Annotated in this window: 60 protein-coding genes (2 of these 60 running past the window's edge); 29 read left to right on the top strand and 31 right to left on the bottom strand. The window is 41.2% G+C overall.

Translation table 11 applies throughout. The features are described from left to right. Window positions 1–498: the 3' portion of a helix-turn-helix domain-containing protein gene (locus M2273_RS10240; RefSeq protein WP_429396279.1), read on the top strand. It extends 363 nt beyond the left edge of the window; 498 of the gene's 861 nt are visible here — the last part of the coding sequence; its start codon lies beyond the left edge, outside the window; the stop codon is at window positions 496–498. Between the two features lie 27 nt (window positions 499–525). Continuing rightward, window positions 526–990 carry a hypothetical protein gene (locus tag M2273_RS10235; protein WP_429396277.1) on the top strand — a complete coding sequence of 155 codons (465 nt, stop codon included), beginning with the start codon at window positions 526–528 and terminating at the stop codon, window positions 988–990. Between the two features lie 330 nt (window positions 991–1,320). Here the strand turns inward: M2273_RS10235 and M2273_RS10230 are convergent, their stop codons facing one another. The 6 genes from M2273_RS10230 to M2273_RS10205 form a co-directional block, all read right to left on the bottom strand. Then, window positions 1,321–1,848: an AAA family ATPase gene (locus M2273_RS10230; protein WP_429396275.1), complete on the bottom strand. Its 528-nt coding sequence runs from the start codon at window positions 1,846–1,848 to the stop codon at window positions 1,321–1,323. 123 nt (window positions 1,849–1,971) lie between these two features. Then, window positions 1,972–2,571, bottom strand: a complete 600-nt coding sequence (locus tag M2273_RS10225; protein WP_429396272.1) for a GIN domain-containing protein — start codon at window positions 2,569–2,571, stop codon at window positions 1,972–1,974. Window positions 2,572–2,874: 303 nt separating this feature from the next. Continuing rightward, the gene (locus M2273_RS10220; protein ID WP_429396270.1) at window positions 2,875–4,770 is read right to left on the bottom strand and encodes a RecQ family ATP-dependent DNA helicase; all 1,896 of its coding nucleotides are present in this window, start codon (window positions 4,768–4,770) and stop codon (window positions 2,875–2,877) included. A gap of 181 nt (window positions 4,771–4,951) precedes the next feature. Then, entirely contained in the window at window positions 4,952–6,238 is a 1,287-nt protein-coding gene (locus tag M2273_RS10215) for a citrate synthase (RefSeq protein WP_429396267.1), read from the bottom strand. A 197-nt stretch (window positions 6,239–6,435) separates the two neighbouring features. Next, window positions 6,436–6,963 carry a DUF3347 domain-containing protein gene (locus M2273_RS10210; protein WP_429396265.1) on the bottom strand — a complete coding sequence of 176 codons (528 nt, stop codon included), beginning with the start codon at window positions 6,961–6,963 and terminating at the stop codon, window positions 6,436–6,438. Window positions 6,964–6,970: 7 nt separating this feature from the next. Further along, on the bottom strand, window positions 6,971–8,218 hold the full coding sequence (locus M2273_RS10205) for an ABC transporter permease (protein WP_429396263.1): 1,248 nt from the start codon (window positions 8,216–8,218) through the stop codon (window positions 6,971–6,973). A gap of 248 nt (window positions 8,219–8,466) precedes the next feature. On the opposite strand from M2273_RS10205, the gene queA reads away from it, so the two are divergent. Both queA and M2273_RS10195 read left to right on the top strand, forming a co-directional pair. Continuing rightward, window positions 8,467–9,516: a tRNA preQ1(34) S-adenosylmethionine ribosyltransferase-isomerase QueA gene (gene queA, locus M2273_RS10200; RefSeq protein ID WP_429396260.1), complete on the top strand. Its 1,050-nt coding sequence runs from the start codon at window positions 8,467–8,469 to the stop codon at window positions 9,514–9,516. A 236-nt stretch (window positions 9,517–9,752) separates the two neighbouring features. After that, window positions 9,753–10,433, top strand: coding sequence for a 2-C-methyl-D-erythritol 4-phosphate cytidylyltransferase (locus M2273_RS10195; RefSeq protein WP_429396257.1), 681 nt, complete (start codon window positions 9,753–9,755; stop codon window positions 10,431–10,433). A 40-nt stretch (window positions 10,434–10,473) separates the two neighbouring features. Here the strand turns inward: M2273_RS10195 and M2273_RS10190 are convergent, their stop codons facing one another. From M2273_RS10190 to M2273_RS10175, 4 genes are all read right to left on the bottom strand, one after another. Next, a complete protein-coding gene (locus M2273_RS10190; RefSeq protein ID WP_429396254.1) occupies window positions 10,474–10,620 on the bottom strand; it encodes a lmo0937 family membrane protein in 147 nt (48 codons plus the stop codon). 36 nt (window positions 10,621–10,656) lie between these two features. Further along, window positions 10,657–10,806 (bottom strand): lmo0937 family membrane protein, encoded by a 150-nt coding sequence (locus M2273_RS10185; protein ID WP_110585189.1) that lies wholly within the window; start codon window positions 10,804–10,806, stop codon window positions 10,657–10,659. 104 nt (window positions 10,807–10,910) lie between these two features. After that, window positions 10,911–11,132 (bottom strand): DUF2795 domain-containing protein, encoded by a 222-nt coding sequence (locus tag M2273_RS10180; protein WP_002996718.1) that lies wholly within the window; start codon window positions 11,130–11,132, stop codon window positions 10,911–10,913. A 90-nt stretch (window positions 11,133–11,222) separates the two neighbouring features. Next, window positions 11,223–11,771, bottom strand: coding sequence for a cob(I)yrinic acid a,c-diamide adenosyltransferase (locus M2273_RS10175; protein ID WP_429396251.1), 549 nt, complete (start codon window positions 11,769–11,771; stop codon window positions 11,223–11,225). Between the two features lie 241 nt (window positions 11,772–12,012). On the opposite strand from M2273_RS10175, the gene M2273_RS10170 reads away from it, so the two are divergent. Both M2273_RS10170 and M2273_RS10165 read left to right on the top strand, forming a co-directional pair. Next, on the top strand, window positions 12,013–13,023 hold the full coding sequence (locus M2273_RS10170) for a chitinase (protein WP_429396249.1): 1,011 nt from the start codon (window positions 12,013–12,015) through the stop codon (window positions 13,021–13,023). A 14-nt stretch (window positions 13,024–13,037) separates the two neighbouring features. Continuing rightward, window positions 13,038–14,087 (top strand): cyanophycinase, encoded by a 1,050-nt coding sequence (locus tag M2273_RS10165; RefSeq protein ID WP_429396246.1) that lies wholly within the window; start codon window positions 13,038–13,040, stop codon window positions 14,085–14,087. A gap of 403 nt (window positions 14,088–14,490) precedes the next feature. Here M2273_RS10165 and M2273_RS10160 read toward each other — a convergent pair whose 3' ends face one another. The 5 genes from M2273_RS10160 to M2273_RS10140 all read right to left on the bottom strand — a co-directional run bounded on the left by M2273_RS10160 (window position 14,491) and on the right by M2273_RS10140 (window position 18,983). Beyond that, entirely contained in the window at window positions 14,491–16,140 is a 1,650-nt protein-coding gene (locus tag M2273_RS10160) for a serine hydrolase domain-containing protein (RefSeq protein WP_429396243.1), read from the bottom strand. Window positions 16,141–16,406: 266 nt separating this feature from the next. After that, window positions 16,407–17,147: an ABC transporter ATP-binding protein gene (locus M2273_RS10155; protein ID WP_429396241.1), complete on the bottom strand. Its 741-nt coding sequence runs from the start codon at window positions 17,145–17,147 to the stop codon at window positions 16,407–16,409. Window positions 17,148–17,295: 148 nt separating this feature from the next. Continuing rightward, window positions 17,296–17,586 carry an Asp-tRNA(Asn)/Glu-tRNA(Gln) amidotransferase subunit GatC gene (gene gatC / locus M2273_RS10150; RefSeq protein WP_429396238.1) on the bottom strand — a complete coding sequence of 97 codons (291 nt, stop codon included), beginning with the start codon at window positions 17,584–17,586 and terminating at the stop codon, window positions 17,296–17,298. Beyond that, window positions 17,583–18,314, bottom strand: a complete 732-nt coding sequence (locus M2273_RS10145; RefSeq protein ID WP_429396236.1) for a lysophospholipid acyltransferase family protein — start codon at window positions 18,312–18,314, stop codon at window positions 17,583–17,585. Before M2273_RS10145 ends, gatC begins: the two co-directional genes overlap by 4 nt. Before the next feature lie 57 nt (window positions 18,315–18,371). After that, a complete protein-coding gene (locus M2273_RS10140; RefSeq protein WP_429396234.1) occupies window positions 18,372–18,983 on the bottom strand; it encodes a lysophospholipid acyltransferase family protein in 612 nt (203 codons plus the stop codon). 159 nt (window positions 18,984–19,142) lie between these two features. On the opposite strand from M2273_RS10140, the gene trpS reads away from it, so the two are divergent. The 3 genes from trpS (at window position 19,143) to kdsB (ending at window position 21,750) form a co-directional block, all read left to right on the top strand. Then, on the top strand, window positions 19,143–20,138 hold the full coding sequence (gene trpS, locus M2273_RS10135) for a tryptophan--tRNA ligase (RefSeq protein WP_429396231.1): 996 nt from the start codon (window positions 19,143–19,145) through the stop codon (window positions 20,136–20,138). A gap of 136 nt (window positions 20,139–20,274) precedes the next feature. Continuing rightward, window positions 20,275–20,889: a deoxynucleoside kinase gene (locus M2273_RS10130; protein WP_429396228.1), complete on the top strand. Its 615-nt coding sequence runs from the start codon at window positions 20,275–20,277 to the stop codon at window positions 20,887–20,889. Between the two features lie 126 nt (window positions 20,890–21,015). Next, a complete protein-coding gene (kdsB, locus tag M2273_RS10125; protein ID WP_429396225.1) occupies window positions 21,016–21,750 on the top strand; it encodes a 3-deoxy-manno-octulosonate cytidylyltransferase in 735 nt (244 codons plus the stop codon). Between the two features lie 245 nt (window positions 21,751–21,995). On the opposite strand, the gene M2273_RS10120 is transcribed toward kdsB, so the two are convergent. The 3 genes from M2273_RS10120 to M2273_RS10110 form a co-directional block, all read right to left on the bottom strand. Beyond that, window positions 21,996–25,028: a glycosyltransferase family 117 protein gene (locus M2273_RS10120; RefSeq protein WP_429396222.1), complete on the bottom strand. Its 3,033-nt coding sequence runs from the start codon at window positions 25,026–25,028 to the stop codon at window positions 21,996–21,998. 205 nt (window positions 25,029–25,233) lie between these two features. Continuing rightward, window positions 25,234–25,998 carry a hypothetical protein gene (locus M2273_RS10115; protein WP_429396219.1) on the bottom strand — a complete coding sequence of 255 codons (765 nt, stop codon included), beginning with the start codon at window positions 25,996–25,998 and terminating at the stop codon, window positions 25,234–25,236. A gap of 1 nt (window position 25,999) precedes the next feature. Continuing rightward, window positions 26,000–26,695, bottom strand: coding sequence for a hypothetical protein (locus M2273_RS10110; protein ID WP_429396216.1), 696 nt, complete (start codon window positions 26,693–26,695; stop codon window positions 26,000–26,002). A gap of 434 nt (window positions 26,696–27,129) precedes the next feature. On the opposite strand from M2273_RS10110, the gene M2273_RS10105 reads away from it, so the two are divergent. The 5 genes from M2273_RS10105 to M2273_RS10085 all read left to right on the top strand — a co-directional run bounded on the left by M2273_RS10105 (window position 27,130) and on the right by M2273_RS10085 (window position 33,377). Beyond that, window positions 27,130–28,740 carry a CTP synthase gene (locus M2273_RS10105; protein WP_429396214.1) on the top strand — a complete coding sequence of 537 codons (1,611 nt, stop codon included), beginning with the start codon at window positions 27,130–27,132 and terminating at the stop codon, window positions 28,738–28,740. 28 nt (window positions 28,741–28,768) lie between these two features. Next, window positions 28,769–29,263 (top strand): SRPBCC family protein, encoded by a 495-nt coding sequence (locus tag M2273_RS10100; protein WP_429396212.1) that lies wholly within the window; start codon window positions 28,769–28,771, stop codon window positions 29,261–29,263. Window positions 29,264–29,291: 28 nt separating this feature from the next. Then, a complete protein-coding gene (gene yidC, locus M2273_RS10095; RefSeq protein ID WP_429396210.1) occupies window positions 29,292–31,124 on the top strand; it encodes a membrane protein insertase YidC in 1,833 nt (610 codons plus the stop codon). Between the two features lie 234 nt (window positions 31,125–31,358). Next, window positions 31,359–32,726: an exonuclease domain-containing protein gene (locus M2273_RS10090; RefSeq protein WP_429396207.1), complete on the top strand. Its 1,368-nt coding sequence runs from the start codon at window positions 31,359–31,361 to the stop codon at window positions 32,724–32,726. Window positions 32,727–32,837: 111 nt separating this feature from the next. Next, the gene (locus M2273_RS10085) at window positions 32,838–33,377 is read left to right on the top strand and encodes a pyridoxamine 5'-phosphate oxidase family protein (protein WP_429396204.1); all 540 of its coding nucleotides are present in this window, start codon (window positions 32,838–32,840) and stop codon (window positions 33,375–33,377) included. A 99-nt stretch (window positions 33,378–33,476) separates the two neighbouring features. Here M2273_RS10085 and mutS read toward each other — a convergent pair whose 3' ends face one another. Next, complete coding sequence (mutS, locus tag M2273_RS10080) at window positions 33,477–36,086, bottom strand: DNA mismatch repair protein MutS (RefSeq protein ID WP_429396202.1); 2,610 nt, start codon at window positions 36,084–36,086, stop codon at window positions 33,477–33,479. A 490-nt stretch (window positions 36,087–36,576) separates the two neighbouring features. On the opposite strand from mutS, the gene M2273_RS10075 reads away from it, so the two are divergent. Next, window positions 36,577–36,963 carry a hypothetical protein gene (locus tag M2273_RS10075; protein WP_429396199.1) on the top strand — a complete coding sequence of 129 codons (387 nt, stop codon included), beginning with the start codon at window positions 36,577–36,579 and terminating at the stop codon, window positions 36,961–36,963. Between the two features lie 29 nt (window positions 36,964–36,992). Here M2273_RS10075 and M2273_RS10070 read toward each other — a convergent pair whose 3' ends face one another. Beyond that, on the bottom strand, window positions 36,993–37,451 hold the full coding sequence (locus tag M2273_RS10070; protein ID WP_429396196.1) for a hypothetical protein: 459 nt from the start codon (window positions 37,449–37,451) through the stop codon (window positions 36,993–36,995). A gap of 513 nt (window positions 37,452–37,964) precedes the next feature. Between M2273_RS10070 and M2273_RS10065 the strand changes: the two genes are divergently transcribed. The 3 genes from M2273_RS10065 to M2273_RS10055 are packed head-to-tail and all read left to right on the top strand — an operon-like array spanning window position 37,965 to window position 39,956. After that, window positions 37,965–38,372: a DUF2809 domain-containing protein gene (locus tag M2273_RS10065; RefSeq protein WP_429396194.1), complete on the top strand. Its 408-nt coding sequence runs from the start codon at window positions 37,965–37,967 to the stop codon at window positions 38,370–38,372. A 2-nt stretch (window positions 38,373–38,374) separates the two neighbouring features. After that, on the top strand, window positions 38,375–39,145 hold the full coding sequence (locus M2273_RS10060; RefSeq protein WP_429396191.1) for an oxygenase MpaB family protein: 771 nt from the start codon (window positions 38,375–38,377) through the stop codon (window positions 39,143–39,145). After that, window positions 39,120–39,956, top strand: coding sequence for a DUF817 domain-containing protein (locus tag M2273_RS10055; protein ID WP_429396189.1), 837 nt, complete (start codon window positions 39,120–39,122; stop codon window positions 39,954–39,956). Before M2273_RS10060 ends, M2273_RS10055 begins: the two co-directional genes overlap by 26 nt. A gap of 8 nt (window positions 39,957–39,964) precedes the next feature. On the opposite strand, the gene M2273_RS10050 is transcribed toward M2273_RS10055, so the two are convergent. Both M2273_RS10050 and M2273_RS10045 read right to left on the bottom strand, forming a co-directional pair. Continuing rightward, window positions 39,965–40,522: a sugar O-acetyltransferase gene (locus M2273_RS10050; protein WP_429396186.1), complete on the bottom strand. Its 558-nt coding sequence runs from the start codon at window positions 40,520–40,522 to the stop codon at window positions 39,965–39,967. Window positions 40,523–40,596: 74 nt separating this feature from the next. Then, entirely contained in the window at window positions 40,597–41,532 is a 936-nt protein-coding gene (locus tag M2273_RS10045; RefSeq protein WP_429396183.1) for a cation diffusion facilitator family transporter, read from the bottom strand. A gap of 169 nt (window positions 41,533–41,701) precedes the next feature. Between M2273_RS10045 and M2273_RS10040 the strand changes: the two genes are divergently transcribed. Next, window positions 41,702–42,118, top strand: coding sequence for a hypothetical protein (locus M2273_RS10040; RefSeq protein ID WP_429396180.1), 417 nt, complete (start codon window positions 41,702–41,704; stop codon window positions 42,116–42,118). Window positions 42,119–42,286: 168 nt separating this feature from the next. Here the strand turns inward: M2273_RS10040 and M2273_RS10035 are convergent, their stop codons facing one another. After that, window positions 42,287–42,853 (bottom strand): hypothetical protein, encoded by a 567-nt coding sequence (locus M2273_RS10035; RefSeq protein WP_429396177.1) that lies wholly within the window; start codon window positions 42,851–42,853, stop codon window positions 42,287–42,289. A 166-nt stretch (window positions 42,854–43,019) separates the two neighbouring features. Here M2273_RS10035 and M2273_RS10030 point away from each other — a divergent pair, with 166 nt between their 5' ends. Together M2273_RS10030 and M2273_RS10025 are read left to right on the top strand one after the other, a co-directional pair. Further along, window positions 43,020–43,301, top strand: coding sequence for a pyrimidine/purine nucleoside phosphorylase (locus M2273_RS10030; RefSeq protein WP_429396174.1), 282 nt, complete (start codon window positions 43,020–43,022; stop codon window positions 43,299–43,301). Window positions 43,302–43,513: 212 nt separating this feature from the next. Then, a complete protein-coding gene (locus M2273_RS10025; RefSeq protein ID WP_429396171.1) occupies window positions 43,514–43,843 on the top strand; it encodes a YbjQ family protein in 330 nt (109 codons plus the stop codon). 93 nt (window positions 43,844–43,936) lie between these two features. On the opposite strand, the gene M2273_RS10020 is transcribed toward M2273_RS10025, so the two are convergent. From M2273_RS10020 to M2273_RS10005, 4 genes are all read right to left on the bottom strand, one after another. Next, window positions 43,937–44,134 (bottom strand): hypothetical protein, encoded by a 198-nt coding sequence (locus M2273_RS10020; RefSeq protein ID WP_429396168.1) that lies wholly within the window; start codon window positions 44,132–44,134, stop codon window positions 43,937–43,939. A 46-nt stretch (window positions 44,135–44,180) separates the two neighbouring features. Next, window positions 44,181–44,672, bottom strand: a complete 492-nt coding sequence (locus tag M2273_RS10015; protein WP_429396165.1) for a hypothetical protein — start codon at window positions 44,670–44,672, stop codon at window positions 44,181–44,183. 98 nt (window positions 44,673–44,770) lie between these two features. Next, window positions 44,771–44,956, bottom strand: coding sequence for a hypothetical protein (locus M2273_RS10010; protein WP_429396162.1), 186 nt, complete (start codon window positions 44,954–44,956; stop codon window positions 44,771–44,773). A gap of 163 nt (window positions 44,957–45,119) precedes the next feature. Then, on the bottom strand, window positions 45,120–45,284 hold the full coding sequence (locus tag M2273_RS10005; RefSeq protein WP_344757819.1) for a hypothetical protein: 165 nt from the start codon (window positions 45,282–45,284) through the stop codon (window positions 45,120–45,122). A gap of 395 nt (window positions 45,285–45,679) precedes the next feature. Between M2273_RS10005 and M2273_RS10000 the strand changes: the two genes are divergently transcribed. From M2273_RS10000 to M2273_RS09980, 5 genes are all read left to right on the top strand, one after another. Then, the gene (locus M2273_RS10000; protein WP_429396159.1) at window positions 45,680–46,600 is read left to right on the top strand and encodes a hydroxypyruvate isomerase family protein; all 921 of its coding nucleotides are present in this window, start codon (window positions 45,680–45,682) and stop codon (window positions 46,598–46,600) included. A gap of 20 nt (window positions 46,601–46,620) precedes the next feature. Next, the gene (locus M2273_RS09995) at window positions 46,621–47,796 is read left to right on the top strand and encodes a M28 family metallopeptidase (RefSeq protein WP_429396156.1); all 1,176 of its coding nucleotides are present in this window, start codon (window positions 46,621–46,623) and stop codon (window positions 47,794–47,796) included. After that, window positions 47,796–48,347, top strand: a complete 552-nt coding sequence (locus tag M2273_RS09990) for a GNAT family N-acetyltransferase (protein WP_429396154.1) — start codon at window positions 47,796–47,798, stop codon at window positions 48,345–48,347. Before M2273_RS09995 ends, M2273_RS09990 begins: the two co-directional genes overlap by 1 nt. Before the next feature lie 139 nt (window positions 48,348–48,486). After that, the gene (locus tag M2273_RS09985; protein WP_429396151.1) at window positions 48,487–48,705 is read left to right on the top strand and encodes a hypothetical protein; all 219 of its coding nucleotides are present in this window, start codon (window positions 48,487–48,489) and stop codon (window positions 48,703–48,705) included. 266 nt (window positions 48,706–48,971) lie between these two features. Continuing rightward, a complete protein-coding gene (locus M2273_RS09980; RefSeq protein ID WP_429396148.1) occupies window positions 48,972–49,265 on the top strand; it encodes a hypothetical protein in 294 nt (97 codons plus the stop codon). Between the two features lie 14 nt (window positions 49,266–49,279). Here the strand turns inward: M2273_RS09980 and M2273_RS09975 are convergent, their stop codons facing one another. Both M2273_RS09975 and M2273_RS09970 read right to left on the bottom strand, forming a co-directional pair. Beyond that, window positions 49,280–49,753, bottom strand: coding sequence for a CYTH domain-containing protein (locus tag M2273_RS09975; protein WP_429396145.1), 474 nt, complete (start codon window positions 49,751–49,753; stop codon window positions 49,280–49,282). 102 nt (window positions 49,754–49,855) lie between these two features. Beyond that, window positions 49,856–53,428 (bottom strand): carboxypeptidase regulatory-like domain-containing protein, encoded by a 3,573-nt coding sequence (locus M2273_RS09970; RefSeq protein ID WP_429396143.1) that lies wholly within the window; start codon window positions 53,426–53,428, stop codon window positions 49,856–49,858. 153 nt (window positions 53,429–53,581) lie between these two features. On the opposite strand from M2273_RS09970, the gene M2273_RS09965 reads away from it, so the two are divergent. Then, window positions 53,582–53,914, top strand: a complete 333-nt coding sequence (locus M2273_RS09965; protein WP_429396140.1) for a YnfA family protein — start codon at window positions 53,582–53,584, stop codon at window positions 53,912–53,914. 19 nt (window positions 53,915–53,933) lie between these two features. Here M2273_RS09965 and M2273_RS09960 read toward each other — a convergent pair whose 3' ends face one another. Together M2273_RS09960 and M2273_RS09955 are read right to left on the bottom strand one after the other, a co-directional pair. Continuing rightward, complete coding sequence (locus M2273_RS09960) at window positions 53,934–54,518, bottom strand: O-methyltransferase (RefSeq protein ID WP_429396137.1); 585 nt, start codon at window positions 54,516–54,518, stop codon at window positions 53,934–53,936. A 165-nt stretch (window positions 54,519–54,683) separates the two neighbouring features. Beyond that, on the bottom strand, window positions 54,684–55,631 hold the full coding sequence (locus M2273_RS09955; protein ID WP_429396132.1) for a nitrilase family protein: 948 nt from the start codon (window positions 55,629–55,631) through the stop codon (window positions 54,684–54,686). A 177-nt stretch (window positions 55,632–55,808) separates the two neighbouring features. Between M2273_RS09955 and M2273_RS09950 the strand changes: the two genes are divergently transcribed. Continuing rightward, complete coding sequence (locus M2273_RS09950; protein WP_429396125.1) at window positions 55,809–57,338, top strand: TlpA family protein disulfide reductase; 1,530 nt, start codon at window positions 55,809–55,811, stop codon at window positions 57,336–57,338. A 291-nt stretch (window positions 57,339–57,629) separates the two neighbouring features. Continuing rightward, window positions 57,630–57,671: the 5' end (the start) of a carboxypeptidase regulatory-like domain-containing protein gene (locus M2273_RS09945; RefSeq protein ID WP_429396122.1), read on the top strand. Its footprint extends 2,679 nt past the window's final position; 42 of the gene's 2,721 nt are visible here — the first part of the coding sequence; the start codon lies at window positions 57,630–57,632; its stop codon lies off the right edge, out of view.

Here is a 57,671-nt window from a genome sequence, read left to right as displayed (position 1 = left end):
GGAGATACCAGGGCTTTGGTAGCGCAAAAATTAAAGCAGTTAAATAATCTTAACTCTTTTGACCAGCTACTGGAGCTTATCCATATTTTTCAGTTGTTAGCAGGTTCCAATGAATACACCATTTTGAATAAGGACGAAACCAGCAAGGACTTTATTTTGAAGGATAAGATAAGAATGGGTGCTATTTATGAATATATTGATGCACACTATGCCCAAAAACCCGATGTTAATATAGTAGCCGGAAAAGTAAACTTAACAACTCCGGCTTTTTGCAGGTACTTTAAAAGGCAAACCAACATCACCTTTACCGAATTTGTGAACCAATACCGTATTGAGCGCGCCAAAAACCTGCTGATGCAGGATAAAAATATTACAGAGACCTGTTATGCCGTGGGGTTTGAAAGCCTGAGCTATTTTAACAAGCTGTTCAACAAAATTGTGGGCGAAAACCCGTCTGATTTTAAAAAGAAATGGGTGGCACGGGCAAGTAATTTGTAACTTACCTAAGCTTAATTAATTATCACGATGAATAAATTAGATTTTGAAGATATCTTTTTTGATTCTTTTGATACGTTTAAAGTGTTTGACGATTTAAAATTGGATCAGGTTAATCAGACCATTTTAAACACACCCAAAACAGTATGGCAAATTTTAAATCATTTAATTATTTGGCAGCAAGATCAATTGAATATGCTCAATGGAAAAATTGATCTGTCGCACATTAATGAAACGGAAACGTGGGATATTGCCCATCCTGAAGAACAAAGAATAGTTGATAATGCAGTTTTAACTTTTAAAGATCAAATTAAAAGCATTAAAGAGATCATTGCTTCTTTATCCACCGACATGCCTGATATACAGGTAAAATTAAAGACTATTCAGGAGATCACAAATCACTTATCATTCCATGTTGGCGAAATAATACTGATCAGGCGGCAAATGAAAAACTTTCCCCTACCTGGCGAAATGAAAAAGTTTTTAACTGAATAGTTTTCTTCCCCGTTAGCAGATAAGCTTCGGGCGAAATCAGGCAGAACATGATGGCTTGTGTGATTGCAGGGGCATAGCAAATTTTTGCTGAAGTGAGGGGATTGAGCGAACGAAGTGGGGCAAAAATATTGCAGCCTGTGGTTCTGATTGATTTGAGGGCAGAGGCTTGTGCGGCAAAGAAGCCTCTCTGCTGACTTGATTTTTGGTTACTTTGTATCAAGACAAAGTAACAGCCTTAGCGGCAATTGAGCGCTCTACGACATGCACTATTCGCCCTGTATAGCATAGAGATTGCTTCGTCCCTCGCAATGACGCTTGAAGAGGTAAGGTTCAATCAGGTAAAATTATAATCTCACCTTCATTAACCGGTTCTTGAAATCCGGTATAGTATTGATCCAATATTTCTTCAGTGATAGGAAATGCAGCATTGGCATCAAACCTTGAGCTTCTGTTTTTTAGCCTGCTTTTGAGGGTTTTATAATCAACCTTTAAAAAAAGAATTATACACTCCACACCATAGCTTTCAATAAGCGCTTTATATTTTTCACGATTTGAATGTTTCCAGAAACTGTAATCAATTACCAAAGATTGTTGCTGCTTTAAATAAGTTATTAGCTCCTGCTCTAATTGATGCTCAGCTTCTTTTTGTAATTCCGGATATTGAGCAGGCTGGTAATCAATACCATACTTTCCGAATTGCGCCCAAATGCATTCATCAATCGAAAGTCTTATAAAACCTTTCTCAACCAGCTTATTAGCCAACGTTGTTTTTCCCGCTCCCGCTATGCCACACATTAAATAAACACGTGGTTTACTATTAAGATCTATTGCATTTAAAAACTGCCGGGCATTCATCATTATTTATTTTCGATTCTAATATAGGGATAGAATTTGTATCCAATAATATGCGGCAACATTACTTCACAACAAAAAAGCCACCCGGCTTCCAGGTGGCTTTGCATATATGATGGATTACTACGGTTATAAAAATGCATATTCAGAAATTTTAGCTTTTACTCCGTTTAATACTTCGGTTGAGTGATCGGCAACTAAGTCTGTTCTGTTTACACTTGATGCTACGCTGCGGTTTATGCTGTATTCGTTAACAGTACCGCTTAGGTTAGCACGGGTTTTATCGTTCATGGTAACACGGGCGCTGTAAGCATCCAGTTTTAAATTGGCAGAAGCATTGTTGTACAATTTCACATCAAGCTGAATGGTTGAAAGGTTACCGAATGAGCTTATTTCAGCGTTATCATAAGCAGTTATAGCATTAAGCTCTTTTGCTGTTACCCAAACTTCCAATTTTTCGGCCTTGTATGATGAAATACGTAACACACCGTTTTGTGATTGAACCAGCGCGCTTTCAGAATAGTATTGGTTGTAAACCTTTACCTGATCGGCCGGGCCGTTTGATACGTATAGTTTAACATTTCCATAAATTTCAATTTTGTTGATCCTGGTAATGTCAGTTAAAACGATGCCTTTATTGTTATTATTATTAACAGCGGCTTGTGTTTGATTTCCGATTCCAAATACTATAGATGCTACAGTAAAAATGGTGATTGCTAAAGTTTTCATGATATTAATATTTTGATTGTCAGTTGATTAATTGTTGTTATTTTAAATACACAGATATGACGATCTCAATTAAAAAACGTTACAGCAAAGTGCCCTGTAATAGTTGTACGCAGGGTTTTTGTCGGTAAGTGAGGGAATGTTGTCGGTGAATTTGGGGGCTTTTTTGTGTTGCGGGGCTCGAGGTTCGGGTTGCGTGGAGATGGGTTCGAACGGTACGGTGAAATAAAACTTACAACACGAACCTGATAACAGGAACCAGGCAACCCGAACCTCGCCCCCCGAAACACACTCCCCGAACCCTAATCAGGCCAGGTAATACTTCTCACCGTCGGTTTTAATTTTGCCGGCATCAAGCAACAGGCGGATAGTTTCCATCTTTTCTTTTTCGGCGCCAATGTTGATAGTGTTTATTAATGTGCCGATATCGGGGGTTGATATACTGAGCAGCTGAACTATCTCGTGGGTAATATTATCAAATATCTCGTCGGCGTTTTTTTGGCGTTTTTCTTCTATACAAACATCGCAAACGCCGCATTTACGGGCATTAGGTTCATCAAAATAAGCGAGCAACATTTGGCTGCGGCATTTTTTGTGGATGGCATAGGCAAAAACCGCTTCCATTTTTTTGCGGTAAGTTTCCTTACGCTCTTCCATGTAACGCTTGTTTATAAACAGCCGGTCGGCTTGCTGGCGCGATTTCAGGTAGGTAACCTGAGGCTGATCAGTTTGCTGCAGATAACTGATCAGGCCAAAACCTTGTAACTGCATCAGGCCATCAATCACCTGCTGAACGTTCAGATGAGTGCGTTTGGCCAGGTCATACTCCTTTAAGCGTACATAATTCTCGAACGAGCCACCATACGAGCGCAACAATGTTTTAATAAAAGGATCCCAGCCTGCATTTTGTATCTGGAAGTTATACAACACTTCGTTTACTACCTCAAACCTAAAACGCGATGGCAAAAACACACTCTCGTTGAACGACAGGTATTCGTCCTTTTCCAAAAACTTAAGGGCATTTAGTGTTTTTATGGCATCCAGCTTAAAGCGGCTGCAAAAATCGCCCAGGTCAAGGTTAAAGCTCAGGCCGTCTCCGGCGCCATAGGCCAACTGGTAGTAATTGGCTAAACAATGGTAAACATGCTTTATCTCATCAACCGACGGAAAATTGAGCAAAAACATTTTTTCCTGTTTAAGCCTGTCGGCATGGGTATACAATAAAATGGCGTATGCCTTTTGCTCATCGCGGCCTCCCCTGCCCCCCTCCTGGTAATAAGCTTCCAGGCTTTCGGGCATTTCCTTATGTATCACAAACCGCACATCGGGCTTATCAATCCCCATTCCAAAGGCATTAGTGGCCACCATGATCCGGGTGCGGTTATTTTTCCAGCTTTCCTGCTTCTCTGACCGTTGATCCATTGACAGGCCCGCGTGGTAATAATCGGCCTTGATCCCGTTATCATTATAATATTTTGCAATTTCGGCAGCATCCTTACGGCTGCGTACATACACAATACCGCTACCTTTAACACCATGGGCAATATCCAGCATCTTGCGGAACTTGTTTTCGGCATCCTGCACCACATAACTGATGTTACGTCGCTCAAAACTCTGCTGATAGATAACCTGGTCCTTAAACAGTAATTTTTGCTGAATATCCTCTTTAACCTCGGCTGTGGCTGTGGCCGTAAGAGCCAGCACAGGCACCTCAGGGTGTAGTTCGCGCAGATCCGCAATATGCAGGTATGGCGGCCTGAAATCATATCCCCATTGCGATATACAGTGCGCCTCGTCAACAGCTATCAGGTTTACCTTCATGTATTTGATACGCTCGCGCACCAGCTCAGACAGTAAACGCTCGGGCGACAGGTATAAAAATTTGACTGAGCCATAGATACAGTTATCAAGCGCCAGGTCAATCTCCCGCAATCCCATACCCGATACGATGGCTACCGCGTTGATACCCTTTGCCTTTAAATTTTCAACCTGATCCTTCATCAGGGCAATAAGCGGCGATATCACCACGCATAACCCCTCTTTAGCCAAAGCGGGTACCTGGAAACATACAGATTTGCCGCCACCGGTAGGCAGCAGCGCCAGCGTATCATGACCCAATAAAACAGACTTAATGATCTCGGCCTGCATGGGCCGAAAGCTATCGTGCTTCCAATACTGTTTTAATATTTCCTCTATGGTCATGTACGTGCTGCAGGCTCAAATATAAACGATAAAGGCGAAAGCTTAAATAACGAACACCGAATGTTGAATTTTGAATAATGAAGTAAGTTAAAGGATAAAAAAAATAGCGGTGATTTTTCACCGCTATTTTTTTTATTTTCTGACTATGGACTATTGACCAAAGACTATGGACTTAAAACAACTATCTGTTTTTTATATCAACGTATTCCTTATCGGTAGCGCCGGTATATATCTGGCGTGGACGGCCTATAGGTTCTTTATTCTCTTTCATTTCTTTCCACTGTGCTATCCAGCCCGGTAAACGGCCCAGGGCAAACAGTACAGTGAACATATCAGTTGGGAAACCCAAAGCGCGGTAAATAATACCTGAGTAAAAATCAACGTTAGGGTACAGCTTGCGCTCTACAAAGTAAGGATCTTTTAAAGCCACTTCTTCCAACTTTTTGGCTATCTCCAGTACTTCATCATTAATGCCTAACTTCTCTAATATATCGTCGCAGGCTTTTTTAATGATCTTGGCCCTTGGGTCAAAGTTTTTATATACACGGTGGCCAAATCCCATTAAGCGGAAAGGGTCGTTTTTATCTTTTGCCTTGGCTATCCATTTGTCGGTATCGCCGCCGTCGTTCTTAATCTTCTCCAGCATTTCAATCACTGCCTGGTTTGCACCGCCGTGCAGCGGGCCCCACAATGCCGAAATACCAGCTGATACCGAAGCATAGATATTTGATTCGGACGAGCCAACGATACGCACGGTTGAAGTAGAGCAGTTTTGCTCATGGTCTGCATGTAATATCAGCAGCTTGTTCATGGCGCTCACCACAACCGGGTCGATCACGATATCTTCGGTACGCTGACCAAAAGTCATATGCATAAAGTTGGTAACGTAATCGTATTTATTTTTTGGATAGATAACCGGATGGCCCAATGATTTTTTATAGATCCATGATACCACGGTAGCCATTTTTGCCAGCATTTTAATAATGCTCAGGTTAAGCTCGTCGGTAGTTTGGTTGGGTTTTAATGATTCGGGGTAAAATGCAGATAAGGCCGATACCAATGATGATAACTGACCCATAGGATGCGATTTTGACGGAAAGCCATCAAAAAACTTCTTCATATCCTCATGTACCAGCGTATGGCGGCTTAACTCATACTGAAACGAAGTCAACTGATCGGTAGTTGGCAATTCGCCGTAGATCAGCAGGTAAGCAACCTCAATAAAGCTCGAGTTTTCGGCCAGTTGCTCAATCGGATAACCGCGATACTTCAGTATTCCTTTTTCGCCATCTAAAAAAGTAATAGCGCTTTTTGTAGCTCCTGTATTTTTATAACCTACATCCAGCGTTACATAACCGCTCAGGTCCCGGAGTTTTGAAATATCAATAGCCTTTTCACCTTCTGTGCCCTCTATTACCGGGAGGTCAAATGTTTTATCACCAATTTTTAGTTGTGCTGTTTCCGACATAGACATATTTGTATCTGCAACAAATGTAATTAAATCTGCGTAGTAATAACCGCTAAGATCATTTACTGTTTGTAAAAATTTACGTGCAAATCTATTAAATTAACCCAGTTTTGTTAAGTACCGGGCATCATTTATTATAAAAAAATATTAGTGATAAACATAGCAAACTGCAAGTGCAGACAAGAGGTATGGCCCTATCAGTTTATCTGTTCTTTAACCTGACCGCACTCCTTCATATGTTCAGGAAAGTAGGGATTTTTAATAGCTTTATTTACTGATAACCAATAACCGCCCTTACCATTATCGGCCATGGGGCAGTAATCAACATAAATAGTGGCGGCTTTAAATTTGGCACCTTTTACAAGGCCGATGATATCCTTACTCAATATTAAAAAGGTATTGCGCTGAGCGTCAATATCATTTGATATTGTTATTTGATGCGCGAGGGTGGCGGTTTCGGTACAACCTTTAATGCCGGCCAGCTTATTCTCTAACAAAGCAGCCGTACTTTTAATACCCGTAACGTTCGATTTTAAAAACTCGTTCTTTAAATTTATATAAGTATTAAACACATCGGCAGTGTTGGCGGTATCCACCACGCGGGCTACAATGGTCTTACCGCTATCGGTTTTTGTTTCTGCGTCTTGTGCCGGTTTCGCAGCTTGTTTACATGCGGTTACGGCAATGATCAGGCTAAAAAGAACTACATTGTTGATGATTTTCATATAGACATTAATTTGTACGTATAGCCTCAACCGGATCAAGCCGTGAAGCAAAATACGCCGGAATAATGCCCGAAATTACACCTATTGTAAGAGAAGTACCAATACCGAGTATAATATTTTTTAAATCAAGTACTACCTGCACATCAAAAACAGCTTTAACACCAAAGGTTAAAAAGTAAACCAGCAAAAGGCCTATTAACCCGCCCAATAAACAAAGCACAATAGATTCAATTAAAAATTGTAACAATATAAAATAGTTTTTAGCGCCCAATGATTTTTGGATACCTATAATATTGGTACGTTCCTTTACCGATACAAACATGATGTTGGCAATACCAAACCCACCTACCAGGATAGAGAAACCGCCAATAATGGCACCGGCAATATTAATTACACCAAACAAGCTATCCAGCGCATTGGTAAGCATAGTGGTTCTGTTCAGCGAAAAATTATCTTCCTGTCCGGGTCTTAAACTCCTGATGGAGCGCATCAATCCCTGCAATTCACTTTCCACATCATCAACCGGGATACCCGCTTTTCCCCTTACAATTATTGATGGCCTGTATTTTTCATTTTGCACATCAATCAGGTTATGGGCAAAGTTAAGCGGTAATAAAACTTCCTTATCGGTTGATATGCCCAGCATATCCTTACCTTGTTTTGAAAAAACACCAACTACAGTAACATAACGACCCATTACTTTAATCTGCTTACCAATGGCATCACCACCCGGAAACAGGTTTTCTGCAATATCATAACCTATATTAGTTACAGGCGCTCCTGTTTTTGATTCCATTTCGGTAAAGTATCTGCCGCTTGCAAAATCAAAGTTCCAGGTTTTATCATGATCTTTTGATGATGCATCTATCTGTGCCCCATCAACCGTGTTGCTTTTATATTTAATAGTGCGGTTATCAATTGATATTTCGTACGAAAGCGCTTCGGCCGTTTGGCTGCGGCGCGTAAGCTCATTAAAGTCCCTCAGCTTTGATACTGGCCTTTGCAGGTATTTCCACCACGGAAAATCGTTGCTACCCACCCAGGGCCATTTTTCAATATATACGCTGTTATTTCCCAGTTTATTTACGCTGTTCTGTAAGTTGTTTCGGAGTGTATCAACAGCCGAAAAAACAGCTATGATAGTGAATATGCCAATAGTTACCCCAAGCAATGAAAGCATGGTTCGCAATTTGTTTTGCCTTAATGCATCATAAGCAAACAGAAAGCTTTCTCTGAAAAGTTTTAAAAATAGCATACAACTTATTTTGATCTCAATGGTTAATCATTCTATTGCACAGATTTACAGCCTATAGCAACAATGATCATTTATTAAATTGAACCGGTATTGAATATTATATTTTTTAGACGATATTACAGGTGTTAAGTTACATTATTTTTTGATTTAACTTAACAATACCATAAATGAATCATTGCATAAAAAAATCCGTGAAAATAACAAAAAAAATCAATACATTTGCGCCCTGAAAATTCATATATACAAGCATGAAATTATCTCAATTCAAATTCAATTTACCAGAGTCATTAGTAGCACACAATCCATCAGCAAGCCGCGACGAAGCACGCTTAATGGTTTTACATAAGGACTCAGGCAAAATTGAGCATAAAATATTTAAAGATGTGCTGGATTATTTTGACGATCAAGATGTTATGATCCTGAACAATACCAAAGTATTCCCAGCGCGTTTATATGGAAATAAAGAGAAAACAGGCGCCACCATCGAGGTGTTTTTATTGCGCGAGTTAAATAAAGAACTTCGTTTATGGGATGTACTGGTTGATCCGGCCCGTAAAATACGTGTAGGTAACAAATTATACTTTGGCGATGACGACCTTTTAATTGCCGAAGTGGTTGATAACACTACCTCACGCGGTCGTACCATACGTTTTTTGTTTGATGGTACCGAAGAAGAGTTCCGCAGAAATGTGGAGATCCTGGGCGAAACACCACTGCCTAAATACATTAAACGCAAGGCTACTGCCGAAGACAAAGAACGTTACCAAACTATTTTTGCCAAGCACGAAGGCGCGGTTGCCGCACCTACTGCCGGCTTACACTTTAGCCGCGAACTAATGAAACGCCTTGAACTTAAGGGTGTTGAGTTTGCCGAAGTTACGCTGCACGTTGGTTTAGGAACTTTCCGCCCGGTTGAGGTTGAAGACCTGACCAAGCATAAAATGGATTCTGAGCAATTTATCATTGAGCAAAAACAAGCTGATATTGTAAACAGGGGCATTGAACGTAAAAAACGTATTTGCGCTGTTGGTACCACTTCTATGCGTGCCATTGAATCGGCTGTATCAGCAGGTAAAACGCTTAAAGCAGCTAACGACTGGACCAGCAAATTCATTTTCCCTCCGTATGATTTTAGCATCGCTAACACCATGATCACCAATTTCCACACACCAGAATCAACGCTGTTGATGATGGTATGCGCCTTTGGGGGTTACGAAAATGTAATGAATGCTTACGAAGTTGCAGTAAAAGAAAAATACCGTTTTTACAGTTATGGCGATGCCATGCTGATCATATAATTTGGATATGAGATATTAGATTTGAGATATGAGACTTTTCTTGTATCTCATTTTTTTTGCTTTAGATTTGGTATTTGAATAAAATATTTGTCATCCTGAACTTGGTTCAGGATCTCTCAGGACGGTTAACCAGTTTATATAGAACTTTGTCCGTGGGATGCCGAAACAAGTTCGGCATGACCTGTTAAATCGAATCAAACTATGACTCATCACTCAAAACCCAAAACTTATAACTCGTGAAATACTACGCCATTATAGTAGCGGGCGGCTCAGGCACCAGGATGCAGACAACTGTTCCCAAACAGTTTTTGCTGCTTAATGGTCTGCCGGTTTTAATGCATACCATCCGGGCTTTTGAGCAATCATGTGTAACGCCCGATATTATATTGGTATTGCCAACCGGCTATCATGCTTACTGGCAGCAGCTTTGCAATGTGCATCAATTTACCACCCCTCACCTTTTGGTAGCTGGCGGCGAAACTCGCTTTCACTCGGTAAAAAACGGGCTTGATCAAATAATTAATGATGATGTCCTGATCGCTGTTCATGATGCGGTGCGTCCGCTCACCAGCAGGCATATCATCGAAACTTCATACCGACATGCCGAAAAATATGGAAATGCCGTTACAGCCGTTAAAAGCCGCGATTCGATAAGGCAGCTGACGAACGGCAGATCAGTAAGTTTGTTAAGGGATGAGATCTACCTGATACAAACCCCCCAAACCTTTAGGGCCAATATGCTCAGGAAAGCTTATGAGCAGCCATACAGCGAAAAGTTTACGGATGATGCCAGTGTGGTTGAACAATACGGTGTTGAAATACAGCTTACCGAGGGCGACCATCAAAACATCAAGATAACTTTTCCCGAAGATATAGCCATTGCCGAACTGCTTTTAAGCAAAAAGCCATCGGTCTAAGACCAATGGCTTTAAATTTCCAATTCCTGGATCAGGGGTATTATGCCCTTCGGATAACACCTAAAAGTATAGCTATAATAGCTATGACTAATAAAACGTGAATAAGACTTCCGGCATGATTAAAGAAAAAGCCAAAGATCCATCCTATTACCAGGATAACCGCGATAATGTACAATAAACCTCTCATAATTTAGTGTGTTTAAGTTTAAATAGTCAAGATCAGTTAGGCTCTTCGGATTACTCCTAAAAGTACAGCTATAATAGCTATAACTAATAGTATGTGAATTAAGCCGCCACCAAAAGGGTGAATAAACGCTCCAAATAACCATCCTATAACCAGGATCACCGCGATAATGTACAATAAGCCTCTCATTTTGATATAATTTAAGTGATAAATGTTTTAAGCTTAATACTAAAATCATTCCAAAATGCAATGCCAATAAAAAAACCCTTCGTAAAAAGGGTTTTTAAATGTTGCTAATATTCGTCTTCGTTAAAAAAGAAATCGTCTTTAGTCGGGTAATCCGGCCATATTTCCTCAATATTTTCATAAGGTTCACCATCGTCTTCCAGTGCCTGCAGGTTTTCTATAACCTCAACAGGGGCTCCTGAACGAATAGCATAGTCAATTAATTCATCTTTTGTTGCGGGCCAGGGCGCATCTTCAAGGTGAGATGCCAGTTCAAGTGTCCAATACATGTTTCTCTATTTATATTATTTTCAGTAAATTAACTTTTTCGCAAAAGTATAATATTTTCAATTGGAATATCAATATTTTTTTTCACATTTTCAAATACGTGGTATCCATTGATTTTCAGGTATTTTATGCTCGTTTCCAATTTTACGTGCTAAAGTGAACAGGTAATCGCTCAACCTGTTCAGATAAATATTCACTTTTTCGTCAACCGTGCTTTCTTCTGCAAGGTGAACGGTTATTCTTTCGGCTCTGCGGCAAATACATCTTGCAATATGGCAAAACGAAATGGTATTATTTCCGCCCGGCAAAATAAAATGACGTAATTCAGGCAATTTTTCATTCATCGCATCCATTTCCTGCTCCAGCAGTTCCACATCGGCCATGTGCAGGTCTGGTATCACCATTTTTGATCTTTCCGGATCAGATGCCAATGAGGAGCCAATAGTAAACAACCTGTCCTGTATCTGCTTCAATATTTCCTTATCGTGCCCGGCAATGTCCTGATCACGGATCAGGCCAATATAGGAATTAAGCTCATCAACAGTACCATAGCTTTCAATGCGTAAATGATGTTTGGCAACACGGGTACCTCCTATTAATGATGTAAACCCCTTATCTCCTGTTTTAGTATATATTTTCATGCTTAATTTAATAATAAACCCGAACAATTTGATGACTTAAACATAGCAGTATTGATTATCAGTCAATTAAAATCACATTTCAACGTTTCATTTGTTCCAATGTTCGGTATGTTCCAAATCTATCAGGTTAAATTTTGATTTACGGCCTCTTTTAGTATAATTTTTGCTAATGAAGTGTAATTTTAAAATGTTAGCTTAAACTTGCATTTATAATATTGTGAAACTTGTTATTAATAAAATCATGAAATCCATCATATTATCATCTAAGTTAATCATTGTACTTTTTTCGGCGCTTGCAATTTCGGCCATTAGCTGCGGCAACAGCAACAGTTCAAAACAAGCGGCTAAAGAAGTAGCTGCACCACCAAAGGTCGTTTCTATATCAAGCCTGTTAAGCGAGCAACAATTTAATGATCTTTTTCCGCAACGCGATAAATTTTATACTTATGCCGCTTTTATAAAAGCAGCTGATGAATTGGGCCAGGTAAAAATTAAGGTAACCAGGCGCGGCCTGTCGGTTTACCAGTATATCCGCACTGATAAAAAAACGGGCAAATCGGCAACGGTACGTCAGGACGTTGACTGGAACGAAGAATGGGCCAAAAAGAAACCAGATAGTACTTTTACGGTTGATTATGGCAACTTTTGCACCCAGTTTGATCCTACCCTTAATAAAAAGGAATTAGCCGCTTTTTTTGCGCATATAGCCCACGAAACCCGTCATGGCGTAAATGCTACGTATACCGATGGCCTGATGCTCATACATGAAAGTAATACTTCCCTGAGCTATATTGCCGAAAGCGACGAATACCCTCCCGTTGCCGGTAAAAAATATTACGGCCGCGGCCCTATGCAGTTAAGCTATAACGGGAACTATGGCCTGGCCTCCAACTGTATCTTCGGCGATCCTAAAATACTCCTGAATAACCCCGACCTGGTTGAAACCGACCCAGTTGTAGCCTTTAAAGCTGCCATATATTTTTGGATGACCCCCGAAACGCACAAACCATCGGCACATGATGTAATGACCGGTAAATGGCAACCCAACACTGTTGATAACACCAAAGGCCGCACACCAGGCTTCGGCATGACCATAAATATTATAAACGGCGAGGTGGAATGTAATAAAGGCGATAACATGTACAGCATGAATGACCGTATTGGCTTTTACCAGTTCTTTTTAAAGAAATTGGGTATTACCGATGCCAACTGCGCCTGCTCATGCGGTAAAATGGAACCTTATAAGTATTAAGCGTATATTTATACATGCGCTATTTTCTTTTAATAACCCTCTTGTTAGGTTTTAGCCTTACCTCGTGGGCATACTATGCGCCCGATACTGTAAAAAAAGACAAGCGTATCCCCAGTCGACCGGCTTCTATAGGTATTATTGGTGATACGGCCAATGTTAACACCCCGGTTAAGGCCGGTATGGCGTTGATTGGTGGCGGCAGGGATGTTGATACAGCCTTTAGATGGCTGATAGATCGAAGCGGCGGAGGCGATGTGGTGATCATCCGTGCATCGGGCAAAGATGGTTACAATGCCTATATTAACCAGTTGGGCAAGGTAAACTCCGTAGAAACGCTCAAAATTGATTCGAGGGAACTGGCTGATAACGATACGGTAGCCTACATTATCCGTAATGCCGAATTGCTTTTTATTGCCGGCGGCGACCAATCAAACTACATGAAATTTTGGCGGGGCACCAAAACTATGGACGCTATTAACTACCTCCTTAACGTTAAACATGCCCCGATTGGCGGCACAAGCGCCGGTTGCGCCATCATGAGCGGCTTTTATTACAGCGGCGAAGATGCCAGTGTTACCAGCGAACAAGCCCTGACCAATCCTTACAACAGTTTGGTTAAGGTTTATAATAATGATTTTTTACATGCCCCTTTCCTTAAACACGTTATTACCGACCAGCATTATATAACCCGCGACAGGCAGGGCCGCCATGTAGCATTTTTAAGCCGTATTATTAAAGACTGGAACATATTTGCCCGTGGCATTGCGGCCGATGAGCATACCGCCGTTTGTGTTGACGAAACTGGCCATGCCACAGTTATGGGCAACAGCAGAGCCTACTTTTTAATAACCGACAGCACAAAAAACCCTGAAGTATGCGAGCCCGGCAAACCATTAGTATGGGATAAAAACCACCAGGCTATTAAAGTTTATGAAATACATGGATCTGCCACCGGAAACGGCAGTTTTGATGTAGCCGGCTTTAACCAAAGCCAGGCATCGGGTGGTAAATGGTTTTGGTGGTGGGTTGACGCGGGTAAGTTGAAGCGGCAGGAGATAAAGTAGTGGTTTGCCCTAATATGATGGTTTACTCTAATATGATGTCATTGCGTAGCGTGGCAATATCTTTCATCACCTTCTCATCCTGAGGAACGAAGGACCTATTCGGCGATTAAATTTTTCGCTATGCTCAAGAGATAGTTCTTCGCTATGCTACTCATGACGTGTTTGTTCCAATAAACAGGACACCCCATCGGGGTATCGTGTTTATAGTGTAACAATATCAAAATATTAGCTCCATGGGAGCTTCCTGCTCAAGTGTCAATAACCTTATAGGAAGCTCCTATGGAGCTGGTAAATTTACTTCAATAACTACTATAAACACGATGCCCCGATGGGGCGTGGATAACCATGTCATTCTTCCCTTCAGAGTCCCCGGATTTTATCCTCAGAATGAAAAGTTTGTTAATTATTGATTTAACACAGCCGGTAAAATATACTGCTCCATCATTTTATCAACCTGCGAATGCGCGTATGGGGTGTTGTAAGCGGTAGCTGTAACAATGATCACCAACGGCTGATCGGTAAAAACAAAGATCTTGTTACCACCATTACCCGAACAATAATAGGTTTCGTAAGGTTTATTATTTACCGTGTAGGTTTTATTCCAGAACAGGTAGCCGTAAAAGCCCTCGCCTACAACATCCCTGGGCAAGGTAAGGTGTTTGGTAAAAGATTGTTTAACCCAGCTTTCGGGGATGAGCTGCTTGCCGTTCCATGAGCCGCCGTTTTTGTATAATTGGCCAAAGCGGGCATAATCCAATGATCGCATTTGCAATCCACCTGCAGTGTTTGCAACATGCTGTGGCGTATATTGCCATTGATATTTTGTGATACCCAAAGGTTTAAACAGCTTTGCATCAGCATACTTTTCCAATCCGTTCGGCACCGACTTATCAAGTATATCACCCAAAAGCATGGCGCCGGCTGTAAAATAGTTCCACTGCTTACCAGCCGTTTTAGTGCTGTCGACCCGAAGATCAAGCGCAAACTTTACCCAGTTATCAGTAGGGTACATATTTTCTTCATTACCCGGCGAACTGCTGTCATTATCATCACCATCAAATATGGAGCTCATGGTGAGCAGGCTTTTCAGCGTGACAGTCTCTTTTTTCGGCGAGTAATTATTGAACTTTTTAAGATCATAAAAGTCCTTTAAAGTTTGGTTCTCGTTTTTAATATACCCATCATGAATGGCAATACCCATCATGGCCGATGCAAAGGTTTTCCCTACCGAACGCGGGTTATGCAGCGAATCGCGCCCGTTGCCGTTAAAGTATTCTTCAATGAGCAGTTTGCCATTCTTGATCACTATAACACTGGTAATATTCTTTAACCTGTTCTGGGCTATTAACCCGTTCATCTCCATGATCTTCTTTTTGTCGAATGGATCGCTGGAAACCGGCCAGCCGCTGTTTGGTTTTATGGCCTGCAATGCTACCGCTTTGGCATCAACCGGTGGAATAATAAATTTAAGTTCTCCCTGGGCTATCAGGTCACCAACTTTTAAAACAGGGATATCTATATAAGGCCGCGCTTCAATTTTTAACAAATGCGCGCCTGTTGTTAATGCATTCTCCCCACCCCTGCCCATAAAGCGGTTCCAAAGCGATCGTCCCCAGGAATCCTCATTCCGGTTACTGATCAGCGGAACGCCTATGGTAGTTTTAATATTTTTAGTGGCAGGCAAATTAGCTCCTTTATTCAAATTTTCCTGATATACCTGCTTCCCGTCCACATAAAAAGTAAACTGAAAGTTACCTTTGTTCAAGTCTGCAATGCTTAATGCAGGGTTTAATGGGTGCTGGTAATTACTTAAGGAGTTTCCCATTAATATCCTCATGTAAAGGTTATTTTGGGGTTTGGCCTCGAAGCCGTTTAAAAAGTCGGTTTCTTTAAGCTGGTTTAAGGAAATAGTATCGGCCAAAAAAACAACCTTGCCTATGTTTGCTTTATGAACAGGCGAGCTTATAGATTCTGGTTCGGTAATATTAGCAGTTTGGGCAAACAGCGGACCTGATGCAATAACCGTAAGAATAAAAAGAATACAGCGTTTCATTTTTTCAGGTATCAGGTTTAATAAGTTTTAGCCTTAAAAGTTTCCTGTTTGTAAATGTTTCACGGAGTTAGTTTTGATTCCTGAATCTCATGCCTATTCAAGCGTCCACACTTACTTTTTTAATACCATTTGGTAAGCGTGGACGCTCACCGCTGTGTAAGTTCAAGCGAAGGACGCTTGAACCGGCAGTTGTTTGAACCGGCGGTGTGATTTGTTCTTATCTTGATTCCTGACTCTAATAGCCTTGAATCTGTCTTTGAATTTCCTTACACCTCTTCAACGCGTCTGCTTACTACTTGAACTTCGGTATTGAGGTAATCATTCTCAATCAGGCCATCGCGCATACGCACTATGCGGTGGGCGTGCTTGGCTATATCTTCTTCGTGTGTTACTAAAATAATGGTATTGCCTTTGGCGTGAATATCCTCAATCAACCCCATTATTTCAATGGATGTTTTGGTATCCAGGTTACCGGTAGGCTCATCGGCCAAAATAATTGATGGATCATTGATGAGTGCACGGGCTACGGCTACACGCTGTCTTTGTCCGCCTGATAGTTCATTAGGTTTATGATCAATACGGTTACCCAGACCCACGTTTTTAAGGGCATTGGTTGCCCGTTCCATACGTTTTTCTTTATTGATGCCCGCGTAAATTAAGGGCAGGGCAACATTATCAAGCGCGGTATTACGCGGCAACAGGTTAAATGTTTGAAACACGAAACCGATCTCGGAGTTACGCACCTCGGCAAGTTCGTTATCGCTCATGTGGCTTACGTTGATGCCGTTCAATATATATTCGCCCTTGGTTGGCGTATCCAGACAACCCAAAATATTCATAAGGGTTGATTTACCCGAGCCCGATGGACCCATTAGTGCTACAAACTCGCCCTTATTGATGGTTAGCGAAACCGATTTAAGTGCATGAATTACTTCAGAACCTATCACGTACTTACGCCCGATATCTTTAATAGTTATTAATGGTTTAGCTGTATTTAATGGCTCCATATATATTTTTCGTTTGGACTAAGGTAAGTATCTAATTGTTACAGGACTTAAAGTTTTTAGTGTTGAGTAGTGAGTTCTGAGTCAGAAAAATTCTTTAATTCATTATTAAGAGTCAAACTCAACACTTATAACTCATTACTCTCCGAACTTACTTTTCAATCACTTTAGCAACCAGGAAATAGTCTTCATCATGTTTAGGGGCATTTTGCAATGCCTCCTCGTGCGTTATTTGTTGTTTAACTACATCTTCACGTAAAACATTTACGTCGTCGGTCATGTAAACTAACGGTTCAATACCTGATGTATCTAATTCATTTAGCTTGGCCATAAAATCAAGTATTTTGCTCATATCCTTGATCATTTCCTCTTTTTCCGTTTCGTTAAGCTCCAAACGGGCCAAATGGGCAACTTTTTCAACTGTATCTTTATCTATGGTCATGCCTGTTGCAGTTTTTGTTTAATAATAGCGTGCACCTCATCGCGCAATGTATCGGCATCGTTTAAAGTTAAATGAGCCGTTTCAATGGGTTTATGTACAAATATATCACAAATTCCGGGTCTACTGCCAAATTCCTTTCCGGTATCCCAAAGCACTTTCCAGGTATCAAGCGATGTTACCGGAATTATAGGCACTTTCATTTCAATGGCCAGCCTGAAAGGGCCGTTTTTAAATGAATGCAAAATAGGTGGATACGCCTCGGGAATAGTGGCCTCCGGAAATATAACAACACTCACTCCGCTCTTTAACCTTTCGGCAGCTACCTTAAATGCCCGGAAGGACGACATTTTGCTTTCACGATTAACCGTAATGTCAATCGTTCTGAAAAAAAAGCCCAGTACAAAGTTATCCTTCAGGTCTTCCTTACCTATAAAACAATGGTTATTATGCAGATTAGTACTTATGGCTGATACATCAAGATTGGAGGTGTGATTTGGACATATTACATAAGTTTTGCTCCAATCAATTGGCTGCTCATACCGGGCACGGTAAAATATACCCGAAACACTGGAGCTTAAATATATAATCAGTTTCCTGAACCTGTTAATGTACTTATATAATGCCGGCTTTTTACTAAGGGGGTATAATATGGGCCAGCAAAGTATAAAAAAGAATGCGACACTATACCTGTAAAAATAAGTGTGTATCCTTTTTAATGTCAATTTCATGGCGACCAAAATTAGAAAAAATACTCACGTAAGCACAAGCTAAACTATAGCCAACTGTCAGGGTGTTTCGAATTTCTGTTTCATGATGCCATAAACCTTGTCGCGCAGCGCATCAGCATCATCGGGGGTTAAGTTTGTCGTATCAATTGGTTTATGCACAAAATACTCACTGATACCCGGTTTGCTGCCGTGTTTGGTTCCGTTATCCCAAAATAGTTTCCAGATGTTGGATGACGTTACCGGGAGAATGGGTACTTTCATTTCGATGGCCAGTCTAAAGGGGCCATTTTTAAATTCCTGCAGACGGGGAGGATAATCATTGGCTATACCACCTTCGGGGAATATGATCATGGGGATACCGCTCTGCAGTTTTTCGGCTGCCTTTTTAAATGCCCGGAATGATGACATTTTACTATCCCGGTTAACCGGGATATCCACCGAACGGAAGAACAAGCTGGTTACTAATTCATCTTCCAGTTCCTGCTTGCCCATAAAGCTGCAGTTGGTGTTCACCAATATGCACATGGCAGTTATATCAAGATTTGAGGTATGGTTAGGGCAAACAATATAGATTTTGCTCCAGTCAACAGGCTCTTCAAATTTAAAACGATAAAAAAAGCCTGCAAAGGCCGAACTGAGAAAAGCCCATACCCTGCGAAATTGGTTCATACGTTTAAAGCGCCCGGGCTTTAATGAACAGTAATAAAAAAAAGGCCAGAATATAAAATAGAAAAAGGCTACACAAAACACGTAAAAATACCTGTGCGCTTTTCTCAATATCATTTTCATCGTCATCAAAAATAGAAAAAATCCTTACTTTCGCAGCCTATGGAAACTGTTGTTAGTGGCATCCGTTCAACCGGGAACCTGCATTTAGGAAATTACTATGGAGCGTTGCAAAACTTTATAAAAATGCAGCATGAATATAAGTGCTTCTTTTTTATTGCCGATCTGCACTCGTTAACCACCCACCCTACCCCTGCCGATCTGCATGGTAATGTGCGACAGGTTTTGGTGGAATATTTAGCCGCCGGGATTGATCCGGAAAAAGCTACTATTTATGTACAAAGCGATGTACCTGAGGTAACCGAGTTATACCTGTACCTGAATATGAATGCGTATATGGGCGAGTTGGAACGCAGCACTTCGTTTAAAGACAAGGTACGCGCCCAGCCCGATAACGTAAACGCTGGCTTGCTTACCTATCCCGTTTTAATGGCTGCCGACATTCTTATTCACCGCGCTACGAAGGTGCCTGTTGGTAAAGATCAGGAACAGCACCTGGAAATGTCGCGCAATTTTGGCAACCGTTTTAACAGGCTTTATAACCATGATTACTTTCCTGAGCCTTATGCCTTTAACTTTAGTGAGAACCTGGTAAAAATACCAGGACTTGACGGTAAAGGTAAAATGGGTAAATCAGAAGGTGAAGGCAATGCTATTTTCCTGAGTGATACGCCCGAAGCCATCCGCAAAAAAGTAATGCGTGCGGTAACCGACAGCGGACCAACAGTCCAAAACCAATCAAAACCATCAGAGATCCAAAACCTGTTCGACCTGATGAAGGTTGTTTCACCGGCTGATACTTTGGCGCATTTTAATAATCTATATAATACCTGTAGCATCCGTTATGGCGATCTGAAAAAGCAACTGGCCGAAGACATGATCATTGCTACAGCCCCTATTCGCGACCGTATTAACGAAATTACTAACGATGCTGATTACTTGCGCAAAGTAGCCGCAATGGGTGCCGATAAAGCCAGGGAAAGCGCATCAAAAACAATTAAGGAAGTAAGAGAAATTATAGGGTTCAGAAATTTTTAATTGATTGTTTGTTGATAGTTTATTGTGCAAAATGTATTTTTAGAAATTGCACATAGGTATTGGTTAAACTTTAATGGCCATTTTGCGTTAAAGCTATCAACCACTTATCATTGAACTAACAACAACTAACAAACGCATGCATATAGCTATTGTAGGAAACATAGGAGCCGGCAAAACTACCCTCACCGAAATGCTGGCCCGTAATTATGGATGGGACCCATTGTTTGAAGCTGTTGATAATAACCCTTATCTGGAAGATTTTTACAGCGACATGAAACGCTGGAGCTTTAATCTGCAAATCTACTTTCTGAACAGCCGTTACCGCCAAATTATTGATATCCAGAAAAGCGGGCGCAATATTTTGCAGGACAGGACCATTTACGAGGATGCCTACATTTTTGCCGAGAACCTGCATGATATGGGCCTCATGACCACCCGCGATTTCGAAAACTATCAATCTATATTTGATAATATCACTGAGTTTATAAAACCGCCCGATCTGTTGGTTTACCTCAAGGCATCAGTACCTACCCTGGTTAACAATATACAACGCCGCGGCCGCGAATATGAAATTGGCATCCGTTTGGATTACCTGTCGAAACTGAACGATAAGTATGACAAATGGATAAGGAACTACAAACTCGGTAAATTACTGATCCTGGATAAAGATAATCTTGACTTTGCCAACAATACCGAAGATATGGCCACCATTGTTCAGCTCATTGAGCGGGAAATTAACGGGCTGTTTTAATTGAAGGTGCGGGTTGCGCGTTTCGTGTAATCTATTTTATTTTATATCAAATTAATAATTTATCCCCGGGCTTAAAATACGCAACTTAAAAACCCGCAACTGACAACACGCAACGCGAAACTCAAAATGAAAATCCTCGGTATCATTCCCGCCCGTTATGCATCTTCCCGTTTTCCGGGTAAGCCTTTGGTTGATATTGCAGGCAAGAGCATGATACAGCGGGTATATGAACAAGCTAAAAAATGCACCAGTCTTAGCGAGGTTATTGTAGCGACTGATGACAGGCGCATATTTGACCATACACAAGCATTTGGCGGTGTAGCAGTAATGACCGCCGATACCCACCAAAGCGGTACCGACCGTTGTGCCGAAGTTGCCCGGCTGCACCCCGAATATGCTGTGATCATTAATATACAGGGCGATGAACCTTTTATCGACCCCGAGCAGATCACCAAGCTAACGGCTTGTTTCAACGACTCAAATACGCAATTAGCCACCCTCATAAAACGCATTAAAACCGAGGAAGAACTGTTTAATAACAACTCGCCCAAAGTAGTGATCAATAAACTTTCAGAAGCCGTTTACTTTTCGCGCTCAACCCTGCCGCATATCCGCGGACAGGAACCGGAGAACTGGCTAGAGTTTTATACTTTTTTTAAACACATCGGCATATACGGCTACCGCGCCGATGTATTGCAGCAAATTACCAAACTACCCGTATCGTCACTGGAAAAAGCCGAAAGTCTGGAACAACTGCGCTGGATTGAGAACGGCTACCGCATAAAAGTTGCCGAAACCGAACTGGAAACCTACGCGGTTGATGTGCCGGAAGACCTGAAGAAGCTGAATACGATGTTTTAAGGCTGCTCATAAAAAGGGGCTGTCATCCTGAGCCTTTCGAAGGATCGTGCGGGGAGGTGCCCACCGCGCTTCAGTACAACAATTAACAAATATGTCATTGCGTAGTGTGACAACCCCTTTCACCACCTTGTCATCCTGAGGAACGAAGGATCTATTCGGCGATTAGATTCTTCGCTATGCTCAGAATGACAAATTTGTTATTTGCTTCATACCTCGCAATGACATCCTATTATTTATAGGCATCCCTACTGCCTGCTCTGCAATACCGCAAACTTATTCCCATAATCATCAAGCTGTGCCTGAAATTGGTTGTGCAGGGCCGTTTCCTGGTAATTTTTTGTGGTATCCACAAGCCCGTTCAATACATATAACTGAAACTGTACCTGGTTAACATCCAGCGCTTCTGGTTTATTTTGCAGCAGGCTATAATTATAAGCCAGCTGATCGGTAAGATAATTGCCTATACCTTTTACATAACGATTGGCCAGCTCCTTATCGTTCAATTTATACGCCACCTGTGCCAACTGCAATTTACGGTGCGCCGAATCAATATTAGGATTAATGTCTGGCATTTCCTGATCAAATTTGTGCAGGGCGTTTAAGGCCAGGTCATTCCGGCCCTCTTTTATTAAGCCCTGGGCAAGGTCATGAAAGGTAGTTTCCATAAATGGATAAAATTCACTTTTTGAAACTTCATCCAGATACCTGGCGTGTTTAAAATTACCATATTTAAACTTGTTCATCACATTATTGTACATTACCAGGCTGTTTACCTTGCCCAGTTGGTTTTGTATAGATGTATCGGCCTTAAAAGGTATCAGGTGATAAACAAAGCCTTCTTTGTACATATATGGTTGTAAGCCACCCATATTATCCTGCCCAAAACCAATACTAAAGCAAATAGGCCTTTTCCAGTTATTATGTGCCAGCACATCCATAATAGCCAAATTATCTTTAAACATATAATTGGTGTTGTACGTCCATTCCATATTACTTGTCAGCTGATCTTTTTGTCGCGGAGTAACCACACCATTTTTCACCAGCTGTTGCGGGTCAACAGCCAGTTTAAAGTTTTTAGTAGGCAAATAATTCATGGTTTCACCGCTTTGGTATTGCACTTTGGTGCGGCTATCATCAGAGGTTATAAAATCAAACACTTCTTTTACATCTACATGTCCGGGTATCTTAGCATCGCTGTAGGCAATTACATCGCGCACACCCTGTTTGTATTTGTCAAATGGCATAGTAATGGGCAACGGGGCCGATTGGTTCATGGGGCGGCCCATTTGGCGTATATACCAATCCATGCCCAACAAGCTATTACATACTATCCGTACATCGGGCCTTACACCTTCCACTTCCTGATCATACCAAAGCGAATAAGTGTCATTATCTCCATAGGTAAACAAAATAGCATCCTTAGGGCACGATATCAGGAAATTATAGGCCATGTCATGAGCCGTAGTTTTAGAAGAGCGATCATGGTTGCCCCACTCTTGCCGGGCCAGCAATACCGGGGCCACCAGCAAACAAACTACAACCGAAGCCAGCGCGGCACCCCTCGCGTTTATTTTACGCCTAACCAGGTCATTAATGGCCAGTACACCCAACCCTATCCATATAGCAAAAGCGTAAAAAGAGCCAACGTATGAGTAATCGCGCTCGCGGGGTTGCAAATTGGTCTGGTTAACATATAACACAATAGCCAAACCTGTAAAAAACCAAAGCAGCGCTATTACTGTTGCATCGTTCTTTTTATGCCTGAAATGAAAAACCATTCCCAACAAACCAATAATAAGCGGCAAAGCATATAAAGGCGTGTAGGTATTTGAACCGGTAACGGATTTTGGTAAATGCCTGCCGCCATCAAATAAGCCCGATGTCCAGTTGCCGTCGATAGATACGGTGCTCGTTTGCCCGTCAACATCATTATAACGGCCAACAAAATTCCATAAAAAGTAGCGCAAGTACATCTGGCCCATTTGCCAGCTCAGCATCCACCTCATATTATCTATAAAAGTTGGCTTTTGCCCATCGGCCAGTTGCAGCCATTGCTTATAGAATTGCACATTCTGTGCGTAATCGGCATCGCCCTCAGTGCTGTGCATCCGGGGGATCAGGGTATTATGATCAAAAACATAATTGGGCCTTTTGCCAGCTACTTCATAACGGTTCCTGCCTTTACGGTACAAAGCACTGCCCTCGCTCTGATCAATAACTTTGGCGTCAAAGTAAGGACCGTAAAGTAATGGCGTATCGCCATATTGTATCCGGTTAAGGTAACCATTCAGGGTAAAAGCATTATCAGGATGTGAATTATTCAAATTGGTATTGGCCGTAGCGCGAATTGGGATATAAGCAAATGAACCATAACCAAAATAGATGAACGCCAAACATACCAGCGCCAGGTTTAAGGCGCGCTTTTTATGCCTGATGCTGTAAATGATACCGCCCACTATTGCAGATACAATCAGCAGAAAAAAGAAGATAGCACCACTACCAAAACCAAATCCCAGGCTGTTAACAAAAAACAGATCAAACCAGGCAGCTCCCTTAATGGTATATTCCCTGATGCCATACTGCACCAAACCCAGTATCACAATACTGATTATAAACGCCACAATGCCGCTTTTTACCGTTGGATTTTTATACCGCCGCAAATAATAAACCATGGTTACGGCGGGTATGGATAACAGGTTTAACAGGTGTATGCCTATTGATAAACCCATAATGTAGGCAATAAGTACTATCCATTTATCGGCACCGGGTTCATTAGCATGGGCATCCCATTTTAAAATGGCCCAAAACACTATGGCCATACATAATGACGCCAACGCGAATACAATGGTTTCAACAGCCGAAAACCAAAAGGTATCGGTATAAGCAAAAGCCAATGCGCCAACCAGTCCTGCACCCATGATCGCTATCAGTTGCGACTGGGTAACAGCTTCGCCATTTTTGATCAGTAATTTTTTGGCCAGCGCGGTGATAGTCCAGAACAAAAACATCACCGTTGCGCCGCTGGCCAGGGCCGAGCCCAAATTCGTATAGTAAGGTACTTTAGTATTATTGCCCAGGGATAGCAGGGAAAAAACTTTACCCAGCATGGCAAACATGGGGTAACCCGGCTGATGCGATACCTGCAGCCTGTAAGCGCAGGATATAAACTCGCCGCAATCCCAAAAACTAACAGATGGCTCTAAGGTTAAAACATAGGTAGCAAAAGCTATTAACAGGCACAACCAGCCTAACAGGTTATTGATCTTATTGTACTGCATAAATAATAAGGTGTAAAGTTTTCATCATAAGTTAAAGGCCACAATTTCGGGGGAAATTGTCAAAACGCCATGTACATTAACATACCTTAACAACTTTTAACAGAATTTAACTTATTGATTTAAAGCATTTAACATTTCATAACAAGCTGATGGCCGGTGTTATCATCTAATGCTTTATTGGAAACAAATACAGTACTATGTGAACTTAATTTCCGGAAGAGGTAATTATCCTTTTGATCTCTTTTTTGTGTATAAATAACCCCTGTTCATATTTAAAATAGCCAGAATATATACAAGCTTCGTTCCTGTATTTATATGCTAACAGGTTAGTTTTGGGATTGAATTTTAATACAAGGTTATCATTTGAATCTGTCATCAATTGAAATAAACTTATACTACCGTCTTCTTTACTTTCATTGCTATTTGTTCGATCTATGGGATTTTTATAATTAAAAGGGTGATAAATTATCTTACCATTTTTAATAGATATTATGGTAGCTTGCTCATAATCATATTGTACATTTCCACCACATGAACTTGATTTTTGAATGATAAGGTATTTATCATCATTCAATTTAAATATAACATCAACCGGTAAAAAGTTGTCAGTAAGTGCCTGTTTCGTCTTGGGCTCTTTAATATGTATATAAGCCCTATAAATACAATTGCAATGAGCGCCGCAATCTTCGCCTTTAATGACAAATACTTTAAACTTGTTATCGGGTGCATAAATAACATATCCTTCATTGTATTTAGATCTGCTTACTTCTATTAAGCTGTCAATGACGTCCTGTTTGTTTTTATCCTTATAATTAATATCGTTATAAACTATCTCCCTGTTAAGCTTATTAATATAATTGCTAATAATATCATGATCAGCCTTATGGTCTTTAAAAGTTATTTTAGGCTGTGCATGAATATTGGCGCAATCTAGGATAAATATTAAAACGATTATAAAGACCCTGACCATATTATTTTTCTGTAAATGTCCAATTTATGATTTGGTTATTATTATAGGTAAGCTCAAAAACCCCGTTAATATAATCGTATACGCGCTTACCTTCAAACTTTTCGATGAGTAATTGGGTTCTTTTAATATGCCCCTCTTTCCATATAACGTTTATGCTCCCATCTGTATTAAACCTTTCATATCTGACCAAACTATCGTTTATATAAAACTCATTACTCAAAAGTTGCTTATTGCCGTCATAAATTATTCGAAGCTTAATTTTTCCTTTATAAAAAAAACTTTTCCGGTTTAAATCACCATTAGAAAAATAGCTTTTTAAAACACCCCTGATCGTATCATTTTTATAAAATAATTCATCGTATTCTCCCGATGAATAATAGTTGTGTGCAGGGCCGTTTTTCTTATGCCCTTTAAAGGTAGTTTCCCTATCCAATCTGTCGTTAATATATACCAAATATTTTCCATCTGGTATATTCTTTTTAAACTCATAGTAAGCATAATTAATTATACCCATATCACCATAAAAAACAAACTTCACATAATCGCTATCTGATGGGTTTACCAATCGTATCCTATCCTCTGAAGTCCTATTGGCTGGTATCCAAGTTTGTATGTATATATTTTTCGTTTTATTGATTTCATTAACAGTATCTCTTCTCAATAGAGTATCTCCATTATATACAGTTTGCTCACCCATACTAAATATGGATTTGCTAAACAAAAACAGCAGAAGTGTAACGTTATAAATAATCATCTCACGATCAGACAAATAGGCAGGCACAAGGTTTAGTCAGGCAAACTAAATCTACAACTATTCTTTATAAATAATTATGATGGAGTTTTTATTGCCTTATCGGTTAACAGAGGATAAGATACCTTTTAATACCCCAATCCTTTTCAACAATTGTAATTTCGTCGGCTAAAAATGCATTTACACTTTGAAGCTACGATCGGCACGAGCTAAAAGCTCGCGGTAGCGAACGCACTTATAAACACAGCTGTGTAAAACAACTCACGCCTTCCATTTTTCTGAAAAAACTGGTCGCAAAGCCTAAATTTTTTCTTACTTTTGTATCCCGTACACAAACATTTGGTTTCGGCATAAAACCGGGGCCATTTTCAAAAAAAATCATGACTAAATATATTTTTGTTACGGGCGGCGTTACCTCGTCGTTAGGAAAAGGTATTATCTCAGCTTCCTTAGCTAAACTTCTTCAATCGCGCGGTTACCGTGTCACTATTCAAAAGTTTGATCCCTATATCAATATTGATCCGGGAACGTTGAACCCTTATGAACACGGAGAATGCTATGTTACCGAAGATGGTGCCGAAACAGATCTTGACCTTGGCCATTATGAACGTTTTTTAAATACCCCTACATCAAAAGCAAACAACATTACTACTGGTCGTATTTACCAAAATGTGATCAATAAAGAACGTGAAGGCGCGTTTTTGGGTAAAACCGTACAGGTAGTACCGCACATTACCGACGAGATAAAAAGAAATTTCCGCATCCTGGGCGAAAGCGGCGAATATGATATTGTGATTACTGAGCTGGGTGGTACCGTGGGCGATATTGAATCATTACCTTACATTGAAGCTGTACGCCAGTTCAGGTGGGAAATTGGGTCAGGTAACTCCCTGGTAATTCATCTTACACTGGTGCCTTTTCTGGCAGCAGCTGGCGAATTAAAGACCAAGCCTACGCAGCACTCTGTAAAAATGCTGTTGGAATATGGTATACAGCCCGATATTTTGGTTTGCCGTACCGAACATCACCTTACCAATGATATCCGCAAAAAAATAGCCCTTTTCTGTAATGTTAACATCAACGCCGTAATTGAATCTATTGATGCATCAACCATTTACGATGTGCCTTTGCTGATGCTGAAAGAGCAGCTGGATAAAACCGTACTTACCAAACTAAAATTATCGCACAAGCTTGAGCCCGATCTGGAGAATTGGAAAGATTTTCTTGGTCGCTTAAAAAACCCAACTGCCGATGTTCGCATAGCGCTTGTTGGTAAATATGTAGAACTGCCGGATGCTTACAAATCCATTTCTGAAGCCTTTATACATGCCGGCGCTAAGATGGAGTGCAAGGTAAGAGTGGAGTACATCCCATCAGAAACCTTAACCCCAGAAAACGCGATTGAACGCCTGAAAGGCTTACATGGCGTACTGGTTGCCCCGGGCTTTGGCGAGCGTGGTTTTGAAGGCAAAATACAGGCCATACGTTATGTACGCGAAAACAATATCCCTTTCTTTGGGATTTGTTTAGGTATGCAATGTGCCGTTGTAGAATTTGGCCGCAATGTATTAGGCTTAAACAACGCCAACAGTACCGAAATGAACCCTGAAACTCCATACCCGGTAATAGGTATGATGGAAGATCAGAAAACCATTACAAACAAAGGCGGCACCATGCGATTAGGCGCTTACCCCTGCGATTTGAAAAAAGGAAGCAAGGCGGCAGCCATATATGCCAAAAATCGTATTTCAGAACGTCACAGGCATCGTTATGAGTTTAATAACGATTATCTGAAACAATACGAAACAGCCGGATTGATACCATCAGGCATTAATCCCGAGAACAATTTAGTAGAAATAGTAGAGCTAAAAAATCACCCATTTTTTGTGGGCGCGCAATTTCATCCCGAATTAAAATCAACAGTTGCAAATCCGCATCCACTTTTTATTAACTTTGTCGCCGCTTCGTTGGCCTACGCCCGCAAGAAATAAGTGCGAATAAAGAGTTTAGCTAAGAAGGATGAAAGATTTTGACTGGACCTCGTTTACTAAACGGATTGCCGTTAAAGCAGATCTGGCAGATATTTACGATGCCTGGACCCGCTCTGGCGACGTGGAAAGGTGGTTTTTAGAAAAAGCTGAATTTTATACTAACAAAAACAAACTTCTGGCATCTAACGATCAGGTTAATAAAGGTTGTTCCTATAAATGGTACTGGTATTTATTCCCTGATCCTATGCCCGGAATTATTAAAGAGGCAAACGGGAAGAATTTTATACAATTTACTTTTGAAGGTGAAAGCCTGGTTGATATTAATTTAACAGAACAGAACGGATATACGATAATTGAATTAAAACACCACAATATTCCTACTGATGATAACTCCAAAAAGTATGTAAGGTTAGGTTGCTCAAATGGATGGGCGTTTTACCTTACCAATTTAAAATCGGTTTACGAAGGCGGAATAGATCTGAGAAATAAAGACGAAAATTTAACAGTGATGATCAATAATTGATAAAACTGATCATTCGACACAATAAGTAATGGATAGAAATACATTTACAGGATTATTCCTGATCATGGCTATTATAGCTGGCTCGATTTATTTTTTAAAGCCATCTGATGCCGAACTTAAAAAAGAACGCCTGGTACAGCAGCAGGACTCTTTAAAAAAGGCCGGTCTGGCTAAAGCAAATACGCCTGCTGCGGCAAAGTCTGATACCGGCAAAACGGCTAAAACAACCGTAACTGATTCGGCTACTTTAAAAAGTCCGTTTGGCGCAGCATCTGTAGGCAGCGAAAAGCTGATAATCCTGGAGAATAAGGACCTGCTTGTAAAATTAAGCACACGCGGTGGTAAAGTTGCTTCTGTTGAGTTAAAAAACTATAAAACCTTTGATAAAAAACCACTTATTCTTTTTAGTGGTACTCAAAATCATTTTGGTTTAAACTTTTCAACCGGAGAGAAAAATATCAATACCGACGAGTATTATTTTACTACAAACACTCCTGAACTAAAAGTTGCCGAAAATGATTCGGCTTCGGTTACCTTACGTTTAAGCTACAGCCCTACCCAGTATATCGATTATATATACTCGTTAAAAGGTACCGGCTTTAAATTGGGTTTAACCATTAAGCCTACCGGGCTTGATGGCGTGATCAATAACAGTGGCAACATCAACCTTAACTGGGCCGCCAGCCTGCACAAACAGGAAAAAGACGTTAAACAGGAGCGCCAATATTCAACCGTGTATTACTTTAACACTGAAGGCCACGATGATTACCTGAGCGAGACCAAAGATGATCAGAAAGATATCAGCGATAAAAAAATGGCCTGGATTGCCTTTAAGCAACACTTCTTTTCAAATGTACTGATCGTTAAAAATGGCATCAGCAAATCAAGCCTGTCGGTATCAACCGATGTGGTAGATACTACCGATGTTAAGCAAATGAAAGCCAGTTTAACCATCGCACGTTCTGCCGACGGCAGTGTGCCAATGGAGTTTTATTTTGGCCCTAACCGCTATTCAACATTAAAAGCACAGGGAAATGATCTGCAAAAGTTGGTTAACCTGGGCTGGGGACCATTAAAATATATTAACCAGTTTGCTGTATTACCAGTATTTAACTTCCTGAAACAGTTTAACTGGAACTATGGGCTCATCATTTTAGCCTTAACCATTGTACTTAAGCTGGTTTTATCACCGCTTACCTACAAATCATATCTTTCCATGGCCAAAATGCGGGTATTGAAACCTGAGATGGATGAGATCAAGGCTAAAGTGGGCGAAGATAACCCTACCCTGTTACAGCAGGAATATTTGAAGCTTTACAAAAAGGCGGGCGTAAACCCATTGGGCGGTTGTTTACCATTGCTCATACAAATGCCCATCGTGATCGCGTTCTTCCGCTTTTTCCCAAGCTTATTTGAGCTTAGGGGCGAAAGTTTTTTATGGATGCATGATCTGTCGACATATGACGCGGTGGTTACTTTCCCTAACATCCCGCTTATTGGCGATCACATTAGCTTAATGTGTTTGCTGATGACCATATCAACCCTGATCTATACTTATTTCAATAACCAGATCTCAGGTGCAACCGGTCAGATGAAATACATAGGTTACATTACACCGATCATATTCCTGGCTACCCTGAACAGCTATCCTGCGGGATTGAACTATTATTACTTCCTGGCCAACATGCTTACCTTTTTACAACAATACCTGATCAAATTCATGGTTGATGACAAAAAGATACATGCCCAGATACAAGAAAACAAAAAGAAACCGGATGATCCCAAAAAGAAAAAATCAGGTTTTGGAGCCCGCATGGAAGAAATGATGCGCCAGCAACAAGTACAACCTAAGAAAAAATAGTTTTTTTGGACTAAAGACTTTGGGACTATATGACTACGAGACTTTAGGACAAAAGACAATGAACTAAGAAAATAAGAAAGCCCAGGAATTAATTCCTGGGCTTTCTTATTTTCCAATCATCAAGGCGTCGCAATTGACGAATGACAAATCTAATAGTCCCATAGTCATACAGTCCCAAAATCTTAAATTCAAAAAAAACTAAAACAATTAGCAAACTTGTATTACATTTGAATTATGTATGCAATTGTTGATATTGAGACTACCGGGGGGCACGCCAGCGCTAATGGCATAACAGAAATTGCCATATGCATACATGATGGTAAAAAGGTAGTTAAACGCTTTGAAACCCTGGTAAACCCTTATAAAGAGATCCCCATCTATATCAGCGCGTTAACTGGTATCACTAACGAGATGGTACAAAGCGCCCCTCCTTTTGAGGATGTTGCAGCCGATGTTTACCACCTGATTCACGGAAAAATATTTGTAGCCCATAACGTAAACTTCGACTATTCATTTGTACGTTATCATTTGGCAGCGGCAGGTTATGATCTGCAATGCAATAAACTGTGTACCGTACGCCTGGGCCGTAAAATATTGCCGGGTCTGCCATCCTATAGCCTCGGCCGTTTATGCCGGCATTTGGGCATTGATAATGAAAGCCGCCACCGCGCCGCAGGCGATGCGGAAGCAACGGCCGAGCTGTTTACACTGCTGCTTAACAGCGATAGTAATGGTCACATTAAAAGCGCCTTAAAACAAAATTCTAAAGAGCAGTTATTGCCTCCTAATTTGCCCAAAACGGATATAGACCAATTGCCATACGGACCGGGTGTATATTATTTTCATGATCAAAAAGGCAAAGTGATATATGTGGGTAAAGCTAAAAATATCAAAAAACGGGTAAGCAGTCATTTTACGGGCAATAACCCGGGCCTGCAGCGGCAGGAGTTTTTACGCAACATTTGTCAGGTTACGCACCAGGTTTGCGGAACCGAGCTGATTGCTTTTGTGTTGGAGGCTATCGAGATCAAACGCCTGTGGCCAAAGTATAACCGCTCACTAAAACGCTTCGAAAACGCTTATTGCCTTTATGCTTTTGAGGACCAGCGCGGCTATTTACGTTTGGCAGTTGATAAACGCCGTAAATACAGCGATCCCATTTATACCTGTAACTCCCTGTTAGAAGGTTACAACTTATTAAACAAGCTGATTGAAGCCTTTAGCCTTTGTCCTAAGCTGTGTTTTATACAAAAAAACAATGATCCCTGTTTGGGTGCCAACGGCAGCTCCTGTGCCTGCGAGGGCGTAGAACCGGTTGATGAGTATAACCTGAAAGTAAATAACGCCATTAACGAGCTTAAACAGGCCCTGCCAACCTATGCCATCCGCGATGAAGGTCGTACCGGTGATGAACACAGCTGTATATTGGTGGAGAAAGGCCAGTTTTATGGCATGGGTTATATCTCCCATTATTTTGATGCCGATAATATCCAGCAGCTAAAAAATTACCTTACCCCTTATCCGGGTAATGACTATATCAAAAATATAGTTTCATCATACGCCATGCGCTATCCGGATAGAATGGTGGTGTTCGCGCCCTGATCCAGATTTCTCGTATTTAATAATTAATTATCCTAAAAGTTAATTATAGCCACACAATAAGTGTTTTGATGGGTTGTCAATATAACAATCACCTATTAAAACATTCTAAAAATGGATAGTATTAACCAACAACAACCAGAGGATAATTACAAAGATCTGGGCGGCCCGGAGGCGATAGCCAAGATCAAAGAATTGGTTGACAGCGCAAAAAGCTGCTTTTTTCTGAGTAACATCAAAACAGGTATTCCTGTTTCCATGCGGCCAATGGCTGTACAAAAAATTGACGATGACGGGAATCTGTGGTTCCTGAGCTCGAAGGACAGCCATAAGAACCACGATCTTTCCAAAGACCCCATGGTTCACCTGCTATTCCAGGGATCGGCACATTCCGACTTTCTGAATATTTACGGCATAGCCACAGTTAACGATGATAAGGAAAAGATCAAAGAGCTTTGGGAACCGATACTAAAAGTATGGTTTACCGAAGGTGAAGATGACCCGCGTATATCCGTAATTAAAGTTGAACCAACTGAGGGCTATTATTGGGACAATAAACACGGTAACGCTATTGCCTTCGCAAAGCAATTGGTTGGTGCAGCAATGGGCAAAACTTTGGATGATTCTATTGAAGGGAAATTGAGCGTAGACTAAAACGAAAAATGGTTGAGCGTTTCTCGCTCAACCATTTTTCGTTTTATCATTTTCACATCTGAATCCGCACATCCGCACATCTACATATCCGCACATCCATCAGCTTTTTATCACCCGCTGTATCTCATCCAGCTTCATCAGGGCCTCAACCGGGGTTAGGGTATTAACGTCGAGATTATTTAATGTATCGCGGATCTTGACCAGTACAGGATCATCAATGGAAAACATTTGCATCTGTACGGCCTGCTTTTGCACCTTGCGGATGCTTTCCTTAATATGTTCACCACCGGTCCGTTCGTTCTCCAGTTTCTTTAATATTTCGTTGGCACGGTTCAATACTTTTAGAGGCATGCCGGCAAGCTTGGCTACGTGGATCCCAAAGCTGTGCTCGCTGCCGCCAGGAACCAGCTTACGTAAAAATATGATCTGGTGACCAACCTCTTTTACCGATACGTTAAAGTTTTTGATGCGGTTAAAGGTATTGCTCAGTTCATTAAGCTCATGGTAATGCGTGGCAAAAAGCGTTTTGGCTTTTGCAGTTGGATGGTTATGCAGGTACTCGGCAATGGACCATGCGATGGAAATACCATCGTAGGTGGACGTACCGCGGCCTATCTCGTCCAGCAGGATCAGGCTCCTGTCCGACAGGTTATTCAAAATACTGGCCGTTTCGTTCATCTCCACCATAAAGGTCGATTCGCCCGATGATAAGTTGTCCGACGCCCCTACCCGGGTAAAGATCTTATCAACCACCCCTATCGAGGCCGATTTGGCCGGTACAAAGCAACCCATTTGCGCCATGAGCACAATTAAACCGGTTTGCCTTAACAGCGCCGATTTACCCGCCATATTGGGACCGGTAATGATGATGATCTGCTGTGTTTCCGAATCGAGGTACACATCATTGGTGATATATTCTTCGCCCAGCGGCAGGTTTTTCTCTATCACCGGGTGGCGGCCACCTTTAATATCAAGCACACGGCTCTCATTTATATCCGGCTTTACGTAATAGTTTTTGATGGATATGGCAGCAAAATTAAGCAGCACATCCAAACGGGCTATCAGCTGGGCGTTGAGCTGTATAGGCTTAATATATTCGGTAAGCGAATACAGCAGATCATTATATAAGCGGGTTTCCAGCGCCAGGATCTTCTCTTCGGCACCTAATATCTGCTCTTCGTATTCTTTTAGTTCAGGGGTAATATAGCGCTCGGCATTTACCAGCGTTTGCTTGCGGATCCACTCAGAAGGCACCTTATCCCTATGACTATGGGTAACCTCCAGGTAATAGCCAAACACGTTATTGAACGATACTTTAAGCGATGGGATCCCGGTTGATTCTGCCTCACGTTTCTGGATCTCGAGCAGGTAACCTTTGCCGCCAAAAGCTATCTTGCGCAACCTGTCCAGTTCCTCATTAATGCCTTCGCGCATTACCGATCCTTTTACGATCATGACCGGCGGCTCGGGATTTAGTTCCCGTTCTATCTTTTCGCAGATGAGCGTACAGGGGTTAAGCTGTTCGCCTATGGCCCGTAGTGGCTGGCTCTCTGATGTTTCGGCTATTTTTTTAATCGAGCCAATGGCTATCAATGCCTTTTTAAGCTGACAAACCTCGCGCGGATTAGCCTTTTGCAAACCTATTTTAGAGATGAGTCTTTCCAAATCGCCTATCTGGCGGATGTATTGCTGCAGATTTTCGCGCAGCTCTTCCTGGGCTATCAGGTACTCCACCACGCCCAGGCGGTCGTTAATAGGTTTTATTTCCTTTAGCGGCATTACTATCCAGCGGCGCAGTAAACGGGCACCCATGGGCGAACAGGTATGGTCAAGCACATCAACCAGGGTAAGGGCGTTCTCGTTGGCCGAGCCCACCAGTTCCAGGTTACGGATGCTGAACCTGTCTATCCACAAATACCTGTCTTCTTCAATACGGCCTATGGATGATATGTGCTGCAGGTTGCGATGCTCGGTCTCGTTCAGGTAATGGATGGCCACGCCCGCGGCAATAATGCCCAGGTTAAGCTTATCAATACCAAAACCTTTTAATGATTTTACCCCGAAGTGCTTGAGCAGGGTTTCGTTGGCATAATCGCCGCTGTAAGGCCATTCGTCAAGGGCGTAGGTATAAAAGCGGTCGCCGTAAGTATCCTTAAACTCACGCGAGCGGCTCTTGGGGTATATCACCTCACTGGGCGAAAAGCTTTGCAGCAATTTGTCGATATAATCACTGTTACCCTGCGCGGTCAGGAACTCACCTGTCGAAATATCAATAAGCGCAATACCTATAGTGTTTTTTTCAAAATGCAGCGAGGCCAGGTAATTATTACTTTTTTGATTCAGTATATTATCATTGGTGGCCACGCCGGGAGTAACCAGTTCGGTAACACCGCGCTTAACAATGGTTTTGGTGGTTTTAGGATCTTCCAGCTGATCGCAGATGGCTACGCGCTGTCCGGCCCTCACCAGTTTGGGCAAATAAGTATCGAGCGAATGATGCGGGAAACCGGCCAGTTCAATATGGGTGCCCACGCCATTGCCACGGCGGGTAAGTACAATGCCCAATATGCCTGCGGCCTTCACTGCATCCTCGCCAAAGGTTTCGTAAAAATCGCCCACGCGAAACAGCAGCAAAGCACCGGGGTACTTAGCCTTTATGGCATTATATTGCTGCATTAAGGGGGTTTCTTTGGTAGTATCTTTAGCCAAGCGGTTATTCCTTTTGTTAATCGGGTAAAGTTAATGCATTGGCTGCGGTTTTAAGGGATTGTGGAAAAGTTGAGGGTTTGTGGAATATGGTGTGTTACGGGTGGGCGGTGGCGAGGTGCGGGTTGAAGCCTGAAAATGTTTATTCCCTCCCCACGGGAGGGGTGCGGCGGGTTCCGTAATGGCAGGGAGGGGTTTCTACGATCTGTTGATATACTTTTATAGCATATAAACCATAACGCATAACCCCTGCCCCCCTTCCTGGGAAGGAATCGCACAACTTCCGCTTTCTCATCACAGACGACCACAACTAAGTCTTCAGGCTCCAATAAACTCATCATTTTTACGGCTATCACCTTCACGAATATTGTGTTAATAGTATACAGTTAACTTCACAATCGCCTAAAAATCAAATAATTATTATCAATAAATATTGTTTATTGATTTTTTAATTCTAAATTGTATCAGTATTGTTACATTTTAATAATGTAGTATGAAAGCCCTGCTCTTTACTTCCTTGCTCTTTATAGCGGCGTTTGGAACAAATGCACAAACTATCTCGCGCGATTCGGCTATGTTTGAAATTGCCAACACCGATGCAAAGAGGTTTAAACTTGATCATAATACCATGGGGCAATTCAGGGCGCACCATTTTCCCAATACTTCTGACCACTTTAAACCTACCGCTTCAATGGTAAGTGACACCTCGCTGCTAAAAGATTCAGCTTATATTAAAGCATTTAAAATGGCGGCCTATCAAAAAACATTACACCGTCGTACTACAGGGCATCATGTGTTAATTATAGGGTCAATAGCTGTAGCAGTTGTTGTCATTGTTGGCGTTATAGCTTTGGGTTCATGGAACTTTGGCAATCGCTAATAACCCTAAACCTTATCACACTTTAATACTTAAGTAGTTAACGAAAGCTCCTTGCTTTTCACTTTAAAATACCGTTTAACAATATCGTTGTATATGTCCCAGTCATTACCCTCAACCAAATCGGTAGGTATACAGATGCAGCTATTACGGATCCCTTCGCCTTTTACAGTAAAAAAAATAGACAAACCCTGGCCACGCGCTTTCCCGCAACTGATATCCGTGATATCTTTCCAATAGATCACCTTATGTTCAATATAATAGATCAGCTTTTCATTATCAAGCAGCAGGGCCGCTTTATCTTTTAAATCATAGGTAAAGCACTGCTTGCAATAATAAACAGCAACAGCTGTAAGAATGGCAATTACAGGTAATATGCCAGGCCAGTTATGATCATTAAGATCAGCAACACAAATAAATGCTATAGCAAAGGGTATAATGATGCCAATAAGCCATAACGCTTTACTGCATTTATAAGTAATTGTGCTCATTTTTAGGTTTGGGGGACACGGCTAAAATATACAATTATTACAAAAAAATAAAATATCTGACTATCAATTTTCAGGTCCTTTTATCGGTTTTAAAACAGCTAAAGCGCTGTGTTTTACTGTTTAATATTAATACGGAAATTTTGGAGGAATGGTTTGTTGCAGGGTACATTTTTATGGGATATAAAACCTTAAACCTTTTGAGAATATTTTGGTATACAGTTTATTCATAACACTCTACAAAATGGATACAATCTATTTAGCCAACAACAACTTAATCTGATTAGTATTTACTTTATGGCCGCTTATATAACAATCAGGAGGATAAAGTAAACCATGAAAACAAAGTCATCACTTTAACCATAATGGCTTTGATCTTGTTAACGGTTCCCCATTTAGAATATCAATTACCAGTGAGCCCGGATAAAATATGACCGTAAACCTGTTTCATTCTCTGTTCCGCTTGCAAATTTCATTATTTATCATTTACTTTGAAAAACAAAGTACTTTTAACAAATGGTAAAATTCTATCAATATTTCACTCCGGCCCTCTTGCTTTTACTGGCAGAAGGATTCATTGAGCGTTACGTACATGATAATGTTATACGCCCCTATGCAGGTGATTTTCTGGTGGTAGTGTTGATCTATTGCCTTATTAAAAGTTTTATAAATACACCTGTACTTAAAACCGCCGTCGGCGTATTGTTATTTGCCTATGCGACCGAGATATCACAGTATTTTAACTTAGTAGGGCTGCTGGGCCTGCAAAACTCAAGACCGGCTTTGTTATTGTTGGGGCATTCTTTTTCATGGCTGGATGTGCTGTGCTATACTTTGGGCATAACATTGGTAATAATTATTGAAAAACTAAGGGCTGTACCTGATGCCGGCACACATAGGCCCACTAAAATAAAAGTTAAATAACCATGGAATATTTTGTAGACAAGGATTCGATAGTGCGGAAAATATGGGGTAAGGCTGATACTATCCTGTTTATTTTTGCGGGTGCTGCTGCCGAATTTGCACTAAACAAGGCGGTAGACTGGCTGTATTTTACCGGCAGGCTCCCTGCCGATCCTTTGGGGCGGCTGTTTTCAACCGTGGCTTATTCCCGGCAGATCCTTTTTTCGGAGCAGGATGCAGCATTACGGGCTATTGATAAAATTACGGCCATTCACAAAGGTGTTGAGGCCAGCCGCGGCGAACAAATACCCGACTGGGCCTACCGCGATGTGCTGTTCCTGCTTATTGATCTTTCTATCCGCTCCTATGAGTTATTGGAGCGCCCGCTTACCAATATTGAAAAAGCCCAAACTTTTGCTGTATTTAAACGCGTTGGCGCACGGATGCAGCTTACCGGTTTACCAGGCAGCTATTCTGCATACCTGCATATGCGCCAAGAACACCTGCAACAAAACCTGGTAGTGGGCGAACTAACTATCGATCTGTACCGCCAGTATAAAAAGCATCTCGGCCCAATACGTTACCAGGTATTAAAACAGGCCCAACTGCTGGTGGTATCGCCAGAGATACGCAACCATTTGCCCTTAGATAAAGTGGCCTGGCTGCTGCCCGTTTTGAAGATATACAAATTATTCAGGCTCATAAAGCTGAATAATTTTTTACGCGATGCCCTGCTTCCGTCAACTTATAAATCGCAGGTAAAAAATCTTGATAATTTATATATACAATCTTAAAGCATTGAAAACCGGTATCCGCCACTTCTTCACATTTGTTAGGCAGCAAGCTTTGGCTTGCCTGTTTCCGGCACTGGTTTTTACCATGCTGGCCGTTTCGCATTTGTTTAAAGGCGTTATGCCCCGGTATGATTTTATGCTGATGGCCTGTGTATTGATACAAGCGGCCATGTATTACACCAAAATTGAAACCGGCGACGAGGTACTGGTAATCTGCATTTTTCACCTTTTGGGCCTCATGATGGAGCTTTTTAAAGTACATTATGGTTCATGGACTTATCCTGAATTTGCCTATACCAAGCTTTTTGGTGTGCCTTTATACAGTGGTTTTATGTATGCCAGCGTGGCCAGTTACCTATGCCAGGCCTGGCGACGGCTTGATCTTGAAATACTGCATTGGCCACACCACTATACTGCCCGGGTTATAGGCGTCTTTATTTATCTTAACTTTTTCACCAATCATTTTATATATGACGTACGATACCTGATAGGTTTACTGATCCTTTATTTTTTCAGACGATCAATAGTGGTATTTTACCTGGGTGGCAAGGCTTACCGTATGCCTACTATACTATCATTCCTGCTCATTGGTTTTTTTATATGGCTGGCAGAAAATGTGGCTACCCTGCTTGGTGCCTGGAAATATGCTTACCAGCACAATGGCTGGGCTATGGTGAACTATCAAAAAATAAGCTCCTGGGGCTTTTTGGTGATCGTAAGCTTTATTATAGTGGCCGAATTGAAGATGCTGAAACAAGGTGTTAAACAAGCTAAACGGATAGCTCCTGCTGATGAAGCCATAACCATTTAGCCTATAAATTATAGTTCTCTGATCACCTTACAAGGGTTGCCAGCCGCCACCACGTTGGCCGGGATATTTTTGGTAACAACACTGCCTGCACCTATGGTGGTATTATCGCCAATGGTTACGCCGGGGCATATAATTACACCGCCACCCAGCCATACATTGTTGCCAATGGTAATGGGCGCAGCATATTCGGGGCCTTTGATCCGTTCGGCTGCTATTACCGGGTGATAAGCGGTATATATCTGCACATTGGGTGCTAAAAATACATTGTCGCCAAAAGTTACGCGGGCGCAATCCAATATAATGCAGTTAAAATTCAGGAACAGGTTATCGCCCGCGAAAATATTAGAGCCATAATCGCAATAAAACGGCGATTGTATATCTATGCTATTTTGAAAACCACCCAGCAAGTCCCTTAAAATGGCTTTTTTACCATCCTTATCATCATAGCTTAAGGCGTTATACTCGGTAAACAGTTTACGGGCTTTTGAACGGCCTGCTACCAGTTCCGCATCGCTGGCATCATACAGTTCGCCATCGAGCATTTTTTGCAGTTCTGTTTTTATCATGGGTAATGGGTTTATTAGCGATGCAGTATAGTGATATTTTTTGAAGATAAATAGAGTTTTTTATCCCTCCCAGGCTAAATATAAGTCTGCACATTTGGATCAATCTTATCCGTATAAATATCGGGCTGAATGATCACAAAGTGGATCAGGTTGTACTCGTCCTTTACGCGGTTGCGGATGCGCGAAATGGCTTCGTTTATCTGTCCGGTATCCAGGTTTGGTTTAAATGCCACAATGAGCATAAGCAGGATCTCGCTTGGCGACTGATAGGTTGACAGGATATGCATCAGTTTTAATACATCGGCATCATGCTCCACAATCTGGGTTATTCGCGCTTTAGTTTCTTTCCTTATCCCCTCGCCCATTAATAAGCTGCGGCTTTCGCGTGCCAGTATGATAGATACGCCAATGAGTAGCAAACCCACCAGTAAGGAGGCTACCCCATCCAGGTAATTTAAATGATACCTATGCCCTACAAATAAGCAGATCATTACGATGAATAAGCCGATCACTGCCGCGCCATCCTCAAACAATACCAGGAAAGTTGATGGATCTTTACTATTAGTGATAGCCTGCCACCAGGTTTGGTCGCCACGTAATTTGTTAAACTCCTTTGCCGATATAATGAATGATGTACCCTCAAACACAACAGATGAGCATAATACCACGTAGCTCCAGGTAGGATTGCCGGGCATATCGGGATGTATAATGTGGGTAATACCCTGATAAATGGAAACCCCGCCCCCCAAACCAAAGATAAGTATAGATACGATGAACGAATAAAAATACAATTCCTTGCCATAACCAAAGGGGTGCCTGGCGTCGGGCTTTTTCTTACTTTGATGTAAACCAAGCAATAGCAACAACTGGTTTGCGGTATCAACCAGCGAATGAACACCCTCGGCAATCATGGCGGCGCTGTTGCTGATTATGCCTGCAATAAATTTGGTAACCGCTATAAGCAGATTTGCCGCCAGTGCACTATAAATTGATTTATTTGATGATGCCATACCTAAAACCAAAGTGATTTTTGGGCATATTTGTTTGGAAGAAAAAAAATCCAAATAAACCATTCATTATCAGTATTTTAAATCTTGCTAATGTTAATTAATCAAAACATTCTGCATTTCACCACGTTATCATATTAGTTAATTTTTAAAATATCTAAAGAAAAACGTTATGAAAAATTTAAGATTAGCAGCTGCAGCTATTGCACTGACATTTACCTGCTCGGTAGTTTTTGCAGGTAATCATAAAGCTGATGATCAGCAAAAAGCAAACGGTTTAAATGTTAAAAAAACAGTGATGGTTACGGATACTATTCCTGATAAAAAGAAAAAGAAGAAAACGCCTAAAAGCACAACACCGGCGCCTGTCCCAACGCCTACACCTAAAGATACAACACCGAGTCCGACTCCAACACCAGTGCCAAGCCCGACTCCGACACCAACACCGACTCCAACGCCTACACCCGATCCTAATCCGGCACCAACACCACCTTCACCAATGCCAAGTCCAACACCATCACCTACACCTACACCAAGCCCTACGCCAACACCACCTTCACCAACCACACCTACACGTCCAGGTAATTAAACCGGCTATAGGTTAACATAAATGAAAAAGCCTCCTAATAGTATCAGGAGGCTTTTATATTTTAAAACAAGGTACACCCTTATTCTACCGGCCTTGCCATGAGGCTTCGCCTAAAAAAGTATTTATTTTAATTCAACTATATATATGCAGGCTTTGAAAAACTGCCGTTTAGTTACTTACAAAAGTATAAGGCAAATTGGTGAACGTACCCAATAAAACCTGCTGTATCTCAATAGATATAATATTACCATCGCTATCATAATTTACTTTTTTGGCAGTAAAAGAATAGGTACCGGTTATTAGTTTTTTGGTTGTATCAATAGCGGTGATGATCACCGAGCCTGAGCTGGGTTCAACAACACCAACCTGGGTATAATCATACCCGCCGCCAGGCTGCAGTTGGTAAGTAAAATATTTTAATACTACGTTGGTGGTAGCATCAACTTTATAAGTAGCTAAAGTAAAATCATTGGTATTGGTGCTGTTTGGTATAGCTACACTGATACTCACCCTTTGCTGAGTGGCAGTGCCAACTACATTAAAAGTTTTGGTTTTAGCAGCATCGTTATATGTAATTGCGGCACTTACGGTATCGGGATTCCATGCAGTACCATTAATATTTGCAGACAGTATTTTATCAGAAATTGTAGAAGCAGTGGTAGTTTCGTCCTTTTTACAGCTTTGGATACATATAGCTGATAAAAGCAACAGCATAAGTAGTTGAGTTTTCTTCATATATAAATTTTATGCAAATAACGCTCTTTACGAAGTAATAATTACAACCAAAGTTACTTTTTTCACATATTTTAACATTATGCTTTTTCAGCCTACGCAATATGTATAGGGTATTTATTAAACAATTGATTTTATTTAAGCATATTAGGCCTTAAAATTATCAAGCATGATTAACGTAAACGAATATTTTGAAGGCGCTGTTAAATCCCTGGGCTATACTACCGCTCAAGGGCGCTCAACCATTGGTGTTATTGAAAAAGGTGAATATGAATTTGGCACTTCGAGCCACGAAACCATGACCATTATTGAGGGACAAATGGAAGCGTTATTGCCCGGCGAACAGGATTGGCAAACATTTACCGGCGGGCAATCATTTGAGGTTGAAGCCAATACTTCATTTAAGGTAAAAACCACTGTGCAAAGCTCATACCTTTGTAAATACAGGTAATGTTTGCCTGAAACATAAAACTTGAAAGTCATGCCGAACTTGTTTCGGCACCTCACATTCAGGGCTACATCGTGCCGGATAATTGTCCTGTGGGATCCTGAAACAAGTTCAGGATGACAACCTGCTTTAAAATAAAAAAAGCCTCATTTGTAATTATAGAATCAATGAGGTATCTAATTATAAAATACATCAATACCAATAATTAAAAACAAATGGATACTTCACTTATTACAACCAGCACCGCTTTAGAGGGTTATCATGTAGTTAAACATTTAGGCGTGGTACGCGGTATTACTGTACGCAGCCGTAGCGCCCTCGGTAACATCGCGGGTGGCTTTCAATCGCTTTTTGGCGGCAGGCTTTCTATTTATGTTGAGCTTTGCGAAAATGCCCGTGAAGAGGCTTACCAGCTTTTGATACAACACGCGCAGGCATTAGGTGCCAATGGTATTATCAACATGCGTTATGATGCCAATGAAGTTATGCAGGGCATAACCGAAGTACTGGCCTACGGCACCGCCGTGGTGGTTGAAAAAGCTTAACACCGCTGTAAAGCTATAACGCTAATCAAGTCATAAAAAATGCCCGGCTAAACAGCCGGGCATTTTATCACTTCATGCTAAAAAGTATTTTTATTAGTTAAAGTACGATAAAGGGATGGTTTTCCACATGCCATTTGCCAAATGACCTATTAATATTTCATACACCAGGTAAACAGGCCAAAACAGGTAATGAAAAAGCAATAAGATTATCGAATGATTATAATACCAGCTAATCATTAGGGTGTATAGCCCCAATACAAGGTACAGTATACTGGTCTCTCTTTTCTTCATATTAAATTATCAGTGGTTTATATTTTAACTAATGTAATACTTTGGCCTAATTACTGCAATTTTTCATGCTGTAAATTACGCTGTAATCGGCTTGGATATTGGTTTGCTGCCGGCCGGTTTTAGCATCATACTGATAAGGTTTTTGCGCAAGCGCGTTACCCCTTAACTGAAACTCCACACCCAGGGTATCTTTTGTACCCTCCTGCATAAATGTCCATACGGCTTTAATAGCATTGCCTTTAAGCGTACCGGTTATGGTTCCTTTACGCGCATCCTTTTCTTTGGGCAGCCAGCTCATTTTACCGGTTACCTTATCACCGTTTATCAGCATGTTAACTGAGGTAGTATCCTGGGCTTGTGTACCATCGGTATGGTAAAAACAATATTGCATGTTTACCGGCGGCGCATCCGCTGCATTGGCCAACGCGGTATCTTTATGATTGCCGCTTGTGGTTAAAGTATCTGTGTTATTAGAATGAGTGCCCGAGCACGAGGTACCCAGCCCCACCGCCAACAGCAGGCATAGTTTTATCTTCATGATTGTTTTATAAATATCGATATTGGATATGACAATTTAAATAGCAAAAGGTTCAATTACCTGACATGATATTTAATAAGGTGGATTATCGGGGGTTCTTAACCTTTTTGCGCTGCCGATTGCCTGATCTTCAGCAATTTAATTACCCCCACAAATAAGACACTTATGCTCAAGCCCATAAAAAAACCATACCAGGTATCGTTTATGCCCCGGAAAAAGAAACCAATAAATATACTTGCCGATAATAATATCAAGCCTGTTACTAAAATATAAATCGGTTTCATGTGGGTGAATTTTGTTGCAGTAAAGTTATTCAATCGGAATTATTAATTCAAGCGAATATCTGCAGACAAATTCGGTTTTGGGGAAATTCTAACTATAGAATTACAATTTGTTATGTAGTGTAAGCATTTATTTGTTACACTACATAAATTGTAAAAGGAAAGTTTATACTTTCTTTTCGGGCGGAGTTGATACTATTTCTCCAAATTCATTAACGTAAGCCATCATACTTTCCAGATCGCTGCCGCCACCATTTTGCTGGCGCTCCAATTTGCGCTGTTCTTTATCTTCTTTCTTTTTTTGCCTATTTTTTTCGAGTTGTTTTTTCATGAAGGTCGCTTGCGATTTAGCCATATTTATTAAAAATTTAGTTAAACAATGTGCCTTTCCCCGGTTTAAACCTATAAAACTCCAATCAACGGAACCAACGTCCAATTTTAACATACATGAAGAGGATCATCAATTAATTTCCGGGCAGCAACGGTATCAGCGGGGATAAAAATGAACCCTGATCAACAAGAATTGATTAGCAGGTGGCTATAAGGGAAATAGCAATAAATTTTCCGTTTGTGATACAAATATACGACTTTTTTTGGAATAACCTCGCCTAAAACCACCCCGGCATTGCGGCATTGCCACGCCTCTCTTTACCTGCGGCATACATCACGCTAAAACTCGCTACTCACAACTTTTTATTTATATTGCTTCCTCAAATCCAATTGCCTATGAAACGCAGAAACTTTGTGCAAAGCTCGGTGCTTGCAGGTGCATCATTACTTACAACAGGTGCTTTAAAAGCAGCAGTTAGCAGCAACACTCTTACTAATACCGACAAACCCTTCCATTTAAACTATGGCATACACGATGGCATGTTTAAAAACCATGCCGGTGCCGACTTTGTTGACCAGATAAAATTTGCTTACGATAAGGGGTTCCGTGCTATTGAAGATAATGGCATGGCAAAGCGCCCGGCAGATCAACAGAAAAAAATTGGCGATACGCTGGCCAAACTTGGTATGGGTATGGGTGTTTTTGTACAACCCGGTTTAGGCAATGATACCAACATGCTGGCATCGGGCCAGGCCGACTATCTCGACAAGTTTATTGCCAGTTGTAAGGAGGCGGTAGAAGTAGCCAAACGTATTAACAGTAAACTGGTTACCGTTGTCCCCGGCGATTTTGTGCGCAACCTGCCTATTGGCATACAAACAGCCAACGTTATTGAAGCCATGAAAAAAGGTACCGCCATTGTAGAGCCGCATGGCCTGGTGATTGTAATGGAACCCCTGAGCGATAACCCTAACCTGTTTTTACGCACGCCAGATCAGGCTTATGCCATTTGCAAGGCGGTAGGTAGTCCGTCATGTAAAATTTTGTATGATATGTACCATGTGCAACGTAACCAGGGCAACATTATCCAAACACTTGATTGGGTTTATGACGAGATAGGTTATTATCAGATAGGCGATAATCCTGGTCGTAAAGAACCCGGCACCGGCGAAATGAATTATAAAAACATATTTAAACACATATACGATAAAGGGTATAGAGGCGTAATAGGTATGGAGCATGGCACTGCCGGCGAAGGAAAAGAAGGCGAACTGGCACTGATCAAAGCCTATCGCGAGGCTGATAGTTTTATGTAGCCGTTTTATTTACCCTAAAAATGAAATTTAAACTTGCGCTTTTATTATTACTAACCACCAACTGCTTACGGGCACAGGATAGCCTGTTTGCCCGTAAAACGGTTGATACCCTTACCTCACCTTACTTTTGGGGTCGTGGTTATACGAATGATGGTGTGCATAAAGCAGCCGTTTTTTTAACGGCGCAGTTTAAAGCTTATGGCGTAAAGCCCATGGATGGTAAAAGCTATCTGCAGGAATTCAGCTACCCGGTTAACACGTTTCCGGGCAAAATGAAGGTTTTGATCAATGGTATGGAGCTTAGGCCTGGTAAAGATTATATTGTAAGCCCCGATAGTAAAGGTGTAACCGGAACAGGCAAACTGGACCAGATAGACGGCACACATTTTGTTGATAAGCAAAACCGCATCGTTTTATCGCTTGAAGATAAGCTCACCTGGTCTGTTGAAGCCAAAGCCCTTGATTATACCTTGATACAAATGGATAAAAAAGCGGTAAAACAATTACCGGCAACCATTAATGCTGATATTGAAAATGTGGTGATCCCCGATTTTAAAACCGCCAACATTTGTGGTGTAGTAAAAGGCACTTCAAAACCCGATTCGGTATTGGTTATGACCGCGCATTATGATCATTTGGGTGGCATGGGCATCAATACCTATTTTCCGGGGGCTAATGACAATGCCAGCGGCGTTAGTGAATTATTGGGTTTGGCTAAGTATTACGCGGCGCATCCGCAGCCTTATACCATGGCGTTCATCTGCTTTTCGGGCGAAGAAGCCGGGCTGTTAGGCTCTAAATACTTTACCGAAAACCCATTGATCCCGCTTAAAAGCATCCGTTTTCTGATCAATTTAGACCTTAACGGCACCGGAATTGAGGGTATCACCGTAGTAAACGCTACTATTTATCCACAGGAATTTGCCGCTTTGAAACAAATCAACAGCGTTGGTAATTACCTGGTAAAGGTAAACCCACGGGGCAAAGCTGCCAACAGCGATCATTATTTTTTTACCGAAAAGGGTGTGCCCGCTTTTTTCATTTACACACTGGGTGGTATAAAAGCCTATCATGATGTTTATGATATCAGCGCTACCCTACCCCTTACTAAGTATACTGATCTCTTTAAACTCATTGTGAAGTTTAACAACAGCCTGATGAAAAAAACACAGGTAACTTTATCATCTGCCAACTAATGCTTGATTTAAATTTTACCCCCTTCCCTGTTTTAACTACCCCGCGTTTGGTATTACGACAGTTTACTTATGCCGATGCTCCCGATCTTTTTGAGCTGCGGAGTAATCCCGATATCATGCAATATATAGCACGTCCGCTTACAAAAACCTTAAATGATGCTATAAACCTGATAAAAGTTATTAACGATTTACTGAGCGGCAACAGCGGCATTACCTGGTGCATAGCACTCAAAAACGAGTCGCAATTTATTGGCAGTATTGGTTTTTGGCGTATAGAAAAAGAGAACTACCGGGCCGAGATAGGTTACCTGCTAAACCCCGCCTTTCAGGGTGCTGGCCTTATGCAGGAGGCCCTAGAAGCCGTTATAAGTTATGGTTTCGGGGTTATGAACCTGCACACTATACAGGCTAATGTTGATCCGCGCAACACGGCATCAATAAAATTGCTCGAAAAAAATAATTTTGTGCGTGAAGCCTATTTTAAGGAGGATCATTTTTATAATGAGGCCTTTGCAGACACAGCTGTTTATACGTTATTAACAAAAAAATAGATGTGTTAACAAAATATTTACCACAGGTATTTTGAATTAAAAAATTTTAATGCATGTTTACACGATAATACCAATTATAGCTAATGCCGAAACAATTCGGCTTATATGGGGTTAACATTAAAAAACAAAAGAACTTATCATGGCAACAGAAAAAGGAAGCGGTATCACCGCGTATTCAGTAAAAACAAAAACTAAAAATGTACCAATGATCGATCCGGTAATAGACATTAAATCGGGCAGGTACATTGCAACCGGTAAAGATAGCGCTGGCAATAAAATGGCCGCCATTATGGGTAAGGCAACTGCCGAAGAACATATTAAAAACGGTAATGCCAAAAAAGGCACTGGCTGGTCTTAATATTTGTAAATATCCTGGTTTAGGTTCTTGCCTTAAACCAGGATATTTATTTTTTTCCCTCTCCCCTTTAATTTATAGCCGATCCTCCTCCAATCTTTTTTTAATTTTTCGGGCTTAAAATTACTTGCCTCCGGGGTTTATTCCGGTTATATTCATAATGCCAATCAGGTAGTTTTACGCAAAACCAAATGGGTGAAAACACCTATTTTACTGCTTTGTCATTTGTTTTAATTTTATAGTACCTATTAATTAAAGCAAAAGAACAAATGGCAGTGCGTATATTATGTATAAAAACAGATGCCGGGTTACATGAAAACCCCTATATAGCAATAGATTCGCTGGAGTGGGTGAATGAGCGCATCAACGTAAAAGGAATGACAGAACGTGCGAAACTTTACGACTGGATAAAGAACAGCGAAGGCGAGGCTTATATTATTGACGAATATGGCAACAAAACAACGCTGATCCCCGCGGTTTGTCCCAAAGGCAATAAGTATGTTAAAACGGTTAAAGATGAGTCTGAACAGGACCAGCTATTTGCCTTACCCGAAAGTGCATAGGCAGCAAAAATTTCCTATACCTGCCACCTGTTGAACGGATTTATCGACAGGCTGGAATTATAGTACCTATTATCGTCAGTTACCTCGGTTGCGATCCATGGAGGCAACTTAAACGTTTCAGCTTCATGCTCCAATTCAATTTCGGCCATCAGCAGGCCCTGATTATCGCCCAAAAATTCATCAACCTCCCAAATTTTACCGTCAAAACTGATACGATAACGGATCTTTGTAAGCTCTGATACCGCAAAATTATCAAGCAGTTCAGCCCCTTCGTTCACCGGGATAATATATTCATACTCCTTACGACTAATACCTTTTGTAATTCCCTTAATGGTGATATAGCCATGTTCGTCTGTAATACGTACACGAATGGTTTTGGTATCATCGCTTAAAATATAACCCTGGCGGTAGTGCTTGCCTTCCGGCTTAGCCAATTGTTGCCATTTTTCATGATCTATCAAAAATTTACGTTCAATTTCAACTCCCATTACCTTGTTATTTTATAGTTATACCTGAGGGATGGCCTTTTGGTTTTATAAGTTGTAAATATAAGGGTGCATTAACGTCAGTTTAAAGGAATAATAATCTTTTCAATTTACCCTATACCTGTATACCAGTCGGCCCAGGTTACCATTTTCATCAATCCCTTCAATAACCAAACGATAGGTGCCTTGCCCATCGGCATTGTAATAGTTAAATGACGCGTTGCCATCCTGATCTGTTACCAGTTCCGGGTTCCAGTAAATGGTAGTGCGCAGATCGGGTTGATTGCTTAAAGCAGCATTATCATATTTAGGCGAATAAAATTCACGAGCTTTATAAAAACCCTGGGGCGTTATCGGTAAAATACCTTTTGATGGCATGTCCTTCGCCGCTCTTTCGCCCCCCTGGCGGGTCGTTATTAGCAAAGCACCTTGTGCTGCCCGTGGTCCATAAATAGCTGCATTTGCCCCCAATAACAGTTCTATGGTTTCCACATCCTGTTGGTTAATATCATCAATGTTTTTTATCTCAACACCGTCAATAAGCGTCAACAAAGGGCTATTCCCCATTTGGCCCACTATTTGTCCACCGGATGATCTAAGTCCTCTTTTTAATCTTCCCGCCAGCATTTCTGAAAGCCGGATGCCGCCTATTTTATCAAGATCATCCCTGCCAAAAACCTGGTCGGCATGCCCGGGCCCGCTTAAGGATGATGAACGATAATCATCATATCTTTTTAAAGCCTTATCCTTAATTTTAACCTCCTTTAACATGATGCCTTTGGGTTTGCCAAGCTGATAGGGTGTTATCAGATCGGCAATTGTAGTAGCATCAGTATCATTATGCTTATCTACCCATGCTGCCACTGCTGGCCCCGGAGCATCCTGATCAAGGTTCAATTGCGTGTTATTTTGGCCTTTTACATTTATTGCCTGCAGTATAAATTTTGTGCTATCATCAAACACAAGGTTACTAAAACGGAACCTGCCCTCATTATCTGTTACCTGGCTCAAATAAGAACCTTCCTTTTTTGATATCAATGATACCGTAGCATTTGGCAGCGGTTTCCCGAACAAGCTTTTCGTAGTGCCATTTATTTCCAGCGCCTTTTCAGGTTGATAAGTAATGGGCGGATAACTATTGTACAAAAGTGGTTTCCACTCAAATCTGCGGAAGCCATGGGTAAGCATCACCAGATCCAGCCCAGCCGCGGTTTGCTCATCAATATTTGTAAAATAATAGCTTGGTTGTTCTACATAGCCTTTTAGATCGCTGGTTAGCAAAAGATCGGTAAGTATGGTATGCTCCGTATTTTCATTAACCGGTACTTTATTTTCATCGATAACCGATACCGAAAAATGCCCTGCCGAAGGTTCATCTGCCCGTGTTTTTGCCTGCAATTTGATATTTACCTTTTCCCGTTTGGCATAACTGGTTTTATTGCCGCTTAAGGCAAGGCCTAACTGATCATAGTTTTGAACGAACAACAAACGCTCGCATAATGGGTCACCGGCCGGCGAAAACAGGGTAACCGTAGCCACACCGGTATGCAGGCGCCTTTTTAAAATATCAAGAGATATCACCGGACTGTCCAGTCGGCAGGTAGCCGTGTTAGCTATTCCACCAGAATAGATGAGCAGCATATAATCCTTGTTTTTATTTTCCTGGTAGCAGGCTTTATCCGCCATTATCCTCACCGTTGCTTTGGGTAATGAATCATTATTAACCGACAAAACGATCCCTTTTACCTCGGGCTTTGGCAGATTAACCATATTTTGTGAGCCATTAGCAAACACAACCTTTGCAGTATAGGTCTTCCCTTCCTGTGGCGTTAGGTAAAAATACCCCATACCCAAATGGGTCGACCCGAAAGTGGCGACCTCCTTATTATCATTATCGGCTATTACACCCTTTACGTTAATGCCCAATCCGCCTGCTCCAATTGCCTTAAACGCTATTTTCGACCGGATGCCCGCCACCAGCGTTCCCCCTTCGGGGAAGAACTGAATATCTGGTTTAGCCTTTGCCATAACGGTCGCAGTACTGCCCACAGGCACTTTAATATTTTTTGGCGACACAATTGAGATGGACTGATCAAAATAATTGCCATCGCCCTCATTCCGCATCCATTGCGTATAAGCCCTTACCCGGTAGCAGCCTTTGGGCAATGAATCGGGCAGGGTAAAATCGCCCCGGGCCATACCATCCTTTAGCTGCAGTTTAATGGTCTGGTCTATTTTATTAGTGGTATTGATCAGATCGACATGCAATACCCCGCTAAGATCAGAAAGCCGGCGAGCCGCACCAAGCGTTACATACGCTTTAAAGTAAATAGTATCGCCGGCGGTATAATAAGGCTTGTCAAAATGCAGGTAAGCTTTTTCAGCAACATGCTTTTCATTAAAATCCTGCACTTGCGAAACTATATTTTTTGATACAGGGGCCTCATCATTCCCGCCGCCGAGCGGTGCGGATTCATAATCAGATGGCAGCAGCTCGGCTGTACGGCTTTTGCCCCATGCCCCCTCAAATGCTACACTATTGGGGTTTGCTACAGCACCATTACTGTCAAAAAAGGTAAAAAACTGATTAAAACTCAATACTGTTACTTCCCTGTTGGAAGGATTATTTAAATTATTAAGCTGTCCGTTTTTGGGGAAATGATGACTTTTATTGTAAGTGATATGCAGCGCATCACTATCGCAGCCAAGTGCGAAGATGTTTAGCTGTGCAGTTGAGCTTATAAATTCTTCGGGCTTTAATGACCAGTGCATTAACGTTCGGTATGTTTTGGGCAGTTTGGCTTTTTTGGCCCATACATACACAGAATCATTATAATTCTTATTCCCGGTTGCTAATTTTCTGTACAGGGCCATCTTCTCATTTATTACATTAGCGGGCGGCCGCTTCGGGTTTATTGCATTAGCATACTGGAGTACCCTGAAACCTTCCGCATCCAGCCGGTTACCAATTGCCGAGCGCAAAAAATGCATCATGGAACCTTCATATACCTGCAGCCTCAATTTTTGCCAGCGCTGTTGTTGCTGGGGCGTGCCCTTCATTTCTTCAAACAAAACGGAGCCATCAAAATGTACCTTTTGCGCGTCTTTATTCCGGCTATCCTTTATGAAATTGTTTAACAGGTATTTTATCCGGTATCCCAAGGCCTGGTTTTCAATCTCCAAAAAGTCATAAGACGAAGCAGTAAGCGTGTTGTTAGCTTCGTCATATGCCAAATCAAGCACCTCGGGGTTCAGTATCTTACACTCTGTGGCTAACGGTGATTGCCCTAAAAACGCGTCTTTAAACCATTCATAATTTCTTTGGCGGTTAGGCTCACTTTTAAATTTTATTTTAACCTCCTGCAGTGCTATGGTTTTGGGCGATATATAAATATCTGGCAGGCTGATATTATTATTACTGATAATGATGGTTTGGCTGTATTTTTCGAACCCTATGATAGATATCACCAGATCATACTTACCGGGCCTGGCATGTGATAATATAAAAGTGCCTTCATTAGTTGTTTTAGTACCAACCGAGGCATTACTCAAAAATATACTTGCATTGGCTATTGGTTTTTTATCTGCCTGGCTTAAAACCCGGCCCGTAATAGTTGATTGTGCCAGACCGCAAAGAGGCCATAATAATATGATATACAGTATTACTTTTTTAATCACGACCTTATTTGGAGTAGGTAATTGGTATAAACTAATATAGTATTAAAATAGAAAACCGATATGCAGGTATAATAATATATTTTAATAGCCTGCAAGGTTCCCGATTCCTTAATTTAAGTATGTTTGTTCCCGGCGTTTAATCTTGTAACTGCGATGGCAATAATAAAATCACTACTCATCTTTATACTGGCCGGACTTTTTGAAATTGGCGGTGGCTATCTGGTATGGCAATGGCTTAAAGAAGGCAAACCTTTATGGTATGGTTTATTGGGTGGCGTAATACTTGCCTTATATGGTGTTGTAGCTACCTGGCAAACGGCCAATTTCGGCAGGGTGTATGCCACCTATGGGGGTATATTTATTGTGCTTGCTTTGCTATGGGCCTGGAAAGTAGACGGCTTTAAACCCGACCGCTATGATATTATTGGTGCTGGTATAGCTTTAATTGGTGCCTGTATTATTATTTACATGCCCAGGAATGTATAAACCCGGCAACAGAAACCTTTTACACCGCCCTTTTCACGGCGATCACAATACCGGTTGCCCAGCATTGTTTGGTGAGCACCAGGTCGGTTCGTTGTTCTAATACCTCTACCAGTTTAATGGCTTTTTTGTGGTGGCCTTCGGGCCAGTTGGGCTGGGGCAGCATATCATCAATAATGTACAGGCCACCGGGGTTAAGCATGGCTATGGCTTCGTCCAACAGTAAATATTTACCATGCCAGGTATCAGCAAAAATATAGTCGAACTTTAGGTGTTTGTTTTGCTCAAACCAATCGGCGCCATCTATACAAACCAATTCCAGGCGTTTATCATTCCCTAAAAATTGTTGGGCAATAACTAAAAACCTGTCATCATTATCAATGGAGATCAGGGTTGATGCCGTGTCCATCCCCTCCAGGATCCAGGAAGTAGACAGACCGGTTCCGGTACCCAGTTCTAAAAACTTACCCGCAGGTTTTGTTACAGCCAGCGTTTTGAGTAAAGAACAGGTTAAAGCATCTGATGCCATTGTAAAACCCGATTCGATAGTAGCTTTATCAATATCCCAATAAGCTTTGGGATATGCCTGATTTATTTCCTGATTCATTTATACTGTGATTTGAGCTTGGTTTATTTTGAGAATAACATTTTAAACTTCACAAGTATAATTAAATAAAACACAATATAAAACAAACCAGGCAATATTTTATACCAAATACTAAATTGGTATTTAGAATTAATATCTACATAAAATGAACTTTACTTTTAACTGTTATTCATCTAACCATACCACTTTTTGCTCGCTCTGGTGGGGCTTGCCAATAATATCGCCATACAGTTCTGGTTTCCGGGCCTTGATGTAGCGGTATCCACCGGCCTGCTTCAATTTATCCTCGCTTACTTCGGCAACGGCTATTTCATTCTCAAGCGATGTGCATTCGGCTATAACATCGCCATAAGGATCAATCACCATGGAGCAGCCATTTTTCAGCTGATCATCGTCCATGCCTATAGGGTTTGCAAAAACAGCGTAGATGGCGTTATCATAAGCACGGGCGGGCAACCACTTCATAAGCCAGCTTCGCCCTTTAAGGCCGTCAAATTCTGCACGTAGCAGTTGCCGGTTGTTTTCCTTATCAAACCATAGTTGCGGATCAACAAAACCTGCTCCTGGGCGCGTTGATGGGGTACACATGGTTACATGTGGCATAAAAACAATATCGGCGCCCAGTAACTTTGTTGCCCTCACGTTTTCAATAATGTTATTATCATAACAGATCAGGATGCCGCATTTCCACCCCAACAAATCAAATACCGTATAACTATTACCAGGCGTTAAATGCGGATTTATAAATGGATGGAGTTTACGGTGTTTGGCAACCAGTCCGTTTTTATCAACACAGATATAGGCTTTAAAAAGATTTCCCTGCTCATCCTTTTCAAATAACCCGGCCAATATGGCTACGTTAAATTCACGGGCGTACGCGGTCAATTCTATCACGCTTGGCCCATCGGGTATAAGCTCGGCAATATCCAGCATTTGCTGCTTGTTAAGGTGCCTTGCAAAGGTGTAGCCGGTAACGGAGCATTCATGAAAAGCAATAACATCAGCGCCTTGCTGTGCCGCTTTTTGGGCTAAATTTTTAATGACCGACAAGTTATAAGCTTTGTCGCCGCTTTTATTTTCGAACTGGGCTGTCGCGATTTTGAGGTTTTTCATGTGCTTAAAGATTGTGATAGTAAAGCTATTATTTTTAATGCAGAAATGACGTGTTAAGGTATAATCGCCCCGAATCTATGATTGACTATTAAAATAGTTAAATACCGTTTATTGAGTATATTTAAACGGGTATTGTATCAGCATAAAGAAATAATCAAAACAATACCTTTAAATAATATGACGCGAATTTACGCCCTGATCTGCTTATTAATAACTGGCCTTGGTGCTAAGGCTCAAATGCAAAACAACCGGGTTTCATTAGCCGATGCCTCGTTTAATAAGTATTTTTTCCAAAATCACACACCGCATGTACATGGCAAAATAATCAATGCTACAAAAGATGAACTTGCTGGTCTAAATATCACTTATACGCTGGTTACTCCGTTTTCTAATCTTCAGTCTTCACGTGTGGCTGCTATAAATAGTGATGGCAGTTTTGATTTATCGCTCGACTACCCTTTTCCTTACCAGCAGATTTGGTTTGACCTTAAAGATTATTTTTATGCCGGCTTATATGCCAATAAGGATTTGAACCTTGAGCTCGACTTTGCCAAACTAAAGCAAGGGCGGGTGGATTTTGTTGGAAACGGAGTAACCTACAGCGGAACTGACGGCGCTATGAACCTGTGGATGAATAAACAAATTTGCTTCAAAACACCAGTTCGGATTGATATAGATCGCAGGGTACATCTTTTGAACCCTCATGATGCAGATTATTTTAAACAACTAAGCGCCCTGTTTGCAGAACAAAAAGCACTAAATGATGAATTTATACATTTAAACCCTTCTTCATATGCCTGGATGCCTGAAAACGAGCGTTTATCTGAATATTATGGCGATGTACTTTCGGCCGCTATATCATTAAAAAAAGAACCTGCGGACTGGGAAAATATCAAATTGCATAAAAGCTACCTCGTATCCAATTCGGGCAGTATTTTTAATACCCATTTGTATGAATATTTCAGATATGTAAAATCAAACATAAATTTCCGGAATTACCATGTACAGGATGAAACACACAAACTGGATAGTGTGTTTGGACAACCATACGCAGATGTACTTAAACTAAAAATGCACGACGAAAATATACAAGTATATAATCAAATGCTTGCTGAGCTGCTTCCAACTATAAAAACACCATGGTGCAAAACAGTGTTGGAAAAAGAGTACAAAGTAACAACGGAACGATTAAGGCAGGTGAATCACATCCTCAGGGAAAGTAAACCACTTGATACCGATTCAGTTTTGGGAGAGCCCATGGGTCAACTTTCTTTTGGCGCTAAATTATCCACAGTAAGCAATATGGAACCCGAAGAGTTTCTGCATAAGCTGAAGAATAAATTTAACGGCAAGGCCATTATCCTTGATTTTTGGGCTACCTGGTGTGTTCCTTGTTTAATTGAAATGCCTTATAGCCACAAACTGCATGACCAGGCTACAGACCTTCCTGTGGAATTTGTTTACATCTGTACCAGCCAAGGCTCTAATATTGATGTTTGGAAAACCAAAATTGCAGAGCTTAAACAACCCGGGATCCATTTATTTATAGATGAAATACTGGTGAAAAAAATAATGACCATGTTTGATAAAAGTGGTTTCCCAAGTTATGTATGTTTAGACCAGTCCGGGCAGGTTCAAACCGGGGTGATAAGTCGTATGTCGATAGCTCGTTTAGATGATATAAAAAAGCTGACCGGTAACAAGTAAAATTACGCTTAACCATTTATACTATTTTATTGACTTAGGGTGTGGTCGTTTCACTCCTCTCTCCTCCAAAAAGTAACAATCGTGTTATTATCCCTGCAATTTGTCATATTGCTTATAACTTTCCGTTGATATAGCAAAAAGCAATATTTTTGTTTACCAGTAGCATAGTATCTGTACGGCTTTAGCATTGCTCAAATTTATCCGGTTTGTAAAAAAATGTTAAAACGTATATGGGTGCCATATGCAACAACCCTAAATGTTTATATTAGCCCCGTTAGCTGCTTTATATTAATGATATCAAGAAAACTTTTACTCGTAATTTCCCTGTTGCTT

It is taken from the genome of Mucilaginibacter lappiensis (assembly GCF_050433765.1).
Classification (GTDB): Bacteria; Bacteroidota; Bacteroidia; order Sphingobacteriales; family Sphingobacteriaceae; genus Mucilaginibacter; species Mucilaginibacter lappiensis_A.
Note: the sequence above shows the minus strand (reverse complement) of the source record. Positions and strands in the feature narration are given on the sequence as shown.

Coding starts and splice junctions, on each gene's coding strand:
- M2273_RS10185 (WP_110585189.1), bottom strand. CDS start 10,806: ATGAGAGGCTTATTGTACATTATCGCGGTGATCCTGGTTATAGGATGG.
- M2273_RS10030 (WP_429396174.1), top strand. CDS start 43,020: ATGATTAACGTAAACGAATATTTTGAAGGCGCTGTTAAATCCCTGGGC.
- M2273_RS10075 (WP_429396199.1), top strand. CDS start 36,577: ATGAAAGCCCTGCTCTTTACTTCCTTGCTCTTTATAGCGGCGTTTGGA.
- M2273_RS10115 (WP_429396219.1), bottom strand. CDS start 25,998: ATGGTCAGGGTCTTTATAATCGTTTTAATATTTATCCTAGATTGCGCC.
- M2273_RS10015 (WP_429396165.1), bottom strand. CDS start 44,672: ATGAAGATAAAACTATGCCTGCTGTTGGCGGTGGGGCTGGGTACCTCG.
- M2273_RS10230 (WP_429396275.1), bottom strand. CDS start 1,848: ATGATGAATGCCCGGCAGTTTTTAAATGCAATAGATCTTAATAGTAAA.
- M2273_RS10170 (WP_429396249.1), top strand. CDS start 12,013: ATGAAATCCATCATATTATCATCTAAGTTAATCATTGTACTTTTTTCG.
- M2273_RS09980 (WP_429396148.1), top strand. CDS start 48,972: ATGGCAGTGCGTATATTATGTATAAAAACAGATGCCGGGTTACATGAA.
- M2273_RS10050 (WP_429396186.1), bottom strand. CDS start 40,522: ATGATAAAAACAGAACTGCAAAAAATGCTCGATGGCGAACTGTATGAT.
- M2273_RS10215 (WP_429396267.1), bottom strand. CDS start 6,238: ATGTCGGAAACAGCACAACTAAAAATTGGTGATAAAACATTTGACCTC.
- M2273_RS09990 (WP_429396154.1), top strand. CDS start 47,796: ATGCTTGATTTAAATTTTACCCCCTTCCCTGTTTTAACTACCCCGCGT.
- queA (WP_429396260.1), top strand. CDS start 8,467: ATGAAATTATCTCAATTCAAATTCAATTTACCAGAGTCATTAGTAGCA.
- M2273_RS10020 (WP_429396168.1), bottom strand. CDS start 44,134: ATGAAGAAAAGAGAGACCAGTATACTGTACCTTGTATTGGGGCTATAC.
- M2273_RS10040 (WP_429396180.1), top strand. CDS start 41,702: ATGAAAAATTTAAGATTAGCAGCTGCAGCTATTGCACTGACATTTACC.
- M2273_RS10145 (WP_429396236.1), bottom strand. CDS start 18,314: ATGAAATTGACATTAAAAAGGATACACACTTATTTTTACAGGTATAGT.
- M2273_RS10025 (WP_429396171.1), top strand. CDS start 43,514: ATGGATACTTCACTTATTACAACCAGCACCGCTTTAGAGGGTTATCAT.
- M2273_RS09975 (WP_429396145.1), bottom strand. CDS start 49,753: ATGGGAGTTGAAATTGAACGTAAATTTTTGATAGATCATGAAAAATGG.
- M2273_RS10010 (WP_429396162.1), bottom strand. CDS start 44,956: ATGAAACCGATTTATATTTTAGTAACAGGCTTGATATTATTATCGGCA.
- trpS (WP_429396231.1), top strand. CDS start 19,143: ATGGAAACTGTTGTTAGTGGCATCCGTTCAACCGGGAACCTGCATTTA.
- M2273_RS09950 (WP_429396125.1), top strand. CDS start 55,809: ATGACGCGAATTTACGCCCTGATCTGCTTATTAATAACTGGCCTTGGT.
- M2273_RS10070 (WP_429396196.1), bottom strand. CDS start 37,451: ATGAGCACAATTACTTATAAATGCAGTAAAGCGTTATGGCTTATTGGC.
- M2273_RS10130 (WP_429396228.1), top strand. CDS start 20,275: ATGCATATAGCTATTGTAGGAAACATAGGAGCCGGCAAAACTACCCTC.
- M2273_RS10140 (WP_429396234.1), bottom strand. CDS start 18,983: ATGAACCAATTTCGCAGGGTATGGGCTTTTCTCAGTTCGGCCTTTGCA.
- M2273_RS10220 (WP_429396270.1), bottom strand. CDS start 4,770: ATGACCATAGAGGAAATATTAAAACAGTATTGGAAGCACGATAGCTTT.
- M2273_RS10000 (WP_429396159.1), top strand. CDS start 45,680: ATGAAACGCAGAAACTTTGTGCAAAGCTCGGTGCTTGCAGGTGCATCA.
- M2273_RS10190 (WP_429396254.1), bottom strand. CDS start 10,620: ATGAGAGGTTTATTGTACATTATCGCGGTTATCCTGGTAATAGGATGG.
- M2273_RS09985 (WP_429396151.1), top strand. CDS start 48,487: ATGGCAACAGAAAAAGGAAGCGGTATCACCGCGTATTCAGTAAAAACA.
- M2273_RS10060 (WP_429396191.1), top strand. CDS start 38,375: ATGGAATATTTTGTAGACAAGGATTCGATAGTGCGGAAAATATGGGGT.
- M2273_RS10165 (WP_429396246.1), top strand. CDS start 13,038: ATGCGCTATTTTCTTTTAATAACCCTCTTGTTAGGTTTTAGCCTTACC.
- M2273_RS10210 (WP_429396265.1), bottom strand. CDS start 6,963: ATGAAAATCATCAACAATGTAGTTCTTTTTAGCCTGATCATTGCCGTA.
- M2273_RS10160 (WP_429396243.1), bottom strand. CDS start 16,140: ATGAAACGCTGTATTCTTTTTATTCTTACGGTTATTGCATCAGGTCCG.
- M2273_RS10100 (WP_429396212.1), top strand. CDS start 28,769: ATGAAAGATTTTGACTGGACCTCGTTTACTAAACGGATTGCCGTTAAA.
- M2273_RS10105 (WP_429396214.1), top strand. CDS start 27,130: ATGACTAAATATATTTTTGTTACGGGCGGCGTTACCTCGTCGTTAGGA.
- M2273_RS09960 (WP_429396137.1), bottom strand. CDS start 54,518: ATGAATCAGGAAATAAATCAGGCATATCCCAAAGCTTATTGGGATATT.
- M2273_RS10065 (WP_429396194.1), top strand. CDS start 37,965: ATGGTAAAATTCTATCAATATTTCACTCCGGCCCTCTTGCTTTTACTG.
- M2273_RS10225 (WP_429396272.1), bottom strand. CDS start 2,571: ATGAAAACTTTAGCAATCACCATTTTTACTGTAGCATCTATAGTATTT.
- M2273_RS10005 (WP_344757819.1), bottom strand. CDS start 45,284: ATGAAAAAACAACTCGAAAAAAATAGGCAAAAAAAGAAAGAAGATAAA.
- M2273_RS10180 (WP_002996718.1), bottom strand. CDS start 11,132: ATGTATTGGACACTTGAACTGGCATCTCACCTTGAAGATGCGCCCTGG.
- M2273_RS09955 (WP_429396132.1), bottom strand. CDS start 55,631: ATGAAAAACCTCAAAATCGCGACAGCCCAGTTCGAAAATAAAAGCGGC.
- M2273_RS10175 (WP_429396251.1), bottom strand. CDS start 11,771: ATGAAAATATATACTAAAACAGGAGATAAGGGGTTTACATCATTAATA.
- M2273_RS10120 (WP_429396222.1), bottom strand. CDS start 25,028: ATGCAGTACAATAAGATCAATAACCTGTTAGGCTGGTTGTGCCTGTTA.
- M2273_RS09995 (WP_429396156.1), top strand. CDS start 46,621: ATGAAATTTAAACTTGCGCTTTTATTATTACTAACCACCAACTGCTTA.
- gatC (WP_429396238.1), bottom strand. CDS start 17,586: ATGACCATAGATAAAGATACAGTTGAAAAAGTTGCCCATTTGGCCCGT.
- M2273_RS10155 (WP_429396241.1), bottom strand. CDS start 17,147: ATGGAGCCATTAAATACAGCTAAACCATTAATAACTATTAAAGATATC.
- M2273_RS10110 (WP_429396216.1), bottom strand. CDS start 26,695: ATGGGTGAGCAAACTGTATATAATGGAGATACTCTATTGAGAAGAGAT.
- M2273_RS10045 (WP_429396183.1), bottom strand. CDS start 41,532: ATGGCATCATCAAATAAATCAATTTATAGTGCACTGGCGGCAAATCTG.
- M2273_RS10235 (WP_429396277.1), top strand. CDS start 526: ATGAATAAATTAGATTTTGAAGATATCTTTTTTGATTCTTTTGATACG.
- M2273_RS10035 (WP_429396177.1), bottom strand. CDS start 42,853: ATGAAGAAAACTCAACTACTTATGCTGTTGCTTTTATCAGCTATATGT.
- M2273_RS10205 (WP_429396263.1), bottom strand. CDS start 8,218: ATGCTATTTTTAAAACTTTTCAGAGAAAGCTTTCTGTTTGCTTATGAT.
- kdsB (WP_429396225.1), top strand. CDS start 21,016: ATGAAAATCCTCGGTATCATTCCCGCCCGTTATGCATCTTCCCGTTTT.
- M2273_RS10090 (WP_429396207.1), top strand. CDS start 31,359: ATGTATGCAATTGTTGATATTGAGACTACCGGGGGGCACGCCAGCGCT.
- yidC (WP_429396210.1), top strand. CDS start 29,292: ATGGATAGAAATACATTTACAGGATTATTCCTGATCATGGCTATTATA.
- M2273_RS09965 (WP_429396140.1), top strand. CDS start 53,582: ATGGCAATAATAAAATCACTACTCATCTTTATACTGGCCGGACTTTTT.
- M2273_RS10085 (WP_429396204.1), top strand. CDS start 32,838: ATGGATAGTATTAACCAACAACAACCAGAGGATAATTACAAAGATCTG.